The sequence below is a fragment of the Flexivirga sp. B27 genome (assembly GCF_052905685.1).
The window spans coordinates 62289-119959 of the sequence record NZ_JBPYUM010000001.1 but is presented as its reverse complement, the minus strand read 5'-3'; the positions used below and the strand labels follow the sequence as shown (position 1 = coordinate 119959).

Here is a 57671-nt window from a genome sequence, read left to right as displayed (position 1 = left end):
AGGGCTGCGACACCGCGAGCGAACGTCTCGTCATACGCATAGTCGTTGGCGACCGCGGTGATCGAGCTGAGCGACTCGGCCAGGTTGATCGCCGGCAGCGGCGCCCGCTCCAGGATGCACTTGCCGATGAACTCCGCGGCGACATGGCTGGCGATCGCCGCCGACCCGCCGTTGCCCGCCACCAGCAGGGTGCCGCCGCCGACCAACGCGTCGAGCAGGTCGGTGCCCGCCGCGTCCACCTGGGCGACCAGCTCCGGCTCGGCGAGTGCACGCGCCAGATCGGCCCAAGCCGCGAGCCCCTTCTGCTGACGCTCGGCGACCGCCGGCCCGCGGCGCTCGGGAGGTACGTCGTGCAAGGCGTGTCCGGTCGGCATCAGTGCTGTCCTCTCCAGGTGGTGACCCCGTGCTGGCTGAAGGTGATCTCGGACAGGGTGAGGCCGAGGTCGAGCAACTTCTGCGCGACGATGTGCCGGCGCTCGAACTCGCAGACGAAGACCAGGTGCCCGCCGCCGCCGGCGCCGGTGACCTTGCCGCCGAGCGCCCCGGACGACAGCGCGGTGCTGACGGCCTGGTCGATCAGCGGCGTCGAGATGCGGTCGGACATCTTGCGCTTCTGCGCCCACGCCTGCCCGAGCAACCGCCCGAACCCGTCGACCTCACCACGCACGAGGGCGACCTTCATCTGCTCGGCGAGCGCCTTCTGGGCGCGCAGCCCCTCCAATGCCTCGGCGTTGCCGGTCTCGTACCGTGAGCGCTGGTCCTCGATGATGTGGTCGCTCACTCGGGTGTTGCCGGTGAAGGCGAGCAGCATGTTGTGCTCCAGCTCGTGCACCGTGTCGTCCCGCACCCGCAACGGGTTGACGATGACCTGGTCGGGCTTGAATTCGATGTAGTTGAAGCCGCCGAACGCGGCTGCGTACTGGTCCTGCGATCCGCCCGGTATGCCGAGGTCCTCGCGCTCGAGCCGGTAGGCCAGTTCGGCGACGTCGTATGGCGTCAGGTCGAGACCGCAGTGCTCCGCGACCAGCCCGATCACCGAAACCATCACCGCGCTGGACGAACCCAGCCCGGAGCCGGGCGGCGCCTGGGTGTGCAGGAACAGGTCGAACCCGCCCGACGGGCGCGCGCCCTCGATGTCGCGGACCCGGTTGATCGCGGCCTTGGGCAGGTCGAGCTTGCCGTCATACTCCACCGGCTCGTCGATGCCGAAGCCGATCGAGGTGCCGTAGTCGAGCGACCGCACGGTCACCTGGCCGTCGGTGCGCGGGCGCAGGGTGCTGAAGGCGAAGGCCGAGATCGTCGCCGACAGGACGGCGCCGCCCTCGCGCTGCGGGAACGGCGTCACGTCGGTGCCGCCGCCGGCGAACGAGATGCGCAGCGGTGCGCGGGCACGCAACACCGGGCGGCTGTGATCGATGGCGCCGTCGGCCGACGGCAGATTCTCGCTCGCAGTCATGGGTGGGTTTAGCCTCCGGAGGGGTTCACGCGGCATACGCCGGTGCGTCCTGGTGAAATCTACTGCACAGTAGCGATCGACGAAGCGACCCACGGCGACGGGAAGGGGATGACGTGACGCGGTACCGGCTGATCGACGGTTTGCGCGCCCTGGCCGCCCTGCTGGTCCTGTTGTCGCACGTCGGATTCTGGACCGGCGCCGACGGCCTCGACCTGTCCGGTGGCCTGCTCGCGCGTGGCGACAGCGGGGTCGCGGTCTTCTTCGCGATCAGCGCGTTCCTGCTGCTGCGCCCGTGGATCGCCGCCGGGCACGGTGCCGCTCCTCGCCCGCGTGTCGGTGTGTATGCCGTGCGTCGTGCCGCCCGCATCCTGCCCGCCTACCTGGTCGCGTTGCTGGCGGTGCTGCTGGTCGCGGGCGCCTGGGGCGAGGTCGGCGGCAGCAATGGGGTCGGCGGCGCCGGCAAGGTGCTGGCGCACCTCTTCCTGGTGCAGGCGTATGCCGACACCTCCTACCAGTCGTTCAGCCAAACCTGGAGCCTGACGACCGAAGTCACGTTCTACGTGCTGGCTCCGATGATCGGCATCGTGATCGGCCGGTTGCTGCGACGGTCGGCGCGGTCCACCTATGGCGTGCTCGCCGGCGTCGTGGTGTGCGGTCTCGTCATACAGGCAGGGACGGCGGTGTGGACGCAGCACAGCCCGACGACCCACGCGGGCGTGCTGGGCACGAGCGTGCTCGGGCACGCTGCGTGGTTCGCAGTCGGCGCGGTGCTGGCGGTCGCGGTGCAACGCGGCGACCTCGAGCGACTGCGGAAGGTCGGTGTCGGCACCTGGCTGGGTGCAGCGGCGCTGGTCTATCTCGTCGCGTCCAGCGGCATCGCCGGGCCGCGCGACCTGCACGCACCGACCGTCGGGGAGGCTGTGGCCAAGGAAGCATTCTACACGCTCCTGGCAGCGCTCCTGCTGCTCGCGGCTGTCCGCGGACCCTCCGACCACCGGTGGCAGGCGATCGCGGAGGCGCCGGTGAACCGATTCCTCGGCGACATCTCCTACGGCGTCTTCCTGTGGCACGTGCTGGTGCTGCAGGTGATCTACCTGGCGTCGGGCTGGGCACTGTTCACCGGCCCGTTCAGCGCAGTGCTCTTCGCAGTGCTGGTCTTCAGCGTCCTGATCGCCTGGGCGTCGGCGTCGCTGGTGGAGCTGCCGGTGCTGCGCCGCGTGCACCAACGCACTCGAACCCCGCGCGTGCCAGCGCGCTCAGCGTGACCGTGCCGAGCAACTGACCGGCGATCGCCCCAGCCGACTGTGCGTCGACCACGCCGAAGAAGGCCAGTGCGACCCCAGCCGCGATCATCGCCCCGCCCGCGGTGTGCCGTAGCCAGCGCCTCGGCACCGCCGCCGCGACGAGTCCGGCCAGCAGTCCGCCCGGCCCGGCGGCGAGGAACCCGACAACGACGGCTGCGAGGATTCCGATGACCCTCGACGCGGGTCGAGTGCCGGAGGAGACGCCCAATGCGGGTCGAGTGCCGGAGGAGCGGAGCGGGGGAGGTGTATCGAGACCACGCGCCGTCATCGCCTGGTCTCGATAGGCGATTCCTCCGCTCCGCTCCCCCATCGCTACTCGACCACCTTTGCTGCGGCAGGCGTATGCCGCGGCCAGGAAGGTGAGCAACAGCGCGAGTGCGATGGCACCACCGACCAGCAGGCCGAGGCGCTGCGGCGTGGTCGGCGTGAACCGCAGGGTGAGCGTGTCGGCGTCGGCGCTGCTGACCCGGAAACCCTGCCGCCAGCCGTCGACCTCCACCGGAAGCAGCGTGTGTCCGTCGCTGTCGGTTGCCTGCCAGCCGGCGTTGAACCCCTCGCTGAGGGTGACGACTCCGGGCGCTCCGGCGCCGATGCGGACCGTGCGTTTGCCGGAATCGCCGGACTCCGAGAGGACGGTGCGGGCGGCGACCGACGATGCCGGAGCCTTGCCGAAGGTCGCGAATTCCGGTGTGAGACCGGCCTTTCCGGCGATGGAGACGGTGCTGGTCTCGATACGCGCTCCTTCGCGTCGCTCCCCCGCGCTACTCGACCCGCTGGCCATTCCCGCGCTGCTCGACCCGCAGGTGACAGCCTCGACGAGGTCACCCTTGGAAGCGGTTTCCTTGGCACGCAACGGAATTCGCGTCGTCGAGCCGTCAGAGCCGCGGGTAGTGACCGACCCAGCCGCCCCGCAGGCGGTCGACGCGGGCGCACCGGTCGAGCGCAGCCACACGGTGCCCTCGAACCCGCCGCCGGTCACATGGACCTGCCGGGTTACTACCGCCCGATCCTCGGGCAGACGCGTGAGCAGCAGTCCCTGGGACGAGAGGTCGACATGCTGCGGCACGTCGATGACCGAGCCGAGTGTCGTTCCCGCGACACGCATCTCGACGATGCCGAGCACCGGGTCGATGGCGTCGTCCGCCGCACTCAACTGCACCGACACCGTGCCCGCACGGGTGGGCGGAACCGGCACGGTCAGCTCACTCCGGCCGTGCACGGCGACCGCCACACTTCGCTCCCCCACACGCACGAGCACCTTCTCCGGCAGCGCCGCGTGCTGCGCGCGCCCGGCCAGCTTCAGCCGGACGCTGGACACGGTGCGGCCGGGCAACGTCCCGGTCAGCGTCGCAGTGCTCGCGTGGTCACCGGTGAGCCAGGCCGTCGAGTCGTCACCGTCGAACGCGGATGCCGGACCGTCGTGCACACCGAGGTAGTGCTGCGCGAAGGGGTCTGCGGCCGACGAGGACACGTGTACGTCGCTCCAGCCGATCCATTCACGAGCGGGCTGATCGCTCGGATCGGTAGCAGGCGGAAGGTCTTTCGCACCGACGTGAGTCGGAGTGGTGTCGGCTCGGTTTAGCACCGGGCTGTAGGCGAACGCCGTCGGGACGCCGTTGTTGTAGGCCCGCCACGGCATCGTGTCGGTGACGACGTCGGCGTGACCCGACACCGCCGGGTCCAGCCGCATCCACTGCTTCGGCGACAGCAGCCCGGCGGCATACAGGGCGAAGAGCGACTCCGGGCCGCCGGCAACCGTCACCGGCTTCGCACCGTAGAGCGACGCTCCCACGTCCGCGGTCGCCGTCACGTCATACACGGTGAGCGCGGAGCGCCCCGTCCCGTAGGTCGCACTCGGGCGAAAGCCCGGCGAGTCCCGCAACGTCTGCTGGACCTTCCGCCACGGCTGTGCCTTCACCGAGGCCGCCAGGTCGCGGCGCAGCACGACCCGCGTGATGCCGAGTCGGGCCAGACCGGCCGCCAGGCTCGGCTGTGACTCGCCGGAAGCAGCGAGTTGATCGGCGACGTCGAGGATCCGCGTCGACCCGGGGATCCCGAGTGGCGCCGCCTCGCGGGTCACGACCGGTGACGTCGCGAGCGCCGACAACGGCTCGTCCGTGGTGCTCCCCCACGTGTAGGTCGGTGTGCGGGAGTTCGGCAGCAGCATCGTGGATCCGCCGGATTGCGTTGCCTGCCGGTCGATCTCGTGCGCAACCTGCGTCCACTCCCCTGGTATGGCGGCATACGACGCCGACGCACCGACTCGCCCCTGCCAAATCGGTGTGGCTGCGACTGCGACCGCGAGAGCCAGCAGCGCGGGCACGAACCGGTCACGGATGCGCCGCGAGACGCTGACCCGCTGCAGGACGGCAGTCAGTCCGATGGCCAAGGGCAGCCGTAGCACCGGGTCGGCCTTGTGGATGTTGCGCAGCGGCGCGAGTGACCCGTCCAGCAAACTGCGAACCGGCTCCGACAGCGGACTGCCGACCGAGCCACCGTGCCCGAGCACCATGAAGAGGGTGGCGCCGACCGCGCACAACAGCGTCCAGCGCGCCAGGTGCCCGCGGGACCGCACCAGACCCCAGCAGCCGACGGCGGCAACAAACCCCGTCGCGAGGATGGCAGTGACCGACTGCGCGAGGACCCAACCGCCTTGCCACACAGGGTGATCCGCGCTGTCCAGGATGTAGGCGATCCAATCGTCGGCGCCACGCAACACGTTGGGCACCGACGTCACCGCGGTCGTGATCGACGACGTCTCGATGTAGTCCAGGAACGGGTAGGCGTACTTTCCGAGCACCAGCAGCGGCAGCAGCCACCACGATGCGCCGAGCAGCACGGCGACCAGCCACGGCAGCACCCGGCGACGCCCAACCGGGTGGGTGACCAGGAACGCGAAGGGCAGCGCCAGCACGATCCCCGACGCCGTCGCATTCACGCCGCCGAGTGCCGCGGTCAGCACCCCGGCGAGCGCCAGACTGCGGATCAGCTCCGCACGCGAGCACCCCCGGCGGATCAGCGGGAGGACGGCCAGCACCAGCCACGGTGCGAGTGCCATCGGCCACGCCTCGATGGAGATGACCGGCAGCACCGTCAACATCCGCGGTGCGAGCGCGTATGCCGCGGCGCCGACCAACGCCGGCACACCACCTGCGACCCCGAGCCTGCGCAGCAGTTGCTGCGCGCCGAGAAACGCGACCACCAGCAGCAAGGTCCACCAGATCCGTTGTGTCGCCCACGCGGGTATGCCGAGCGAGCGGCATACGCCGAAGACCGGCCCCATCGGGAAGAGGTATCCGTAGGCCTGGTTCTGTAGCTCGCCGAGCCCGGCATGGGTGTTCCAGGCGTCCAGCGAGCGACCGAGGTAGCGCCACGGCGACAGCGTCAGGTCGATCTTGGTGTCCGGCTGGGTGCGGCCCGGCGCGACCAGCCACGGCAGGACGACGAGCGCCGCGAGCAGCAACAGCAACTGCACCCGCTCGACAGCGCCGCGACCGATGAACGGTCGGGGCGCCGGCTCGGCGGTCGCGTCCGGGTCGGTCATCGGCGACGCAGGATGAGCAGGAGGTTCCAGGTGACGATCTCGCGGAGCCCGGGCACGCGCAGCACGTGCCGGGCAGCATCGGGCAGGTAGCGCGGGCGCGCGACGAGGACCTCGACGTCCGGGTGCTGCTGCGCCCACCGCAGGCCCTGCGCGACGCTCACCCGGAACAGCGTCCGGTCGACGGTGTTCTTCGGCGGGTGCCCCTGCTTGCGGGTGTAGCGACGCGCGGCACGCTCACCGCCCAGCCAGTGCCACGGCGAGGTCTCGTGCCCGCCCCAGGGCGACAACCAGTTGGTGTAGGAGAGGAAGACCAGCCCGCCGGGGCGCACGACACGCACCATCTCGTCGGCGGCGTGCTCGGGGCGGCGCACGTGCTCCCACAGGTTGCTGCTGAAGACGACGTCGACGCTCCCGTCCGCGAACGGCAACGCCTCCGCCGTCGCCACGACGCCGCCGTCCCGCACCGACGGCACCGCGGAATCGTGGTCGATCGGGACGTATGTCGCCCCCGCCGCCCGGAAGGCGTGCGCGAACTCGACAGGCCCCGCCCCGACGTCGAGCACGCGAGCTCCGTCGAGGGTGGTCAGCTCGCCGAGCAACTCACACGAGTCGCGGGCGAGTGCGCCGTAGAAGACCTCGGGCTCGGTCTGCTCCACCAGGAAGGCGCGGAACAGGCGCACCGACCGGCCGATGCCGCGGTCCATCAGGACGCCTTCCGTGCAGTCAGGTGCAGGGTGGGTCGCAACGCCGGGCGGATCCCGCGGGCCGCGAGGACGACGGGAGCCGTGGCCAGCCCGGCGGCCAGCACCGACCGCTCCGCCAGCGCACCGCTCGGTCGCGGTCGCGGTCGCACGAGCCGGGCGAGGCTGGCGGCGTCGGTGACCAGGCTGTCCAGGGCAGGTCGAGTCACACGCACGTCGGTCAAGCCTACGGAAACCGCTGCGCGACGCAGGCTCTCGGCCGTGAAGAAGCGCACGTGCGTCGGGTCCTCCAGCATCCACCAGGCCGCGCCGTATAACCGCAGGCCGTCACTGTCACCGGCAGGTGTGAGGAACTGCACGCTGCCGCCGGGTGGCAGCAGATCCACGGCATGGCGCAACGTTGCGACCGGGTCGAGTACGTGCTCGAGCACGTGGATGCCGTAGACCAGGTCGGCCGATCCGCCGGTCGCCGGCAACTCCTCGATCGGCTCGAAGTGCAGGTCGCCGCGGGCACGCACCAGCGGGTCGACGGCGACTTCCAACTGGTCCGGGTCGGTGCCGGCCACCTGCGCGCCGCCGTCCAGGAAACGGCGCAGCAATGCTCCGGACCCGTAACCGATCTCGAAGACCGAGCGCGGCGTGCCCTCCCGTGTCAACAGGCGGTGCGTGAGCGCCAGGCGCCAGGTGTCGAGGGTCGGCTCGCCGCCATACGCCCGATCACGGTGCCGGGCAGGGGCATCGACCAGGGTGCGTCGTAGGTGGCCGCACGCAAGGCACTGCTCGAGCGCACCGCCGCCGCGCAGCGGCAGCCGAGTGGTCCGCTGCCGGCAGATTTCACACATTCGATCGGCCACCTCGCCGGACACGCACCAACCTCCAGTTACCAACGGGTAGCATTCGGCGTTACTCTACCGGTGCCGGATGAAATGTGTCCGGCACCACACACCGACTGGAGGACACGTTGCGCGCTCGTCCCGACGAGGCAGCCCCACCACTTCGGGTGCTCTATCTCTCGTGGCGCGACCGTGACAACCCGGAGGCCGGCGGCGCCGAAACGTTCACCGAGCGCACCGCCGAGGTCCTCACCGAGTTGGGGCACGCGGTCACGATCGTCACCAGCCGCTTCCCCGGAGCCGGACGCACCGATCGGCACGGCGACGTCGAGGTGGTCCGCCGTGGCGGTCGCTTCACCTGCTACGCCGCCGGCCTGCTGTATGCCGCCCGCCACCGCGACGACTTCGACATCGTCATCGACGTCCAGAACGGCGTCCCCTTCTGGGCCCCGCTGCTCGCACGCCTGCCGGTCGTCAACGTCACCCACCACGTGCACCGTGACCAGTGGCGGGTGATCTTCGGCCCCAAGCTGGCGCGCTTCGGGTGGTTCTTGGAGTCCAAGGTCGCCCCTGCGGTCTACCGCAACTGTCGTTACGTGACGGTCTCGCAGTCCAGTCGCGATGACCTTGTCGAGCTCGGCATCGACAAGGACCGCATCGACATCGTCTACTCCGGCAACGACCGCCCCGCTGCGCTCGAGCACAGCACCATGCACCCGCACAGCCCGACGCCGGTGCTGACCGTGCTCGGCCGGCTGGTGCCGCACAAGCAGGTCGAGACCGCGATCGACATACTCGCCGACCTGCAGGACGCGCACCCACGGCTGCGGTTGGACATCATCGGTGCCGGTTACTGGCACGAGGAGCTGGTGCGGCACGCGAGAGCGCGCGGAGTGCTGGACCGCGTCGACTTCCACGGGTTCGTCGACGACGCGGCCAAGCACCGCCTGCTCGGCCGGTCCTGGCTGATGCTGATGCCGTCCCACAAGGAGGGTTGGGGGCTGACGATCGTCGAGGCGGGCCTGCACGAGACCCCGGCACTGGCCTTCGCGCACGCCGGCGGGCCGACCGAGTCGATCCTGCACGGCGAGACCGGGCTGCTCGCGCACACGCCCGAGGAGATGCGTGAGCAGGTCGACGTGCTGCTGCGTGATCACGACCTGCGCACGGCGCTCGGTCGGGCAGCACGCGAGCACGCGCTCAGCTTCGACTGGGCGAGCAGCGGCAAGGCCCTGGAGCTGACCTTGAAGTCGGTGCTGGGCATGGCCGCCCGTCCCGAGCAACCGACCGCCCGGGCACGCCGGCTGCGTTCGGTGCACGAGATCATCGCGTCACGCCGCGGCGACCAGCCTTCGGTGAAGGATGCGGACAGCACGGACGACGTGGACGCTCCCGTCGCTGCCAACTTCTGACGTACCGGCGGGCGGGCGGCCCCGCGGGCGACATACTCGCGACTGTCGCGAGTTATTCGTGACTTCCCGACGATTCCGTCGACCCAGTCACTACTGTCGCGAGTTGCTCGGGACTCCCCGCCATACCGGCGACCCACTCGCTACTGTCGCGAGTTGTTCGGGCACACGAAAGCCGGTCATCCTCGCTGCGAGGATGACCGGCTTCTGCGTTGCTTGGTCTGCTGGACGACCTACTGGTTGTAGTTGATCGTCGAGGAGAACTTCTGCGGCTGCGTCACGGAGCCCTGCTGCGCGATCAGGCCGAAGATGGCCACCGTCGCCAGCACGACGCCGGCGACAGCTCCGCCGATGTTGTAGAGCAACTTCATGTTGGAGGCGCCCATTTCTTCCCTCTCGGTCGATGCGGGTGACCCTATGTTACTCACGAGTCAGTGTGCGGTGGTGCTTTGGGACGAGTTTATCAACGAGAGTCCGACCGGCAACTCCTGTGACGGCGAGTCCGGCCAGCACCCAGCCGGTGTAACGGACCGGCCCGCGGTCGTCGGGCCCTGCCGCAGCCGCTGAGCCCACAGCGCCGAGGTCATAGAGCCGCAGTGTCCCGTCGGCGGCCACCGGAGGCTTCCCCGTCACCTGCCGTATGTCGCCGGCCTTCGGCTGGTCGGTCTGCACCAGCACGTAGCGAACGCCCGCGCTGCGCAGCGCCTTTCGCACGCCGGACTGCGCCGCCACTGCCGCCGAGACGCGCCGCGCCTGCGGGCTCTCGCCGGGGACGACCGTGCCGCCCACCAGCGGCAGGCTGTCGTCGACCAGCACCCGCCGATCGACCAGCCGCTGCCACGGATCAAGCAGCACCACGTCGTGGTCGAACGCATATTGCCGGTATGGCGCCCACGGGAAGACCGCCACCGCGCCCGGCTGCAGCGCTTCGATCCGCTCCGCCATCCGGGTGTATGCCGCGGGGTAGTCGACCGAACGCCACTGTCCCCCGGCGCCCCAGGCCAACCCGGTGAGCGTGACCAGCGGCCAACATCCCACCAGAGCGGCGATGGCCAGGGCACTGGCCCGCTCGGCGCCTGCTGCGACGCCGGCCAGCCGCACCCGCTCGACCAACCTCCCTGCCAGCAGCGCGACCAGGAGCATCCACAGCCCGACGAATTTCTGCGCGTCGCGCAGCAGCCCGCCGCCGGGCAGGTCGGTGATGACCGCGGTCATCACCTGCTGCCCACCGGGCATCGCGCTCGCGGCCGCCAGCACCAACCCGACGACGCCGGCCGCCGTCAGACCCGCCAGGGCAGGGCCGCCGGAGGCGCGCCCGCGCCATACCCGATCCCGCACGGCGAGAGCGAGGACGGCAAGCACGGCGAGCAGCGCCAGCCCGGACACCACGAGCGATTGGCGTTCGGAGAACCACACGCCTTCGTTCCAGATCCCGCCGCCGGTCAGCAACGAGCCGAGCACGCCCCACGGCGTGTCGGCCTGGGACATGAACGCCTCGACGCCGGCCCGCGACGTGGTCTGCGACGGTGCGAGGAAGAGGTAGGCGAACCACCACGTGGCGTTCGCCAGCAGGAAGATCAGCAGCGCCCACCCGAGGTCGCCGAGCGTGCGCCGGATCGGGCGGTGTTCGGCCGGGACGAGAAGCACCGCCAGGACCGCGATCACACCGAGCACGGCACCGGTGGACCCGGTCAGTGCGCTGGCCAGCAGCCAGAGTCCGAGCCGGGTGTGTGCGTGCCGGTCCCCGCGCCGCACGGCTGCGGCTGCCGCAACGAGGAACGGCACGCAGGCATAGCCGAGCAGGTATCCCCAGTGCCCGATCGCCAGGCGTTCAGCGACATACGGGTTCCAGCAGGCGACGAGCGCAGCGGCCGCGGCGCCGACCCGGCTACGCGACAGCGCTCCGACGCCCGCGCCGACGAGCACGAAAACCCCTAGCAGCAAGGCCTTTTCGACCACCCAGCCCGGGAGGACGTGCGACAGCAGCGCCACGAAGAAGTCGTTCGGCACGGCCCGTGGCACCGACCCGTCGACGCCCATCGTCCGGTCGCCCAGCGCGAGCCGGGGGACGAAGACCAGGTCGTAGCGCAGCAGGAAGCCCGGTGCGAGCGCCGGGCCGAGGGCGATCACGCCGCAGATCAACCCGACGACGGCACCGATCCCGCGTCGGCCGGCCCGCTGCAGCATCAGCGTCCTTGCGCCTCGATGTCGGCGAACGCTGCGCCCATCCGCGCGCACTGGGTCGCCAGGTCGTGCTCGGCGAGCATCCGCTCCCGGTTGGCCGCGCCGATGCGCACCCGCAGGTCTCGGTCCAGCAGGTGGGTCACCAATGCGTCGGCCAGCGCCTCGACGCCGCCATCGGGCCCGCCGTCGACGATCGTGTTGGGCGGGTGCACGGCCTCGTCGTTGGTGCCGCATCGTGTGGTCACCACGGGTATGCCGCAGGCCTGCGCCTCCAGGTAGGCCAGGCCGAGTTGCTCGGTCCACTTCCAGGTCGGTCGCGGAGCCGTGCAGAAGACGGCGGCGCCGGCGAGCAGGTCGGCCACGCCGTGCGCGTCGAGTTGACCGGCCAGGCGCACCCCTGTGCGCGGATCTGCCGCCGCCTGCTCGACCTTGCCCCGCAATGGGCCGTTGCCGGCTACGACCAGCTGAGCCTCGGGCACGGCGCGACGCACCAGGGTCATGGCATCCAGCACCCGGTCGATGCCCTTGTTGGGGGCCAGCGGGGAGCAGAAGACGACCACCGGGTCGTGCGTCGGTTCGGCCCGTGGTGTGAAGACCGTCGTGTCGACACCGGGCTTGACCACACGGATGCGTTCGGCGTCAAAACCGTTGTCCAGCAAGTGATCTCGCGCGGCGTCGATCATGCACAACAACAGGTCGGCGTGCCGTGCGGAATCCAGCGCCTGCTTGTAGGGCGGCACCTTGTAGAGCGGCTGGTTCGGGAGGTTCTCCCAGGTGATGACGGCCTGGCGGACCCAGCTGCCGCGGCGCCACTTGCTGGCCTGACCGGTCACCAGCGAGCAGAGCTCGAGCGTGGTCACCCAGTCGTATGCCGCCGGCTCCTGGCGCTCCAGGCCCCGCACCCAGGCCAGCGCACCCGCCTCCACGAAACGCTTGACCGGACGCCGGTAGGAGCTGGGCACCCAGGTGATGTCGCCGTAGGGTTCCTGCGCCGCCAGAGCGGTCACGTCCGTGCCGGGCATCCGGCTCATCCAGTACAGCTCGCGACGCGGACGCTGGTCGGGCAGCGACACCCACAGCATCCTGCGGGGTTGTATGCCGTGCTCGTTCACGCCGGGTCGTTCCGTCGTGCGTCACGCTTGCCGCGGCGAGCGCCCGCGGCATACCCGACCACCTCGAGGCTGCGCAGCGCGACCATGCCGACGGCGTGCGCCGGGTCGCGGGTCAGGCGGCGCCAGTTGGCGGCATACGCCTTGAGCACCGCGCGACCCTGGGCACCGACCGCTCCGTCGTGCTGGCCGGCGAACGCGGGGATGCTGCGCCCGTAGTAGTAACGCTTGCGGAGCACGTCGGCGACGGTCAGCCGACCCTCGTCGTGGTCGACGACGATCGGTGCCAGCTCGATCGCACGGCCTTCGGCGCGCATCCGCAGCCGCAGGTCGGCGTCCTCGGGGCCGGACATGGTCAGGTCGAAGCCGCCCTCGCCCAGCAGGTAGTCACGCCGCACGAGCCGCGGATTGTGCAACCACGGTTGGTTCAGGTAGCACTCCCGCTCCAGCGCACGGCACGCCGTCCAGAAGCCGTCACCGATCGTCCGCTCGGGCAACGCGACGCCCATCGCGCCGCCCGACTCGGCGGTGCGGACGGCCAGCTCGATGCTGCGCGGCGGCAGCACCATGTCGCTGTCCAGCCACAGCACCCACTGACCGTCGGCTTCGGCGATCCCCCGGTTGCGCTGCGCAGACCGCTCCGGACCGTCGGTCACCGCCAGATCGGCGAGTTCGGTTGCCACGTCGAGGGTTTCGTCGGTGCTGTGGTTGTCCACGACGATGAGTTCGACGTGCGGGTAGGTCTGCTCGCGCACGGACTGCAGGCAGGCGCGGATCGTCCGGGCGTTGTTGCGGGTCGGCACCACGACCGAGACCAGGGCTGCGTCGCTGTTCATCGTGGCTCCTCGTGGTCGGTGTCGGTGTCGGTGTCGGTGTAACGGTCATCATCGGTGACGGCAGGCTCGTGGTCACGCCCGTGCAGCGCACCGACCAGGCCGACCACCAGCCCCGCACCGGCAAGCCAGTGCGGCCACATGCTGCGAGCGACGCCGTCGGCGCTCAGCGTGCCTCGAGTGTCCCCCAGCACCAGCAGGTAGACGCCCATCGCGAGCAGCAACAGTGCTGCGCCCGCAACCTGGAACCACCACGGCGAGATCCAGCGCCGCCAGCGCAGCACGCCGACGACGGCGGCACCAGCGATGGCCCCGGCCCAGCCGACGAAGAAGCCGGCGACCAGCACGAGGCCGATCTCCAGCGCGACGCGTGGGATGCGTGCGGGCGCCATACGGGTCGTGAGCCGGGTGGTTTCTGCTGCGGCGAGGTCGGCATCGACCTGCACGCCCCGGGTCCTGCGCAGAGTGCGCTCCCGCGCACGATGTGCCGGACCCTGACCGGCGCTGGTGTCACCGTCGTCGTTGTCGTTTTCGCCGTCGCCATCATCGGTGTCGTTGTCGTTGTCATCGCCGTCGCCATCGTCGCCATCGTCGTCCTTGCGGCGTATGTCGCGCAGCTTGGCGAAGAACGGGAACACCGCGAGCGCCACGGCGAGCAGCAGGACGGCCAGGGTCACTCCGAGCGCGACGTTGGCGCGCGACTGCGGTGCGTAGGTGATGTCGATGGTGTATTTGCCGGCCTTCGGCAGCATCCACCCGGCGGAGTAACCGTCGATGGTCTGCGGCGCGCCGAGGTCCTTGCCGTTGGCGGTGGCGTGCCAGCCGTCGGCGATGCTCTGGCCGAGGACGACGGCAGCCGCGCCCTTGGTCGTGACGTGCACCCGCTTGTGGGTGGCGGTGTTCTTCGACAGCCACGTCTTCGGCGCCGGTGCAGCGGTGCCGGTGGACGCCTGGGTGTCCGCGAGATGCAGGTCGTCCAGGGTGAATCCGGTGGCCGGCTCGATGTGGTGGGTGCCGCCGTTCAGCTCGATCTCGCCGCACGCCGTCCACGTGCTGCCCTGCGTGTTGGACCCCTGCAGTTGCTCGGTCGGGCGCATCCGCAACGGGGCGCCGTCGACGGTCGCGACCGTGGTGCACCGCGGGTCGGTGCCGTCCGCATGCTTGATCGAACCGAGGCCGGACTTCTTGTGCACCTCGGCCCCGGTGTCGATCGCGGTGAACCGCGGCGGCACGTTGCTCTCGGTGCCGACGATGGAGTCGATCGTCATCCGGACCTGCTTGCCGCGCACGGCCTTGCCGTCGACCTTCGGTATGGCGATGCGCGTGGTGCCGTGTGCCTTGAGCGTCGAAGTGGCCACGTCCCGGCCGTCCACGCTGATGGTGACGTTGCGGGCGTAGGCGTTGTTGGCGTCACCCTTGCTGCCGGCCCGCTGCGTAACCGCCACCGAGGAGATGGCGCGCTCCTTGCCGGTCAGCTCCCACCAGGCGCCGCGCAGTTTCCCGCCCGGCTGCCACGCCGTCGAGTCGTCTCCGTCGGCGGCCAGCGACGCGCGGGTTCCGGCCAGCCCGAAGTAGAACCCGGACGAGTCCGCGGTCACGTCGGTGGAGAGCCCGGCCGTGCGGTCGTAGACCTGCTCGAATCCTCCGTCGACGCGCACCGCAGCGCTGGCGTCGAAGGTGCGTGCGTCCGGCAGGCTGATCGTGCGGCGCAGACCCCGCTCGGAGTCGTCACCCGTCTCGGAGGTGCCCTGCTCACGGGTCAGCACGACGTCCAACGGAGTGCGGTCGAACTTCGCCTTCTGCGCCGCGGTCAGCTGCCGGTATGCCGTCGTGAACGTCAGCGGTGTCCGCGCAGTGCGCACGGCCGGCGTCTGCAGGCCCTGTATGTCGCGGATGCCGACCAGGTTGTAGCCCTTCCCGCGGGTCGAGTCGACGGTCACCGTGATCTGCTGCGCGGAGACGTTGCCCATCGGGAACTCGGCATACCCGCTGGTGGGCAGTTTGCGGGTCACCGACTTGTCGCCGGCGCGCACGGTGACCTTGTCCAGGTGCACACTGCCGATCTGCGACTGCGCGATGCGCAGCGTGCCGACGGGGCCGGCCTTGGGCTCGGTGATCGTCAGCTTGTTCCCGGCTGCGCGGCCGAAGTCGCCGAAGAGCCATGCGGTCGACGGGTCGCCGTCGGCGGCGTTCTCCGGCACGGCATACGGCAGGTCGAAGAACGCGCCGCCCTGCGCGGTCGCGGTCACCTTCGCACCGGACCGCTGCAGCACCGTCTGGTCGTCCGGGTTGTCACCGAGCGTCCGGGTCAGCCCCAGCGGTTGTTGCGCCGACAGCAGCGGCCCCTGGTTGTTCGACAGCCTGTTGGGTATGGCGTCCCGGCGTGCATTGGTGTCGGTCAGCACCAGGGTGTGATCGCTGCCGAGCGTGCCGGCCAGCTGTCGCGCGGACAGGTCCTGTGCATAGCGGAAGCTCGGATTGCCTTTCAGCAGACCAGCATCCACCATCCCGGGGACGGACCATCCGTCGCCGGCCACGACCAGCGAGTTGCCGGTCGGCTCCACGCGCACGCTGTCGCCGGCGCCCTTGACGGAGTATTGCTGCAGCGGTGGCAGCTGACGCTCCTCCGGTGTGTCGTCGGTGGTGCTGCCGACGAACTCGCCCGGGTAACCGTAGTTCGCAACACCGTGCAGCCCCTTGTCGCGATCGGCGATCGCAGAGACGACACCGGGTCGGACGCCACCGGCGTCCTCCCAGTTGGTGTCGTGCCGCATCAGCACGGTGTCGGCGCCCAGGTAGCGCGCGTAGGTCGACAACGTCCCGGGTGGCACGACGCCGTTCTGCAGCGTCGAGTCCAGCGCAGCGAGCATGTTGCCGCCCGGGGGCGAGGCATTCGGACTGGTTTCGGGCAGGATCACCTGCCGGCTGAAGAGCGAGTTCGCGACGTCGTCGGGGCGGTCCACGGTCCACCGGTATGCCGGGCGGGTCTGCCCGGGCAGGAAGAGCACCGCGGAGTCTGCGTCACCCTTGTCGATCGCCGAGGCCGCGTGCTTCCAGTAGGCGGGGATGTCCATCGGGGAGGTGTAGAGCCGGTTGGTCAGCGCGGGCAGCGTCCACGACAGCACCAGCATGGCGACCGTGACGACGGCGATCGGCGCCAGCCCGTCGCGACGCAGCACCTTCGGGCCCAGCTTCGCGGCCGCAACCCCGATCGCGATCGCGAACGACAGCGCGAGCAGCGCACCGACCTTGTTGGAGGTCCGGAACGCCGCCATCCCCGGCAACTCGACGAACCAGTGGAAGAAGGCGCCGAACGGAGAGGCCGGATCACCGGCGGCCGGGAAGATGCCCACCATCACCACCGCCGAGATCGCGATGGTTCCGGCGACCATCACCCGGGCCGCACCGTGCAGCCAGCGCAGAGCCAGCAGCGCCAGCGCCGGCCACAGCATGGTCAGCACCATCACCACGGGGCTGGTCAGGTAGACCGCGTCCTGCGGCACCCAGGCACCGTGGTTGTCCTGCCCGTAGAGCGACCACAGGCCCATCCCGCGCAGCACCTCGGGGAACGAGGCGACCTTGCTGATGCCGGTCAGTGACTCGGACTCGTCGACGATCTGGTTGCCGGTGGAAATCGCCGCAATGCCGGGCACCAGCCAGTAGACCGAGAGGCCGACAACGAAGACGGCGCATTTGCCGAGCGCCGCCATGACGACGGACCACCGCAGCCGCCATTCGCGCCGTGCCACCCAGATCATCGGCAGCAGGGCCAGCAGCTGGAAGATCGGCACGATGGCGACATTCATGCCGCTCATCGCGAAGAAGAGCAGGCCGAAGAGCGCCGGCCACTTCCAGCCGGCGGGTGAGAACCATCGGCGACCCGGCGTCCACAGCGCGTTGATGAACGCCAGCAGCGACCACGGCAGCAGCGCCATCGGTAGTGCGATCGCCAGCGTGCTGCCGGCCTGGATCGTGTAGGGGTTGGCCAGCACCAGGACGCCCGCAGCGAGCCCGGCCCACTGACCGGCCTTCGGCACGAGCCGGCGGGTCAGCCGCGCGGTCCCCCACGCCGTGGCGAACCAGAGCACGAAGTGCAGGATCTTGAAGGCCCACTCCGGCGACAGCCCGATCCCGCGCAACGCTCCGGTGACCAGCAGCACCGGCACCAGCCCGACGTTGAAGTTGGGCGAGCCGAGGTAGGGCGTGTCCGTCCAGGCCGAGAGGTATTGGCGGATCATCCGACCCGGCGCGAGATAGACCTCGGGCTTGATATCGGTGTAGAAGTGCCCGAATCCGTTCAGCGCCACGATCAGCGCGAGCAGCAGGGTCAGTCCGAGAACGGTGAGCCGATAGCCCGTCATCAGTCGGCGCACGTGGTCGAGCTCCCAGGTTGAGGTCGGCGGTGGTCGCAGGCCCGATCGGTCGCTGCGCGAGCAACCCAAATACTAACTCGCGGGTAACCTCTGTGGTCGTGACCGCTCGCAACGCACTTCGTGCGCCCTCGTCGAGGACCGCCATGGGCGCGCTCCTCGGAGTCGCCATGGGTATGGCGAACGCGCTCGGCTATCTCGTGGTCATGCTGCTGTCCCGCCCGCTCGGGCCGGGCGAATTCGGCGGTTACACAGCGCTTTCCACGTATGGCGTGCTGCTCGCCATACCGGCCGGTGTCTTCCAGGTGGTGGTCGCACGGCGGCTGTCCGGGGACGACCCGGAAGGCCCGACCAGTGCGTTGCGGCCGGCCCTGGCGATCGGAATGGGCTGCTTCGGGATCACCGCGGTCATCTCCCCCGCGCTCGCCCACTGGTTCCACCTGCCGTCGTTCTGGGCGGCGGTCCTGCTCGGCGGGATGCTCGTGCCGATGATGCTCACCGGCTGCTTCCAGGGCATCCTGCTCGGTCGCGGCCGGTTGCGGGCGCTCGGCCTGCTCTACCTGGCCAACGCGGTCAGCCGGGTGCTCGCCGCTGCGGTGTGCGCCGCGCTCTCGGCCAACGTCACCGGTGTCTTCGCGGCGATGCTGCTCGCCGGGGTCGCGGCCGCTCTCTACGGCGCGTGGTTGTGCCGGTCCGACCTGGCCACACTGCCACGCAATGCCCGCCTCGCCCGCGAGCTGGTGCGCTCCAACAGCACCCTGGCGGCATACGTCGCCCTCACCAACGTCGACATGTTGCTCGCGCGGCACTTCCTGACCCCGCACGACTCCGGCGGTTACGCGCTGGCGTCGACCTTTGCGCGTGCGATGTGCTGGGGCACGCAGTTCGTGGCCCTGATCATCGTGCCGCGCATGCAGGGCGACCGGCCGACCCGCACCCTGCTGCGCGCGAGCGCTGTCGTGACCGGGATCGGGATCGTCGGTTTCGGCGTCGTCGCCGTCTCACCGCGCACCTGGATCACCGTGGCGGGCGGTGCGGACTACGGGGAGTTCGGCTCGCTGGCGTTGTTGTGCGTGGTGCTCGGGGTGGCCTGGGCGCTCGCGCAGGTGTGGTTGTTCTCCGAGATGGGCAGTGACACCAGTCTGCTCGGGTCACTGACCTGGGGCGTCATCGTGGTCGAGGTCGTCGCCATCGCGACCGTGTGGCACGACAGTCCCAAGCAAATCGTGCTCGTCTGCCTGGTAGGGGCGCTCGTCGTGGCGCTGGCCGGCCTGTCGCGGGTGGTGCTGCGACATCAGGCGACGGCGATCGCCGACGAGTCAGTGATCGTCACCGCCGATAGCCCGCGAGCGTGACAGCACGAGGCCGGCGGCCTTCTTGACCGGACCGGGGAAGCGATCGGCGGCCGCCCAGGCGACCTTGTTGACGCGATCCTGCACGGTGGTCTGATAGCGACGCAACGCCTCGTCGGTGCGCGATATGCCACGGCGTCCGGTGGCCGGCCGCCGGAAGACCAGCGCGTGCAGGCCGTTTGCCCAGCGCGGGTCGTCGGCGTGCTGGGCGTCCCAGGTCGCCTCGATCTGCCAGCCCGGGTGGCGCTTGAGGAAGAGCTTGTGCGCCCGCTGCACGACCGGCCAGCTGGCGTCGTCGATCAGCACGAGCGCCTCGTCGGCCAGCAGCGGCTCCACGACGGCAAGGGCCAGGTAGTGCGACAGCAGCGTGTGCTCGCCGTCGTAGAAGTAGACGCCCACCGGCCGGTCGATCACGCCGTCCTCGGCCATCAGCGTGAACGCGTCACCCTCGAGCAGGCGTATGTCGGCACCGCCGCCCCTCGTGCGCAGGTTCTCCTCGAGCTCGGCGCGTGCTTCCTGGCCCGCCATGCCGAACTCCAGGAAGTTCTCCATCGCGTAGAACCTCTTGCGTTCGTTGCCTTGGACGGCAGCAACCAGCGAGCGGCCCTTGAAGGTGCCGACCTCGAGGTATGCCTCGTCGTCCGGCAGCACCGCCGCGGCGAGGTTGAGCACCGCGAGTTCGTTCGCGCCGGTGTAACCCGCGACCTCGTCGGTCATCGCCTGCCACCGCGGGTCGACCGGGTCACTGGTCTGCGGGTCGTCCGCGAAGGCGTCGTCGATGGCGTCGAACACGCGGGATGTCTGCATGAGGGCAGAGACTATCCGGGCCTGAAGATGGTCGAGTAGCAGCGGGGGGAGCGAAGCGGAGGACGCTGCGTATCGAGACCTACTCACCGGTCACTTCTGGACCACCCAAGCTGGTCGAGTAGCGGCCGGAGGAGCGAAGCGGAGGAGGCCGCGTATCGAGACCCGTGCCCCCGCGGTCAACTCGCCGGTCGGGTCCTCTCGCCGCAGGCACGGACAGCAAGCAGCGCAAACACCCGCGCGCAGGCGAATACCTCGGCCAGATCGACCTGTTCGTCCACCGCATGGGCATGCTCGATCCGTCCGGGTCCGTACTGCAGGGTGGGGACGCCGGCGGCGGCATACAACCGCAGATCGGAGCCGTATGGCGCACCGATGACGTCCGGCACGCTGCCCCGGACGCCGCGCACCGCATCGGTGACCTGGCCGAGCAGCGGGTGGCCGCCCGGCAGTCGCCCGGACGCAAACATCCCGCCCGGCCAGCTGATCCGCACCGGATTGTCCCGCAGCCACGGGTCGTGCCGGGTGTGGTCGTGCACCGCCGTCTCGAACGCCGCGCGAGCCGCCGACACGGACTCGCCCGGTCTGACGCCATAGCGACCCTCCGCGACCAGCAGGTCCGGCACGATGCTCGCCCAGTCCCCGGCGTGCACCACACCGACGGACAGCGGCCATGGCAACTCCAGGTGCGCGAATTCGGTTGGTATGTCGGTGTTTCGCGCCTTCTCCAGCGCGCGTAGTCCGGCCAGCACGACCTCGAGTTTGTCGACCGCGCTCACGCCTGCAGTGCGCCGCGATCCGTGCGCTGCCAGACCCGGCACCTCGAGCCGGAAGGTCAGCGAGCCTGCGTTCGCCGGTATGACGGCACCGCCGGTCGGCTCGGGGATCACGCACGCGTCGGCTCGGTGACCCCGACTCAGCGCCGCGAACGCACCGACGCCACCGTCCTCCTCACCACTGACGCAGTGGATCGCCACCGCACGCGTGCGGTGAACACCGGCGCGCTGCAACGCATCCAGCGCGCCGATCATCGCTGCGACACCGCCCTTCATGTCGCACACGCCGCGCCCATGGCCGATGCCGTCGGTGATGCGCAACGTGAACGGGTCGTCGGGCCAGGCCGTCTCGTTGCCGGGCGGCACCACGTCGGTGTGTCCGCAGAATGCGAGAGCCGGTGTGGTTATTGAGTTTTCGGCGCTCGGACGCAACGTCCCGACCACTCCGAGTGCCTGCTCGCGATCGACCTCCATGCCGGGGAAGGCCGAGTCGGTCGCCAGCTGTGCAATGTCGATAGGCCACTCATCGACATACATTCCGAGGCCGCGCAGTCGTTCGGCGCACCAGCGCTGTGCGGCGACCTCGCCGGCGCTGCCTCCGACCGACGGTATGGCGACCAACGCCGACAGGTCGGCCAGGATCGCGTCGTCGTCCACCAGGTCGAGCACGCGACGTTCGTCGTCGGTCAGCTCGTGGGTCAGTTCGGTCACACCGGAAGGCTCTCACCCCAGCACCACCCGCGTCAGGCAATGCCGTTCGGACCGTCTGCCGGGCGACTCAAATGCGTTGACGCACTGCGTCCTCCGTCGCGATGATCCGTGGTGTGCAGCAGGTCCTCGAAGCGTTGATGCAGCACCTCGACCAGCACGCACCCGGCGGGCTGCGTGGTGCCTACCTGACCGGCTCGTGGGCAGCGGGTGGACTGCAACCCGACAGCGACATCGATCTGCTGCTCGTCACGCAGCGATCGCTGACTGCCGGCGAGCGAGCTGACCTGACCGACTTCCTGCTGCGGTTCTCCGGACGCCGGGCGACGGTGACACCGGGTCGACCGCTGGAAGTCACCTCCTTGGTCCTGGAAGACGTTGTCCCCTGGAGGTATCCGCCGGTCTGCGACTTCCTGTATGGCGAGTGGCTGCGCGACGAGTTCACCGGCGGTGCCACCCCGCAGCCGCACACCAACCCGGACATCGCGGTGCTGATCGCCGGCTCTCGACAACACGCTGAATGCCTACGCGGTGCGCACCCGCGCACCATCTTCGAGCCGGTGCCCGCCCACGATCTGCGGCGATGCATCCACGACAGTCTTGAGCCGCTGCTCGCCGATCTGGCCGGCGACGAACGCAACGTCTTGCTGACGCTGGCCAGGATGCTCGTCACTCTGCAGACCGGTGAGATCGTCTCGAAGGACGAGGCAGCGGCGAAGCTGCTGCCGGACCTGCCCGCACCGGATCGGCACACCCTGTCCCTCGCATCGGATGCGTACCTAGGGCACGTTGTCGACGATTGGGACGAGCGTCAGCAGGAAGCTCAACGCACAGCCCGGCACCTCGCCGCACTCATCCGTCAGCAGGCGGTTGACTGATCCCACTGGCTGGGGCACCTCCGGAGACACACCCTTTCGCCGAATGACGGCACCGAGGTGGCCGAGCCTGTTCCCTGAGGTGGCCGAGCCTGTCGAGGTCAAGCTGCGCCGGCGGCGTGGCCGGGCATCCGGTCGGGGGTCAGGTCCCAGTGCACGCCGTCGGGTCGTATGTCGGCCATGTACCCCTTGCGGTGCACCGTCTGATGGTGCCTGCCGCACAACAGTGCCGAACCGGCAAGAGACGTGTGGCCGCCGGCCCACCACGGGACCACGTGGTGCACTTCGCAGAACCCCGGCGGACGATCACACCCGGGGAACGTGCACCCACCATCCCGCAAGATGCACGCGGCCCGGATCGCCTTGGTGGCAAGGCGTTCCCTGCGGCCCACATCCAACGGGGCACTCGGCCCACCCAACACCGCCGGGATCAGGTCCGCGGAGCACGCCAACCTGCGCGCAGCACCGGCATCAAGAGTCTCACCCGTCAGCGTCGTCGCCCCACCAACACCGGCAACCAACGCTTCCAGGTCCATGGTCAGCAACACCGTGGCCGCACTGGCCTGCACACCATCACCGGTCGCGGCCCGGGCACCCGCACCCACCAGGTCCATCAACGCATCCACCCGACGCTTACCCGCAGGCCGCTCATCCCGCACCGGCTCAGAACCAGTCGGGGCCTCGAGACGCTGGTTCGTCGCTTCTCGACCACCTTTCCCGACCTCACCGGTCGGGTCAGTGGGTCGCGCGGGTCGCGGTGCGGACCCCGCGTTGATCGCGTCCTTGAGGATCGCCGCGTTCGCCGGGGACAGCTCCGCCACCAGGCGGGTCATCCCGGTCGGGGTGGTCGACCACGACAACGACTCGGTCCGCTCCAGCTTCTCGTCATCCGTGGACAGTTTCTCCGGCGCGTACCGGGCCAGGATCCGCCGCGTCAACAACGTCAACCCCGCCGCACCCAACGACGGGTCGACCTGCAGGAACCAGCCCAGCACCTCATCCCGCCCCGCCGACGGGATCACCGGCGCCACCTTCCCCGCCTGCGTCAACGCGGTCCGTGCGGACTCCACCGAACACGAACCGGACCGTAACGCGTCGGTGATCACAGTGTTCTTGCGGTCGCGGCACGCATCGGCCACGGTCGCCATCGCCCGCACCGTCTTCGGCTCCACCGGGCAGTCTTCGACGTGATTGCCGAGCCATTGGGTCGTGGTCGCAGCATCGGACTCCGCCACCGCACCCCGATCCACCGCATCCGCGGTCACCAGGGTGACTACTTGCGCGGACCTACCGTGCAACCGCAACAACGCCGTCACCAGGGCGTCCTCGCCGGCGCCGCCGAGCTGGTGCACCGCACCCGGCACCTCATCCAACACAGCCGCTGCTGCTTGCAGGATCTCCAACACTTCCGGGCCACGACCCGGCGCCACGGGGGCATCACAGGGCACTGGCTGATCGACAGGCATGGCGTGAATCCCCTTCCCCCGTATGGCTTTTCGTCTACTCACAGGATACCGCACCACGGCGTCAATGGCCATAGGTTTATCGAACATATTTCGGGGATCTGCAGGGTGGGAGTGATGCCTTCGTGGATGTGGGAGTCCTGGTCTCGATACACCTCCCCCGCTACGCTCCTCCGGCACTCGACCAACGTGGCTGACCTGGTCTCGATACGGGCTCGACCAGTGCCTCGCCATACTCGACCAACACCGGCCACAGCCGACCTGTCGGTCTCGCTACACCTCCCCCGCTACGCTCCTCCGGCACTCGACCAACGTGGCTGACCTGGTCTCGATACGGGCTCGACCAGTGCCTCGCCATACTCGACCATCACCGGCCACAGCCGACCTGTCGGTCTCGCTACACCTCCCCCGCTCCGCTCCTCCGGCACTCGACCACCGTGGCTGACCTGGTCTCGATACACCTCCCCCGCTACGCTCCTCCGGCACTCGACCAACGCGGTTGGCAGGACCACGAGACGCGCCAAGATCCTCGGCCGGCGCGGGTCTCGATCGGTCAGCCGCTCACCGGCTGCCGGCCGGTATGTCGATGAGCGGTGGGCGGTCGTCACGCACGGTGACCTGCACCGCATCCGCCGGAGCGTGCTCGACGCGGCGGAAGTCGCCGTCCTCGGGGCGCGGCCACGGGAAGTCGAAATAGGGCGTGTAACCGTCCACAGTGAGCGAGAGCGTGACCGTCGGGACATAACTGGCCGATGCCAGGAAGCCTTCGGTGTGCAGCACCACGGGACCGCTGCGGACACCGTGGGCGAGCAGCGCTGCGTGCACCTCGTCGGTCGCCGCGCGCGCCCGGTCGGCGTTCCGCGTCTGCGCACTGTTGATCATCAGCTCGGCCGGACCGCCGGGCCCGATCAGCAGCGCCACCACGACGGCGACGCCGCCCCACCCCGCCGGCGGTATGACGCGAGCCCACCGGATCGCGGTGCGCCGGCTGGACCGGACGGCGACCGCGAAACTCATCCCGCCGACCATCATTCCCAGATAGATCAGTCGGCCACCGGCACTGGCGACGACGGACAGCACGACGCCGGCAGCGACCAGCCAGCTCAGCCAGAGCGCAGCCTGCCTGCTGGCCGGCGCGCGCCGCGCGGCGATCGCACACGCCGCCCAACCGCACCCGCCGACCAGCACGATCGCGCCGAGGACGTGCAGCGGCCCTTGCAGTTCGACCCGGACGATCTCCCACAGCTGCGTGGCGTTGTTGGGGCTGATGACGAAGAGTTCGACGATCGGCGGCGCCCAGCACAACACCGCCAGCACCGTCGCGACGATGCCGGGGCGGCGCCATACGGGGTGGTCACGGCCGCGCGACCGCCATCCCGGCAGCGGCCACACCGCTCCACGTGCGCGGTGCCAGCGCAGCAGCCCCACGCCGGCGAGCACGACCAGCAGCGGGAAGAGGTTGGCGACCAGTGCGAGGTTCGCCTGCAGCACCAGACTGGCGACGACGGCAAACCACGGCAGCACGCTGTAGTGGCCCAGCAGCAGACGCCAGCTGAGCGTCAGCAACGTGACGACGCCCAGCACCGGGGGCCACGGATTCCACGGCATCACCAGCGAGGGGCCGATCAGCAGCTCACTGACCACCACCGCAATGACCACCGCAGCCAGGCCGGCACGTCGGCCGGCCATCCACCCGTGCCACAACGCCAGCACGAGCAGCCCGGCCGCCAGCAGCAGTCCCCCGATCACCAGTCCCGCCGGGTGGTAGCCGGCGAGCGCGAACGGCACGGCCAGCAGGTAGAACTGCATCGGGCCGGGGTGGTGCGCCCAGATCCCCGGCCAGGACTCGTTGCTCGTCGATCGCATCCCCTGCAGCGGCGGGTGGGCGCTGAAGACGTCGTGCACCTTGACCGCGATCCAGCCCTCGTCACCCTGCGGGACCCAGCCGTGCAGGACCCAACTCACCGACCAGATGACCAGCGGCAGCACCAGGAGTGCGCCGAGGAGGATCCTCCAGCGGCTCCCCCAATTCACGCGCTCACCTTATGGCAACGGCTGTGCGCCACAGCGCATTTCGGCGGATCTCCGCTGCTGCCACCGGGCTCACTGCGAGACGGAGTCGACCGAGATGCGCGGCCCGAAGCGCTTGCGCAGCTCGGGCTCGAAGTGCCGCCACCATTGCGCCGCACCGGCCTTGCCGAAATGCACCCCGTCGGGGCGCATCGTGACGCCGTCGGTCTGCTTCTGGTACTTCCCGCTCGGGCACAGGTAGCTGCGCATGTCCAGCAGCGTCGTGTTCTCGTGGGTCTTCGCGACCTGCTGCAACACGTCGTTGACGGCGTCCTGACGCCATACCTCGTTCTGGGTCGAGGCCGCCTTCGCATCCTCGTCCTGGTTGACCCCGGGCAACGCGCCGACGCCGCTGGCGCCCTTGCGGTCGTAGCACGGGATGTTGGCGATGGTCACCGGGTAGCGCCCGTGCTGCCCGGCGACGTCGGCGGCCTCGCCATACGCCTTGAGCAGGAAGGCCCGCCAGCGCGCGGTGCCGACCTTGAGCACCGTGCCGTCGACCACCCGGTCGAAGAGCTCCGCGGACCCGGACACGACGACCGACAGACGCGGCTTGGTCTCCTGCACCAGCGCGGCCCAGCGACGTTCCCAGTGCGCACACTGCGGTGCGGGCGCCGTCTTGAACTCCCCCACCTGCAGCTGTTGCGGTATGGCGACGCCGCAGCCCAGCTGCGTGCTGGAGCCGAGGCTGATGGAGCGCTGACCGGTCGGGCGGTACTTCCACAGCGTGAACGCCACGGAGTCGCCGAAGATGTCGACCCTGTCCTGGTCGGCTCGCATCGGCCCGGTGACGGTCGTGACGCTGCCCGGCAACGCAGTGCCGAAGATCGGGTCCTTGGCCGCAGCCGTCGACGCGAAGGCGCACGTCGTGCCGAGGACGAGTGCCAGCCCGGCCGCGATCACCCCGCCGTGCGGCACCAGGCGACGCAGCGCGCCGGCCCGGATCGGGCGCTCGACGAGCCAGTCGAACGCGAACGCCACCGCCACGGTCACCGCCATGCGCACGACCACCAGCGCGACTCCGGACAGGTGGGTGCGTTGCGAGTCGAGGATCAGGAACAGCGGCCAGTGCCAGATGTAGAGGCCGTAGATCCGCTTGCCGACCGCCGTCAGCGGTCGCCACTCCAGCGCGCGCGAGATCCGGCCGCTCCGGCAGGTGGCCAGGTGCCAGCAGACACCCGTCGCGGCCAGACCGGACACCAGGAAGCCGCCGCGGAAGATCCACTCCGTCTGTGCGTCGACGAGCAATGGCACGCCGAACAGCCACACCAGCCCGCCGATCGCGGCGGCCGCCGACCACGTCGAGGACCGCAGCGGTATGCCGAGCAGGACCGGCACGTGCCGGCTCCGCCCGTGGCCACGCCGTGCCCGCAACTCCAGCACGACCGCCAGCGCGCAGCCGACGAGGATCGCCTGCGCCCGGCTGAAGGTGTTGTAGTAGACGCTGGAGGGGTCGACGCCGGGCTGATACTTCAGCGCCATCCACAGCGCCGAAGCACCCGCGAGCACCAGCAGGGCGGCCGTCAGCCCGCGCAGCCGGCCGCGCCGCACGGTCAGCCAGCCGAGCAGCAGCAGCGGCCACACCACGTAGAACTGCTCCTCGATGGACAGGGACCAGGTGTGCAGCAACGGCGAAACCGTCGCTCCCCCTTGGAAATACGACTGCTGGTCGTCGATGAAGTGCCAGTTCGACCAGAAAGTCAGCGACGAGATCATGTCGATCCGGAAGCGATCGAGCGTCGTCGGGTCGGCGAAGAACTTCGCGTATGCCGCCGCCAGCACCACCACTCCGGTCATCGCCGGCAGCAGCCGGCGGGCGCGGCCGCACCAGAAGGTCAACAACGGCACGGTGCCCCAGCGGCCCACCTGCCGCAGCAGCAGGGAGGTGATCAGGTAGCCGCTGACGCCGAAGAACATGTCGATCGCCAGGAATGCGCCGGTCAGCACCGACCAGCCGGCGTGGTAGAGCAACACGATCAGCACGCCGATGCCGCGGAAGCCGTCGATCGCGGGCAGGTAGTGGCTGCTGCGGCGCGACGTCGCGCGCGTGCTGCCGTCACTCATGACTGCTCCTGCAGGACCCGCAGCGCCTGCGGAGCCAGCCACTTCCAGACGACCTTGGAACCCCACGGGGAGAAATGCACCCCGTCGGCATACAGGCTGTGCCCGCCCGGTCGGGTGGGCGAGTCGTCCGACCCGCACACGGCGTTCTTCAGGTCGATCACCGGTGCACCGTGATCCTTGGCCCACGACCGCACCAGGTCGTTCAGTCGCTGCGGGTGCGCGAAGGAGTGCAGGGTCTGCGGCGCGTGCTGCCGCATCGTCTTCAGGAAGACACCGGATGCCGACTTCGGGTCGTAGCAGGGCATCGTCACCATCGCGACCCGTGCACCGGTGCGCTCGGCACCGGTCGCGACGATGTCCAGCTGACGTCGAATCTCCTTGGTGTAGACCGGATCTCCCCATGTGCGAGTCTTGCCCTGCAGCACGTGGGAGAGCTGCAGCAACCGGGACGGGATGATCAGCAGCAGCTCGGTGCCGGTGCCCTCGAGTTGCTGCGGCCACTTCTTCTTGAACGCGACGCAGTCCGGGCGCAGCTGCTCGACGTCACCGTTGCCGGGGTTGCGGTAGGGCGCGTTGAGCAGGTCACAGCCCGAACTCGCCGCGTCGACCACGGTGAGGTTCTTGTAGTCCTTGGCCGGGAAGTACTTGGTCAACCGGTCCGGGACCGAGTCACCGAACAACGCGATCGTCTGCTTGCTGTCCGGCGCCACGTAGTCCGGCTGGCCGCGCACCAGCGCCGGCGCCGGTGCCGCTGGGGTCGGATCCGTAGCTGCCGCAGCGGGATTCCCGTGCACGCCGAATGCGCCGGCGACCAGAACGACCACCACACCGGCGGCCACCGTGCGGGCTCGCAGCGCGCCGCCGATCACGGCCCGCCAGCCGCGATCGTGGATCGGCTGCTCGATCCGCTGGTAGGACAGCGTGGCCACGCCGACACTCAGCGGGAATGCGACCAGGACCCGCTGCCAGACGGGAGCATCGGGCAGCACCTTCGCGATCCACAGCCCGATCGGCCAGTGATAGAGGTAGGCGCCGTAGGAGATCCGGCCCAGCCCGACGAGCGGCCGCCACGCGAGCACCCGCTGCATCGGACCGCCGCGCTCGTCGGCCGTCGCCCAGACCCAGGCGACAGTGGTCAGTGACAGGAAGAACATGCCGCCGCCGGCCATCAGCGGCGTCTGCGGTGTTGCGAAGACCAGCGACAACATCGTCACCGCGAACGCGGCCCAGCCGACGCATTGCACGAGCTTCACCGGCGCGGCATACGGTCGTGCCGACCGGCCGAAGCTCGCTGTCGCGACGCCCAGCGCGGCGCCGAGCAACAGCGACTGCGCGCGGGTGTCGGTGCCGTAGTAGGAGTGCGATCGGGCGAAGTCGCTGCCGACCCCGACATGAGCCATCCAGGCCGCGGACACCACCGCCAGCCCGACCAGCACCGCGATCAACGCGCGACGGGTGCGCAGCACCGCCATCAGGATGAGCACCAGCAACGGCGCGAGCAGGTAGAACTGCTCCTCCACCGACAGCGACCAGGCGTGTTGCAGCACGGACGGCTCGGTGAAGTGGACGAAATACTGATCGCTCTGGGAGATCAGCCGCCAGTTCATGAAGTAGAACATCGTCCCCAGCACGTCCCAGCGCAGCGTCGCTCGCTCGCCCGGCGAGGCGAACGCGAGCGCGTAGACCAACACCCCTGCGAGCAGGACGGCCAGCGCCGGCAGCAGACGCCGGGCGCGCCGGGCATAGAACGCCAGGAAGTCGATCCGTCCGGTCCGGGCGCGTTCCTGCACGATCAACCGGACGATCAGGAAGCCGGACAACACGAAGAAGACGTTCAGGACCAGCCACGACCCGGCGAGCTGGGTGACGCCGAAGTGGTAGCACAACAGGAAGATCGCCAGGATGCCCCGCATCCCGTCGAGCGCATCCAGCCGACGGATCGAGGACGCGTGCTTCACTGCTTGGCCTTCGGCGTGTCCGGCACCCATTTCGCGATCTGCGGCATCAGCCACTTCCAGAAGGCTCTCGCCCCGGCCTTGGTGTAGTGCACGCCGTCGTCACGCAGCTTGACCCCGTCCACCTTCTCGGTGAATTTGCCGTCCGGACAGACCAATTCGCCCGGATCGACCAGGTGCACCTGCTTGGCATGTTTCGCCGCGAACTTGTGCAGGATCTTGTTGACCGCGGCGGCGCGCTTCGGGTCGTTGCGGTCGGTCGCCATGTTGACGCCACCCACCATGTATTTCGGCTGGCCCAGGCACGGCACCGTCGGTATGACGACCGGGCCATGCTTGCCCGCCTTGTTCATCGCGGCCAGGCCGGTGTCCATCCGGGACAGCAGATATTTGCTGTATGCCGCCGTGCCGACCTTGAGGTTCTTGCCGTCGACGTAGTGGTCGTAGACCTCCCACGGACCCAGCGACCACACGATGACGTTCGGCTTGGTGCTGCCGACACCGTCGGCCCAGTGCGCGAAGACGTTGGCGCACTCGGACTCGGTGGGTTGCCGCTTGCCGGAGACGATGATGCTCTGCTCGGCGGTGCCGCAGCCGAAGTCGACCGCGGCCGTCGGGCGCACGTCGGGGAATGCGTCCTTCGGGAAGTTGTAGCCGAGGGAGAATCCGACGGAGTCGCCGATGATCAGCAGCGAGTAGCGGCCCGAGCCACCGGACACCGTCACACCCTCGCCCGCGCGTGCCGTCGGTGCGAGGCGCATCCCGTTGACCGACACCGCGATCACCACCGCGGTCGCCGCGACGGCCGCGAGCGGCACCACCGCCGCGACCTTGCGACCGAGCTTGCGCAGTGCACCCTTGCGGATCGGGTCCTCGACCAGATAGAAGGATGCGCTGGCGATGGCGAAGGTGAGCGCGAATCGCAGCAACTGCAACGGTATGCCGGACAGGTGGGTCCGCTCCGGGGTGAGCAGCACGAAGAGCGGGTAGTGCCACAGGTAGAGCCCGTAGGACATCATCCCGGTCCAGGCAAGCGGCCGCCAGGACAGCAGCTTGGCCACCGAGCTGCCGGGCAGCACCTCGACCGAGAAGATCAGCACCGCGAACATCGTGTCGAAGACGAGGTAGCCGCCGTAGAAGACCCAGCCGTGTGCCGGGATCCAGAAGAACCAGTAGAGCGTCAGCGCAGCGACCAGCCAGCCGACGCCGATCACCGCGGGCCGGTTGCGCTCGGCCCACGCCGCCAGGCGACGCCGGTCCAGCATCGACATACCGACGGCGAGCGCTGCTCCGACCAGGATGTCCTGCATCCGGCTGTCGGTGCCGTAGTAGACCCGCGACGGGTCGCCGCCGGGCACGTAGACCTGTGCCATCACGATCGCGGACAACGCCGCGAGCACGCACATCACCGCCAGGATCCGGCCGCGAGCGCGCCGCCCGAACGCCCCGCGCCCCACGAATACGCGGAAGAGCACGATCAGCAGGATCGGGAAGAGCAGGTAGTACTGCTCCTCGATGCCCAGCGTCCAGGCGTGCTTGAAGGGCGACTGCGCGGCGGTCCCGAACTGCTCGAAGTAGGACTGCCCGGTCAGCACCATCCGCCAGTTCGCGACGTAGAACAGCGCCGCGAGACCGTCACCCCGGATCGTGCTGGGTGTCTCGTCACCGAGGACGCGCGGCCAGACCGACGACACCACGATCAGCATGATCAGCAGTGCCGGCAACAACCGCCGGGCACGTCGCACGTAGAAGCCGATGAGGTCGATCGAGCCCCACTTGTCCAGCTCCTTCAGCAGCAGCCCGGTGATCAGGTAGCCGGACACGATGAAGAAGACGTTCACCGACCAGTAGCCGCCGGTCACCCACTGGTAGGGGACGTGGAAGAGCATGATCGTCAGCACCGAGACGGCTCGCATGCCATCGAGTGCCGGGCGGTATCCACCGCCGGTGGGTCGTGGGCTCATCACGTCTTCGCGGGTGCTGGGGGTTGGGACGTCGCGCAAGCATACTTACCGGAGATGCACGTCACATCCGGGTCTTACTCACCGGTAAGTTCGCCACTCGGTCAGGCCGTCAGCACTGCCGTCAACCACGGCTGTCACTCGCGATGCTGTCCGTCAGCACCGTGCCCGGTGCCACGCTCGCGCCCTCGGCCACCACGCACCGGACGAGGTGAGCACCGGCCCCGACCCGGGCACCGGGCAGCACGACGGTCCCGGCCAGCTGTGCGCGGGCCCCAACGACGGCACCGGCATGGACACTGCACCCGCCGGTGAGCCGCGCCGCCGGGTCGACGTGCGCGCCGACCGCGACATACGCCTCGCCACCGGATCCGATGTCCAGCGCACCCGGCAACACACCGGTCACCGCGTCGACACTCGCCAGCCGGTATGCCGTCGGGCTGCCCACGTCACGGAAGTAGCCGTCGGCGGTCCGGGCGAGGACCGGCACACCGTCCGCGAGCAGCGCCGGCAGCAGGTCTCGCTCCCACGAGGAGCGGCCGGTCGGCAGGCCGCGGAGCAGGTCCGCGTCCGCGACATATGTGCCGGCGTTTGCGAGCCCCGGCCCACTGCCGGACTTCTCGGCGAACCCGGTCACGCGCATGCCGGCGCCGCAGCTGACCTGGCCGTATGGCGCCACGTCCGGCACCTCGCGCACGTGCAGCACCAGCCGCGCACGGTCGTCCGAAGGGTTCGTCCTGCCCGCCCCGTCCAGCGCAACCAGCTGCGCAGCCAGGTCGTGACTGGACAGCAGATCACCGTTGAGCACGACGACTCGGTCGACATCGGGCAGCAGCTCGACCGACGCACGCAACGCGCCTCCAGTGCCGAGTGGCTCGTCCTCGACACAGTGCTGCAGTCGCACACCCCACGGCCTCCCGTCGCCGAGGACCGCGTGGAAGCGGTCCGCCAGGTAGCCGGTGGAGACCACGATGTCGCGCACGCCGGCGGCGGCGAGCCGGCGCAGCTGATAACCGATCAGCGGCTCGGCAGCCAGCGGCAGCAACGGTTTCGGGCAGTCATCGGTCAGCGGGCGCATCCGGGTGCCCGCTCCCCCGGCCAGCACGATCGCTCCGACTGTCACGTCGGCATTATGACCGACCGGACTCGCGGGTAACCTGCGACGGCACGCCCGACCACGACCCCCGAGGTGACCGATGACCGGAACCGTCCTGCGACGGCTGCGGTCCGCAGCGTGTCATCCGGTCACCTGGCTGATCCTGATCGTCCTCGTGCCGATCGCCGTGGCCTACGTGCGTGCGGTCGCGCACGGGTGGGCGCCGGAGGGCGACGACGCCGTCATCGCCGATCGGATGCGCGCGGTCTTCAGTGGTCGTCCCCCACTGATGGGCCAGCGCTCGACCAGCATCCTCACCGAGGGCGCGAACGTGCCCACGCACCATCTCGGCCCGTTGGAGTACTACTTCGCCGCGCCGGTCGCCGCACTGCTGGGTTTCTCCGGAGCCGGCATCCTGCTCTCGGTCGCAGTCGGCAACGCGATCGCGGCCGCCGGGTCGATCATCGTCGCGTTCCGGATGCGCGCGTGGCGGACCGCCGTCCCCGTCGCACTTGCCGTGCTCGTCCTGGAGTGGTCACTCGGCCCGGAGCAGCTCGTCCGCCCGCTCAATGTGTATGTCGCCACGCTGCCGATGCTGCTGGTGCTGGTGTGCGCGTGGGCGCTGATCGACGGCGACCTGAGCGTGCTGTGGGTCTATGCGGTGGCGGCGTCGTTCGTCGCGCAGGCCAACCTCGCCTTCGTGCCCTTCGTGGTCGGCCTGACGGTTGCACTGCTCGTCCTGGCCGGCGTTCGGCGACTGCGGCGGCTGCGGATGTGGCGCGGCAGCACCGAGCGCCTGCACCGGATCTGGAAGATCACCGCAGCGTTGCTCTTCGCGGTCTGGCTGCCGACCCTGCTGGAGTTGCTGATCTATCAGCCGAACAACCTGCAGCAGCTGATCAAATACAGCAACGAGTCCGCAGATGTCGGCGCGTCCTGGCCGCATGCGCTGGCCTACACCCTGGATCGCCTGTCGCCGTTGGGTTTCGGCCGGTTCCACAACACCTACCGACCGGACGAGACCGGCCTCACCGTCGTCACCGGTGCACTCGGCGCGCTGCTGCTCGCACTGGGCGCGCTGGCCGGCACCCGCCGGCCGCGGACCGCCGGGAGTTTCGCGTGCGGGCTCGCGCTGGTCGCCATACCCATCGAGGCCTGGGGACTGACCTACATGGCCGGGTTCACCGTCGGCTACTGGCTGCTGCCGACGCTGGTGATCGCCGTCTTCGGGCTCGCGGCGCTGGCGGTGCGGGCCACCGAGCTGGTGCCCCGCGATCGGGTCGTGGCGCTCGCCCGTCGCACCCCGGCCGTATGGCGGGCCGTGATCGCCGTCCCCGTCGCGGCCGCGCTCGTGGTGCTCGCGTCGGTCACGGCCGCGTCGCCCTCCTGGGCCGCCGAGGACGCCGCTCGGCACGCGTCGTCGGTGGTGACGGCATACCTCGATGAGCACGCGCAACCGTCCGCGCCGGTCCTGGTGCAAGGCAGTGGTGCCCACTCGCTCAGCGTCGATTCGGCGATCGGATTCCAGTTGGAACGCAAGGGTTTCGACGCCTACTACATGCTGTCCTGGCCGGTCCCGGAGGACACCGACCCGTGGCACGTCGACCGCGCTCCGCCGACCCGAGTCAGCGTGCAGATCGCCGAGCGCACCGACGGCGGCAAGTGGTCCAAGCGTCGCCCGAAGGGCTGGACGACGCTCGATCTGGGACGCGTCGGATCGACCGAGCTGCGTGCTTGGGTGAACATTCCGGAGGTTATGGCGCGGTGACCGGCATGCCTCGACCGACTGATGAGTAACATGCCGGTCATGCCCGAAGACCTCGAGACACGCACGGTGATGACCCCACGCACCGGCACCAAGATCTGCATCCTCATCGGACTCGCGTTCATCGTCGCGGCCGCCTACTTCTACTTCGTCCCGGTCACGGGGGTTCGTGCCAGCACCGGCTCGGTCTTCGGGTGCGGCACAGCCGCCAACCCGGCGGACAGCACCTTCGCCAAGGGCACCTGCTGGCGGATCACCGACGTGGAGAAATACCGAGCCTTCGCCTGCGTCGCCATCGGCGTCATCACGATCGTCCTCGGCGCGGTGATGTTCGGCGTCGACCGCCGCACCGAGTCCCGCCCCGCGCGCCACACCGACGGCTACGCCGACGACCGACGCCGCTGGGACGACGAGCCGCGACGCCGTCGGGCGCACGATGACCGGGACGAGCTCGATGACCGGGGCGACCGACCGGACTACGACGACCGCGACCGCGATGGCCGGGGCGACCGCGAGGAGCCAGCACGCCCGGACACCGACCGTGCCCCTGACCGTGGCCGGGAGCGCACTCCCTGGGACGCGCGTGACCGTGGTGACCGCAGCGACTGGGGAGACCGCGGACCCCAAGAGGACTCCCGTCGCGAGCGCCGCACGCGACGCGACTGGGACGTCGACTGAACCTGGCCGACGACAACCTTCGACAGTCGAAGGTTAGGGCGCTGTATGCCGCCCCCAGGGCGACTCAACCTTCGACGGTCAAGGGTTAGGGCGGGTACGGCAGCGGCGAGACAGCCGGTCAGTGCGCGGCGGCATGCCAGGAGCGACCGACGCCGATGCTGACATCGAGCGGCACGTCCAGCTCGATGGCGGCGCCCATCTCCTGACGCACCAGTTGCTCGACCTGCTCGCGCTCCCCCGGCGCGATCTCCAGCACGAGCTCGTCGTGCACCTGCAGCAGGATCCGTGACTTCACCTTCGCCTCGACGAGTGCGTCCTGCAGGTGCAGCATCGCCAGCTTGATGACGTCGGCGGCCGAGCCCTGGATGGGCGCGTTGAGCGCCATGCGTTCGGCAGCCTGCCGGCGCTGCCGGTTGTCGGAGGTCAGGTCGGGCAGGTAGCGCCGACGTCCCAGCATCGTCTCGGTGTAGCCGGTCTTGCGGGCCACGTCGACGATCTCCCGCAGGTAGTCGCGCACCCCACCGAAGCGCGAGAAGTATTCCTCCATCAGCGAATTGGCCTCGCCGGTGCTGATCGTCAGCTGCTTGGACAGGCCGTAGGCCGACAGGCCGTAGGCGAGTCCGTAGGACATCGCCTTGACCTTGGCCCGCATCTCCGCCGACACGTCGGCCGGCTCGACACCGAAGACCCGCGAGCCGACGAAGCGGTGCAGGTCCTCGCCGCTGCGGAACGCCTCGATCAACCCTTCGTCACCGGACAGGTGCGCCATGATGCGCAGCTCGATCTGGCTGTAGTCGGCCGACATGAGCGACTCATAACCGTCGCCCACGACGAACGCCTCGCGGATGCGGCGGCCCTCCTCGGTGCGGATCGGGATGTTCTGCAGGTTGGGGTCGGTCGACGAGAGCCGGCCGGTGGCCGCGATCGTCTGCTGGTAGGTCGTGTGGATCCGGCCGTCGTCGGCGATCGACTTGGTCAGTCCCTCGACGGTCACCCTCAGCCGCGCCGAGTCCCGGTGGCGCAGCAGGGCTTCCAGGAACGGGTGCTCAGTCTTGGCGTAGAGGTCGTTGAGCGCGTCGGCGTCGGTGGTGTAACCGGTCTTGGTGCGCTTGGTCTTGGGCATGTCGAGCTTGTCGAAGAGCAGGACCTGCAGCTGCTTGGGAGAGCCGAGGTTGATCCGCTCACCGCCGGCAGCTTCGTAGGCGTCCTCCGCCGCACGCTCGAGCGCGCCCGCGTAGTCGGCCTCCAACCGGTCGAGCAGGTCCGGGTCGACGTGGATGCCGACCCGCTCCATCTGCGCCAGCAACTCTACGAGCGGCAACTCCATGTCGGCCAGCAGGTCGGTGCCGCCGGTCTCGGCCACCTGCTCGTCGAGAGCGGCCGACAGGTCGAGCACGGCACGTGCCTGCACCATCGCCTCCTCGCCCTGGTGGTCGTGCCCGTCCAGGTCGAGCATTCCCTGCGCTGGGTCGTCCTGCTCAGGCCGCAGCTCGCGACGCAGGAAGCGCAGCACGAGGTCGGCCAGGTCATAGGCCCGCTGGTCGGGTCGCACGAGGTATGCCGCCAATGCCGTGTCGCTCACCAGCCCGGCGAGCGGCAGGCCTGCGGCATACAGCGCTTGCAGCGGGCCCTTCGCGTCGTGCAGGACCTTCGGGCGCTGTGGGTCGGCCAGCCACTCGCGCACGGCCTTCTCGCTCTCGGGGGTCAGCTCGGTGACGTCGAAGTATGCCGCCGTGCCGTCGTCCTCGCCGCCCACCGCGACCGCGAGCGCGCGGACGTCGCCCGTGCCGCGTGACCAGTCGCCGATGACGTGCAGTCCGGCGCGATCCTTCGACGTCAAGTTGTTGTTGACCCAGTCGGCAACCTCATCCGGCGCGAGCACCGAACCCTCGACCTCGACTGCACCTTCAGCTTCCTCGCCGCCGGCTTCGATGCTGGCGAAGAGCCGCTCACGCAGCACCCGGAACTCCAGGCCGTCGAAGACCTGGTGGACCTGGTCGCGGTCCCACACCTGCCGCTCCAGCTCGTCCGGCGTCACACCGATCGCGACGTCCCGCACCAGCTGGTTGAGCCGGCGATTGCGCAGCACACCGTCGAGGTGCTCGCGCAGCGAGTCACCGACCTTGCCCTTGATCTCACCGACGTGGTCGACGATGCCGGGCAGGTCGCCATACAGCCCCAACCACTTGGCCGCGGTCTTGGCGCCCACACCGGGCACACCGGGCAGGTTGTCGGCCTTCTCCCCCACCAATGCGGCGAGGTCGGGGTAGCGCTCGGGCCGGACGAGGTAGCGCTCCTCGACCTTGTCCGGTGTCATCCGCCACAGGTCGGAGACGCCACGCGCGGGGTAGAGGACGGTGACCTTGTCGGTCACCAGCTGCATCGCGTCGCGGTCACCGGAGACGATCAGCACCTCGTCGAAGCCCGCGTCCTCGGCCTGCGTGGCGAGGGTCGCGATGAGGTCGTCGGCCTCCCAGCCGGACATCTCGATGTAGCGGATCTTGAGGGCGTCGAGGATCTCGTGGACCAGGGACACCTGCCCCTTGAACTCGTCGGGGGTCTTGGCGCGGCCGGCCTTGTACTCGGCATATTCCTCGGCCCGGAACGTCTGCCGGGACACGTCGAAGCAGACGCCGACGTGGGTCGGCTCCTCGTCGCGCAGCACGTTGATCAGCATCGAGGTGAAGCCGTAGACGGCGTTGGTCGGCTGGCCCGTGGTCGTCGAGAAGTTCTCGACGGGCAGCGCGTAGAAGGCGCGGTAGGCGAGCGAATGACCGTCGAGGAGCAGGAGGCGTTTCACGCATGCGAGTCTATGGGCCATGACCGACACCACTGCGCAGTCCCCCGAGCCCACTTCCGACGCCGAGCTGGTCCGGCTCTTCAACCAGATCAACCGCGGCACGCTCGGCGAGAAGATGGGCATCCGGATCGTCGAGGCGAGCGCAGAGCGCATCGTCGCGACCATGCCCGTCGAGGGCAACAACCAGCCCTACGGGCTGCTGCACGGCGGCGCGAGCGTGGTGTTGGCCGAGACGTTGGGCTCGATCGGTGCGGCGCTGCACGCGGGCGAAGGCCGCATCGCGGTCGGCCTCGACATCAACGCCACCCATCACCGCGGCGCACGCTCCGGTCTGGTCACCGGCACGGCGACACCGTTGTCGTTGGGGCGCACCCTCGCGTCATACGAAGTGGTTATCTCCGACGACCAGGGCAAGCGGCTGTGTACCAGCCGGATCACCTGCCTGCTGCGCGACGCCGCTCCGAAAGCGCAGTAATCCCGAAAGCTGCTCCCCCGTCACTCGGCGGGGGTCAGCACCTCGTGCCGTGCCCGGGAGCGGGCCGCTCGCATCGACCGGCGCTGCCGCACGGCCTCACTGACCGTCGGCAGGCCGTGGTGTCCGGTGAGCCGGCGTCGCAACGCGGCCGGACTCGTGCTGCGCTCGGTGACCACGGAGGAGAAGCCGAGGCGGGCGAAGAAGCGGTTGGCGTCACGGCTGGCGGACGGGACGCAGGAGACGATCTCGGGGGCACCGATGTGCTCGGCGTATGACGCCACGGCCTTGAGCAACGCACCGGCGACACCGCGCTGGCGCCGTCCGGGCTTGACCCACAGCACGTCGACCCACACCGCGGGGACCTCCTGCAGCGCGGACACCGGGCCGGACATCACCACGGTGTAACCGACCGGGTCCTCGTCGATCGTCGCGACATAGATGCGCACGTCCGGGCGCGCACAGGCTCGCGTCAGCCGGCCTTCGCGCAGGGCGCGTTCGACGTGATCGGCGCCGTGCCCCTCGGAAGCCTTCGACAGACGCCACAGCGCGACGAGTGCTGCCTCGTCACCGGACGTCATACGTGCGACCTGCACCGCTGACCTTGCCACTTGTTGAACCTCCGCCGAATGACCCCGAGCCACACGTGCACGCCGCAGACTACGCCTCACTGCGACCCTGTGCTCCCAGAGTGCACCGATCCACCTGAAGGTTCGCTGAGCGTACGTGCGCGACCGTCCAACTCTACCCAGTCAGTGGTCGGTGCGCTCACCTGCGGTCGGGTCGTCCGCCCCGCCCGCGATCACCGCGTCCGCCACCGCGCGCATGCCCAGGCGCCGGTCCATCGCGGTCTTCTGGATCCAGCGGAAAGCGCCCGGCTCGTCCAGTCCGAGCCGAGCCATCAGGATCCCCTTGGCACGGTCCATCCGCTTGCGGGTCTCCAGGCGGTCGCCAAGGTCGGCGACCTCACCCTCCAGCGCCTTGCGCTCGGTCCAGCGGGACCTGGCGATGACGATGGCAGGAGCCAGGTCGTCGATGGTGAACGGCTTGAGCACGTAGGCCATCACGCCCGCGTCGGACGCGCGCTCGACCAGCTCCTTGTCGGAGAACGCCGTGAGCATGAGCACCGGCGCGATCCCGGCGGCGCCGATCTCGTCGGCGGCGCTGATGCCGTCGAGCACCGGCATCTTGACGTCCATCACAACGAGGTCCGGCGTCAGCTCACGAGCCCTGTCCACGGCCTGTCGTCCGTCGCCGACCTCGGCCACGACGTCGTATCCCGCCTCACGCAGCATCTCGGCCAGGTCCAGGCGGATGATCGCCTCGTCCTCGGCGACGAGCACACGCATCGCGGTCTGTTGATTCGTCACGCCCATCAGCTAAGCACGCGGGCCGGTATGACGTGCGTCACCGCCTAGCCTCACCCCACGAAGTTTCTCCCCCGCTTCGCTCCTCCGAATACTTCGCGGGGACCCCGGCTCCTTCGTGAGAGCCATCCCGTGGACAGCTTCAGCCACGCAGATGCGCGACGCCGGACCAGCCCGGGTCCTGCTCCACGCTGACTTTGACGGTGCCGTCGGGCCAGCCGGTCACCGCGGCCTTGATCTGCTCGGCCGCGGGGGTGGCGCCATCGGCGTAGACGTGGACCAGGCAGAGTCCGCCGCTGCACTCGTGCGCGACGACCCGGCCCTGTTCCTCCAGCCGGTCGGTGACGTGGTCCTTGAGCAGCTCCAACTCACCGAGCGTCTCCGGGACCGGCAGCCCGTCCTCACCACGGTCGCGGTAGGGCACCGAGACCACGATGTGCTGGTCGAGCTGCGGGGCCGACGCAGCGGCCAGCGGCACCTGTGCACCGGCGATCACCGGTCCGCGAGGACCGCTGCCCTGCAAGGAGATCCAGCGCGGCTGCCCGTCGGCATCGGTGAACTCCTCCCGCAGGTCACGCACCACCGCCCGCAGCCCGGTCAGGCCGAAGCCGTCCAGCGGCGGTGTCGTCACCGGCTGCAGCTCGCCGATCCAGGTCTCGGTCATCTCCTCACCGAGCGCAGTGTCCAGCGAGACGAAGCAGACACCCAGGCGCTGGTCCTCGACGACCTCGGCCAGTTTCGGGTGATAGACCGTCACGTCGACCCGGCTGCCCGTGCGACGGACGCCGACCTGCACGGCGCCGAGGTCGAACTCGTGCCCGTCGAAGGTCAGGACCCGGCCGTCGAGGGTGGCGGCGGGCTGCCGGCTGTCGGCATACGACCAGACGAAGTCGGCCTCCGGCGCCGCGGCGAGCCAGCGGCGCGCGACCGCGCGCAGCTCGGGATCGCCGTCGGCGGTGACGACCAGCAGGTGCGCGGCCTCGGCGCCCGGTGCTATCTCCCAGGCCAGGCCCTCGTCGATGGCGTGGACCCGGGGGTCGAGCAGTCCGACGGTCCCGGACTCCGGATCGGCCATCGCCACCTGACCGGATCCCCCGCCGTTCCACCAGGACCAGAACGCCTCGATCGCGTCACCGCTCGTGTCGCGTCGCTTGCCGAAAAGTGCCATGCGGACCATCAAACACCAGACCTGTGCGGAGTCGTCGGGGTGCTAATCCTCGTCGCTGTCATCCCGGTCCACACGGAGCACGCCGTCGATGTGACCGAGCGCCGGCACGACCTGGTCCAACTCCCGGCCGGACAGCGTCATACCGACCGCGACGACGCCGGTCTCGTCCCAGTTGCCGTCGCCGAGCGGCCGGTGACCGCGCTCCACCGACAGCGACCCGATGACCCAGTGCCGCGCCGAGCAGGCGGTCAGGACGTCGCGCAGGATGCCACGCCCGTCGGCATACGTCACGAGGTAGCGGCGCTCGCCGTGCCCGCGATCGCCGAGCCAGACCGACAGCGGTGTGAAACCGAGCACCACTACGAAGTGCAGAAGCGTGACCAGCACTGCCAGTAAAGGCAATCCGGCACCGGCGGCCATTCCGATGGCCGCGGTCTCCCAGACCGCCGCCGCGGTCGTGAGACCGCGCACGGTGCCCCCGCGCGTGATGATCAGGCCCGCTCCGAGGAAGCCGATGCCGGAGACGATCTGTGCTGCGACACGGGAGGGGTCGAGGACGACGTTGTTGCCGAGCACGTCGCTGAAGCCGTACTTGCTCACCAGCAGGATCAGCGCCGAGGCGGTGCCGACGATCGTCTGAGTGCGCATGCCGGCGGCCTTGCCGCGCAGCTGCCGCTCCAGGCCGACGACCGCGGACAGCACGAATGCCAGCAGCAACTCCCAGACCTGCGTCCAGCTCTGGCCGTGCTCGGCACCGAGCATTTCGTGCAGCACGTCGGTAGCACCTCCTGACGGGTCGGCCCCACCAGCCTATTGCGGGACAGCAGCCGCCGAGGGCCGCCCCGGCGCCGTCCTGCGCAGTGTCAGCGCTCGCGGTAGCGCACGAGCGCCGCCTCGCGCTCGGCCGCGTGGTCGACGACGCGAGCGGGGTAGCCCTCGCGATATCCGTCGGCATGGCGCCACGGCTCATGCGCAGCCTTGCCAGGAAGGTGCCGCAGCTCGGGGATCCAGCGGCGGACGTAGTCACCCCCGGGATCGAACTTCTTGCCCTGGGTGACCGGGTTGAAGATCCGGAAGTAGGGCGCCGCGTCGGTGCCGGTGCCGGCCACCCACTGCCAGCCGTGGTTGTTCGACGCGATGTCGCCGTCGATGAGCCGATCGAGGAAGTGGCGGGCGCCGACCGGCCACCACACGTGCAAGTCCTTGGTGAGGAAGCTCGCGGTCACCATCCGGACCCGGTTGTGCATCCATCCGGTCGCGAGCAGCTGGCGCATGCCGGCGTCGACGAACGGGAAGCCGGTGCGACCCTGTTGCCATGCCTCGACCTCGGGGCCCGGCTCGTCGTACGGCATGTGCCCGAGTGCGTCGGTGAGGTCGTGCCAGGCACTGCGCGGCTGCCGCCACAGGACGTCGGCGTAGAACTCTCGCCAGGCCAGCTCGGAGACGAACGTGTCGCGGCCCGGCCCGATGTGCGCCGCCAGATCGGCGAGCAGGGTGCGCGGGTGGATCGCGCCGACCTTGAGGTAGGGACTCAACCCACTCGTGCCGGCCAGATCCGGCCGGTCCCGTGCGCTGTCGTAGTCGTCGAGCGTCTCGTCGACAAAGTCGCGCCAGCGCTGCAGGGCGGCCGGTTCCCCGGCCGCCGGAAGCTTCGGCAGGTCATCGGCCGCTCGGGCGTCCCGGAGCGCCGCGAGCGCCTGCTCGTCCGAGTCCGTCTCCTGCCAGGAGGGGTTCACCTGTCCGGCGGGGGCCGGTGCACCGTGCTCGGACCAGGCGCGGCGGTATGCCGTGAACACCTTGAACCCGGTGCCCGCTCTCGTGGTGAGCAGGCCGGGCCCGATCGCGTATGGCGTGCCGGTCTCGACCCAGCCGATGCCCTTGTCCTGCAACGCTTTCGCGATCTGCTGGTCGCGTCGGTGGCCGAACGGCGTGGTCTCCCGGGTGACGTGGACCGACGTCGCGCCGAGCGCTGAGCGACGCTCGGGATGACCTCCCGCGGATCGCCGTAGAGGACGGTGAGCCTGCCGTCATACGCCTCGACAGCCGCATCGACCGAAGCGGCCAGCCAGGCACGGCGTGCCTTCCCGCAGGAACCCCACAGCACCGGATCGAGCACGAACACGGCGGCGACGTCGTCGGTCGTGGCGTCCGCCGCCGACTGCAGCGCGGGCAGGTCCGCACGGCGCAGGTCGCGCCGCAGCCAGAGCAGTGTTGTCACCGGGGGTGCTGGTCGCGCATGTAACGCGACGCGTTGCGTGCACTGTCGACGGCCCGCTCGTCCGGAGTGGACCCGGTCACCTGGACCCCGCCGAGCTTCTCGAAGAGGACGTAGGCCAACGCACCGATGGGCGGCAGGATGATCACCGCAAGCGCCCACTGCCATTTCTGCAGCAGCAGGTCACGATCCGCACGGACGATGTCGACGAGGCAGTAGACGACCAGCAGCACGCCGAGGACGACCACGGGAAGCATCAACGGCCACGGAACGTCGGACATTATCGGAACCCCCTTCGTCGGCGGAGCAGCGCCGATGGGGTGAGTATGTCACTGGCCGAGACAGTGCGCAGCCTTTGCGCCGGGCGTTTCCGCGCGCAAAGGGTCAGCCGCGAGTCGCGAGGAGAAGGTTGGTGCCGGAGGCGGGATTTGAACCCGCACGCCCTTGCGAGCAAAGCATTTTGAGTGCTCCGTGTCTGCCGTTCCACCACTCCGGCAAGAGTGCTGGCACAGCATACGGGAGGGACCGGTCGTCGCTCCAATCGGCCACGTCCCGGCTGCGAGCCGCACGACTTGATCTCAAGTGAGCTTGAAGTGTCAGGGTCGCAAGCATGAACATCACCGGACTCGGTTGGACAGGAACCCGCACGGCGTCGGCCGCCGCGCTCGCCGATTTCTACACGCAGGTGCTCGGCCTGCCGCCCACCCGCCAGGAACCCGGCTTCTGGGTCTTCACGCTGCCCGACGGCCGCAACGTCGAGGTGTTCGGCGAGGACTATCCGGGCAAGGAGCACTTCACCACCGGACCCGTCCCCGGCTTCGCCGTCGACGACCTGCCGGCAGCGGTCGAGGAGTTGCGTGCCGCGGGCGTCGAGTTGCTGGGCGAGCCGGGCCCGACGTGGCAGCACTTCCGGGGTCCGGACGGCAACGTCTACGAGCTCGTGGCTGACTGACCCGCTCAGCTGCCGCTCGCCTATGTCGCACGACGTATGACGACGGCTCTGCAGGACAAATCAATCTGGACAAATCAGTCGGGACCGCTCAGTTTGCCGGCGCCGCATCGTCATACCACCGGGAGAGTCCCGGCCGCTGGTTGTCGGCGGCATACGCACACCGAGAAGGAACACCCATGACGATCCACGACAGCCTGACCGCAACCCTGATCATCGACTCCGCAGCCGACACGGTGTTCACGGTGTTGGCAGACCCGAGCACGCATGCGGCCGTCGACGGCACCGGCTGGGTGGTCGGCCCGGTCGACCCCGAGCCGCTGACGGCGGTCGGTCAGGTCTTCCGGATGAACCAATACTTCGATAATCCGGCGCTCCCGGACGGGAACTACCGGACCGCCAACACGGTCAACGTCCTCGACGAGCCCCGGGCGATCGGTTGGGAGCCCGGGCAGCAGCGCGCCGACGGCGGGGTCGATCGCGGCGGCTGGACCTGGCGCTACGACCTGGTCCCGGTCGACGGCAACCGCACCGAGGTCACGCTGACCTACGACTGGTCACAAGTGTCGCCCGAACTCCGCACGATGATCGCCTTTCCCGCGGCTGACCTCGCGCACCTGCAGAACTCGCTGCAACACCTCGCCGACCTCGCAACCGGCAAGGGCTGAACAGCTCAGTGGTATGCCGGGGCCGTCTTGTTGCGGGCGTCGCCCATCCGGTGCACACGCAGCGCGTTCGTCGAGCCCGGGATCCCGGGCGGGGAACCGGCCACGATCACCACGAGGTCGCCCTCCTCGGCGCGCCCCTCCCCGAGCAGCGTCTCGTCGACCTGCATGGCCATCTGGTCGGTGTGCTTGACCTGCGGCACCAAGTAGGTCTCGACGCCCCACACCATCGCAAGCTGGGACCGCGTCGACTGCTCCGGTGTGAAGGCCAGCATCGGGCGGGCGCTGCGAATGCGCGACATACGCTTCGCCGAGTCGCCGGACTCGGTGAAGGTCACCAGGTAACGCACGCCGAGCAGGTCACCGACCTCGGCAGCGGCCGCGGTGACGGCGCCGCCCTTGGTGTGCGGACGGGTGCCGAGCGGTGGCACCCGGTCCAGACCGTGCTCCTCGGTGCTGTCGATGATGCGAGCCATCGTCTGCACCGCCTCGATCGGCCACGCGCCGACGCTCGTCTCCCCGGACAGCATGATCGCGTCCGCGCCGTCGAGCACGGCGTTGGCGCAGTCGCTGGCCTCGGCGCGGGTCGGTCGGGAGTTCTCGATCATCGACTCCAGCACCTGGGTCGCGACGATCACCGGCTTGGCATTGCGGCGGCAGATCTCGATGGCGCGCTTCTGCACCAGCGGGACCTCCTCCAGCGGCAGCTCCACGCCGAGGTCGCCGCGAGCGACCATCACACCGTCGAACGCATCGATGATCGCCTCGAGATTGTCGACCGCTTGGGGCTTTTCGACCTTCGCGATCACCGGGACGCGACGTCCCTCCTCGTCCATGATGTCGTGCGCACGTTGTATGTCGGCGGCATCGCGCACGAAGGACAACGCGACAACGTCGGCGCCGAGCTTGAGCGCCCAGCGCAGGTCCGTCTCGTCCTTCTCCGACAGTGCCGGCACGCTGACCGCGACACCCGGCAGGTTGATGCCCTTGTGATCCGATACCTGGCCACCTTCGACGACCTCGGCGTGGACGTCGGTCGCGGTCACCTCCGTCGCACGCAGACAGACCTTGCCGTCGTCGATGAGCAACAGGTCACCGGCGCGGACATCGCCCGGTAAACCCTTGTAAGTAGTGGAAACTCGGCTCTGGTCACCCTCGATGTCATCAACGGTGATCGTGAAGGGGTCGCCGTTGTTCAGGACGACCGGGCCGTTCGCGAACGTGCCGGTGCGGATCTTCGGGCCCTGCAGGTCGCACACGACACAGACGGCACGACCCGACTCGTCCGACGCGGTCCGGATCGCCCGGTAGACCTGCTCGTGGTCGGCATGTGCGCCGTGCGAGAGGTTCAGCCGTGCAACGTCCATGCCCGCGTCGACCAACGCCCGTACGTTTTCCGGGGCGGCAGTTGCAGGTCCAAGGGTGCACACAATTTTCGCTCGACGCATGCCCTCAACCCTAGTGAGCCGGACCCCGGATCGACGCATCGTCAGGCCGTCCGTCCGACATACGAATAAGTAACTTGTGGCGGTCGCGTCCCGAGCACGCATCGCGCCCCTGGTCAGGCCCGGGTCACACCCCACGAATAACTCGCGACAGTCGCGACATACTCGCTCGAAATCGCCACACCGGACGACAAACTCGCGACCGTCGCGAGTTACTCGCCCTGAAATGGTTCTCGGGGCGAATAACTCGCGACAGTAGGCAGTTGTGTTGAGCCGTCGTGCCAAGCCCGGGTCACGCCAAGCCCTGAACCTCAGACCGCGATCGGGCGGTCCGTCGGTGCGATCGGCGCCGGCAGGTCGGAGTGGCCGCCGGACAGGAACGCGTCGACCCCGTGCGCGGCGGCACGACCTTCGGCGATCGCCCAGACGATGAGCGACTGGCCACGACCCGCGTCGCCGGCGACGAAGACACCCGGCACCGACGACATGAAGTTGTCATCGCGGCGCACGTTGGACCGCTCGTCCAGCTCGACACCGAGGTCGGCCACCAGCGACTCGGTCAACGGGCCGAGGAAGCCCATCGCGAGAAGCACGAGGTCGGCCTCGATCTCGCGCTCGGTGCCCTCGACTTCCTCGAATCCCTTGTCGCCGGAACGAACTTCGGCCACCCGCAGCGCGCGCACCTTGCCGGTGCCGTCATCGATCGCCTGCTTGGTGCTGATCGCGTAGACGCGCTCGCCACCTTCCTCGTGCGCACTGGCGACGCGGAAGATCATCGGGTATGTCGGCCACGGGTGCGCGGCCGAGCGCTCCTCGCCGGGGCGCGGCATGATCTCCAGCGAGGTCACCGACTTCGCACCCTGCCGGTGCGAGGTGCCGATGCAGTCGGCGCCGGTGTCCCCGCCGCCGATCACGACGACGTGCTTGCCTTCGGCGGTGATCTGGTCCTCGACCTCCTCACCGAGCGCCACCCGGTTGGCCGGCGGCAGGAAGTCCATCGCCTGCACGAAGCCGTCCAGCTCGCGGCCGTCGACCGGCAGATCGCGGGGCACCGTCGAGCCGATGGCGACGACGACGGCGTCATACCGTGAGCGCAACTGTGCCCAGGTGATGTCGGTGCCGATGTCGGTGTTGCACCGGAAGCGGGTGCCCTCGGCCGTCATCTGCTCGATGCGGCGGTCGACGATCGACTTCTCCATCTTGAACTCAGGGATGCCATACCGCAGCAATCCGCCTGGCTTGTCAGCGCGTTCGAAGACGGCGACCGTGTGGCCGGCCCGGGTCAGCTGCTGTGCCGCGGCCAGCCCGGCGGGGCCGGAGCCGACGACCGCGACGGTCCGCCCGGTCAGCCGCTCCGGCGGCTGCGGCTCGACCGTGCCCTGCTCGAACGCCTGCTCCACCGTGGTCAGCTCAACCTGCTTGATGGTGACCGCCGGCTGGCTGATGCCGAGCACGCATGCCGTCTCGCACGGCGCGGGGCACAGCCGACCGGTGAACTCCGGGAAGTTGTTCGTCGCGTGCAACCGCTCGATCGCATCCGGCCAATCCCCGTGCCACGCAAGGGTGTTCCACTCCGGGATCAGATTCCCCAGCGGGCAGCCCTGGTGGCAGAACGGTATGCCGCAGTCCATGCACCGCCCTGCCTGCTGCTGCAGGTCGGACAGTTGCTGCTCCTCGTAGACCTCTTTCCAGTCCTTGATCCGGACCGGGACGGGACGACGCTCCGGGAGGCTGCGCTCCCGCACCTTCAGAAAACCGCGTGGGTCAGCCACGGGACACCTCCATGATCCGCTCCCAGACGACGTCGCCGTCCGGATCGAGCCCTTCCTCCGTTGCCTTCGCTCGCACGTCGAGCACCTGCTGGAAGGCGCGCGGCAGCACCAGCGAGAACCGCTCGGCACTGACCGGCCACTGCGCCAAGAGCTTTGCGGCAACGGGTGATTCGGTCCATTCCTGATGTTTCTCGAGCAGGTCGTGGACGACCTGCAGATCTTCCTCGCGCAATGCCCGGACGTCGACCAACTCCGGGTTCACCAGTTGCTCGTCCAGGTCGAGCACGTAGGCGACACCACCGGACATGCCGGCGCCGAGGTTGCGGCCGGTCGAGCCGAGAATGAGGACGGTTCCGCCGGTCATGTATTCCAGGCCATGGTCGCCCACACCCTCTACGACCGCCGTGGCGCCGGAGTTGCGCACGCAGAACCGCTCCCCCACAACACCGCGCAGGAAGATCTCGCCGGAGGTGGCGCCATACCCGATCACGTTGCCCGCGACGACGTTCTGCTCCGCGACCAAGGACGCGTCACGCAGCGGTCGGACGACCACCCGTCCGCCCGAAAGTCCCTTGCCGACATAGTCGTTCGCCTCACCGAAGAGACGCAGCGTGATGCCGACCGGCAGGAACGCACCGAGCGACTGCCCGGCTGCTCCGGTCAGGGTCACGTCGATGGTCTGGTCCGGCAGACCCTCCGGGTAGCGCTTGGTCACCTCGTGGCCGAGCATGGTGCCGACCGTGCGGTTGACATTGGCGACCGGCAGGTCGAGGCGCACCGGCTGCTTGTCCTCCAGCGCGTCGTGACTCATCGTGATCAGCTGCTGGTCCAGCGCCTTGGTCAGCCCGTGGTCCTGCGGTATGACGTGCCGACGCGACGTGCCCTCCGGCAGGTCCACGTCCGCAAGGATCGGTGACAGGTCGAGCCCGGCGGCCTTCCAGTGGTCGACCGCACGCTCGGTGTCCAACTGCCCGACCTGGCCGATCGCTTCGTCCAAGGTGCGGAAACCCAACTGCGCCAGCAGTTCTCGCACTTCCTCGGCGATGTACTCGAAGAACGTCTCCACGAACTCCGGCTTGCCGGAGTAGCGGGAGCGAAGCTCCGGGTTCTGGGTCGCGATGCCGACCGGGCAGGTGTCGAGGTGACAGACGCGCATCATGATGCAACCGCTGACGACCAACGGAGCGCTGGCGAAGCAGTACTCCTCCGCGCCCAGCAGCGCAGCGATCATCACATCGCGGCCGGTCTTGAGCTGGCCGTCGGTCTGCACGACGATCCGGTCGCGCAGCCCGTTGAGCAGCAGCGTCTGCTGGGTCTCGGCCAGGCCGAGCTCCCACGGGCCCCCGGCATGCTTCAGCGAGGTCAGCGGTGCGGCACCGGTGCCGCCGTCGTGTCCGGAGACGAGCACGACGTCGGCGTGTGCCTTGGACACACCGGCGGCGACCGTGCCGACACCGACCTCGGAGACGAGCTTGACGTGAATGCGCGCCGACGGGTTGGCGTTCTTCAGGTCGTGGATCAGCTGCGCCAGATCCTCGATCGAGTAGATGTCGTGGTGCGGCGGCGGCGAGATGAGCCCGACGCCGGGGGTCGAGTGCCGAGTGGTGGCCACCCACGGATAGACCTTGTGGCCGGGCAACTGCCCGCCCTCCCCTGGCTTCGCACCCTGCGCCATCTTGATCTGGATGTCGTCCGCGCCGGTCAGGTAGACCGACGTGACGCCGAACCGGCCGGACGCGACCTGCTTGATCGCCGAGCGTCGCTCGGGGTCGAGCAGCCGGTCCAGGTCCTCGCCGCCCTCGCCGGTGTTGGATCGGCCGCCGAGACGGTTCATCGCGATCGCGAGGGTCTCGTGCGCTTCCTTGCTGATCGAGCCGTAGCTCATCGCGCCGGTCGAGAACCGCTTGACGATCTCGCTGACCGGCTCGACCTCCTCGATCGGGATGCTCGGGCGGCTCTGCTTGAAGGAGAACAGTCCTCGCAGGGTCATCAGGCGTTCGGACTGGTCGTCGACCCGCTGCGTGTACTTCTTGAAGATGTCGTAGCGGCGCGAGCGCGTCGAGTGCTGCAGCCGGAAGACCGTCTCGGGATCGAACAGGTGCGGCTCGCCCTCACGGCGCCACTGGTACTCGCCGCCGGTCTCCAGCGTCCGGTGCGACTGCTGCAGGCCGTTCTTGGGGTAGGCCGTCTGGTGCCGCTGCGCGATCTCCTGGGCGATCTCCTCCAGCCCGATGCCGCCGATCCGCGACACGGTGCCGGTGAAGTATTCGTCGATCAGGTCCTGCGAGAGGCCGAGCGCCTCGAAGACCTGGGCGCCGCGGTATGACGCCACGGTCGAGATGCCCATCTTGGACATCACCTTCAGCACACCCTTGCCGAGGGCCTTGATGAGGTTCTTGACGGCCTGCTCCGGAGTGACGCCCTCGATGGCACCGCGCCGGACCAGGTCCTCCACGGACTCCATTGCCAGATAAGGGTTCACGGCGGCGGCGCCATACCCGATGAGCAGCGCGACGTGGTGCACCTCGCGCACGTCGCCGGCCTCGACGAGCAGGCCGACCTGGGTGCGGGTGCGCTCCCGGACCAGGTGGTGGTGCACCGCGGCGGTCAGCAGCAGGGACGGGATCGGGGCGAACGCCGCGGTGCTCTCGCGGTCGGAGAGCACGACGAAACGGTGCCCGTCGGCGATCGCCTGCGACACCTCGGCGCAGATGCCCTTCAGCCGTGCCCGCAGGGCACTGGTGCCACCGGCGACGCGGTAGGTGCCGCGGATGACGTAGGTCTGATAGCCCGGGAAGTCGCCGCTGTTGTTGAGGTTGACCAGCTTTGCCAGCTCGTCGTTGTCGATGACCGGGAAGTCCAGCTCGACCTGTCGCGCATGCTGCGGGCCGACCTCGAAGGCGTTGTGCTCCGGGCCCATCAGTGTCCCGAGCGAGGTCACCAACTGCTCCCGGATCGCGTCCAGCGGTGGGTTGGTCACCTGCGCGAAGAGCTGACTGAAGTAGTCGAACAGCAGCCGCGGCCGTTCGGACAGCACCGCGACCGGGGTGTCCGTGCCCATCGAGCCCAGTGCCTCGGCGGCGGAGGCCGCCATCGGCGTCAGCAGGATCCGCAGCTCCTCGTGGGTGTAGCCGAAGGTCTGCTGGCGACGAACGACGGAAGCCGGTGTGTGCCAGACGTGTTCGCGCTCGGGGCGCTCGGACAGCTTGATGATGCCGGCGTGCAGCCACTCCTGGTAGGGATGCTCGGCAGCGAGGTCGCGCTTGATCTCGTCGTCACTGATGATCCGGCCCTGTGCTGTGTCGACCAGGAACATCCGGCCCGGCTGCAACCGGCCCTTGCGGACCACGTGTGCCGGGTCCAGGTCGAGGACTCCCGCCTCGGAAGCCAACACGACGAGCCCGTCGTCGGTGACGGCATACCGTCCCGGCCGCAGCCCGTTGCGGTCCAGCACCGCACCGACGAGGGTGCCGTCGGTGAACGCGACACAGGCCGGGCCGTCCCAGGGCTCCATGATCGCCGAGTGGTACTCGTAGAACGCCCGCCGTGCGGGGTCCATCGTCTCGTGGTTCTCCCACGCCTCCGGGATCATCATCAGCACGGCGTGCGGCAGGCTGCGGCCGCCCAGGTGCAGCAGCTCCAGCACCTCGTCGAAGCTGGCCGAGTCGGAGCCGGAGTCGGTGCACACCGGGAACAACCTGTTGATCTCGCCGCCGAAAGCATCACTGGCCAAAGTGGATTCGCGAGCACGCATCCAGTTGCGGTTGCCGCGCACGGTGTTGATCTCACCGTTGTGCGCGATCATCCGGTAGGGGTGCGACAACGGCCAGGACGGGAAGGTGTTGGTCGAGAAGCGGGAGTGCACCAGCGCCAGCTCGCTGGCGAACCGACGGTCGGACAGGTCCGGGTAGAACGGCTCCAGCTGCCCGGTGGTCAGCATCCCCTTGTAGACGATGGTCCGGCTGGAGAACGACGGGAAGTAAACGTCCCGCTCTGCCTCGATCCGCTTGCGCAGCGCATAGGCCTTGCGGTCCAGGTCGATGCCGGACAGGCTGCCCTCCGCGGCCGTGACGAAGGCCTGGCGGAAGACCGGCATCACCTCACGGGCGGACACGCCCACCAGGGTCGGGTCGGTCGGCACGTCACGCCAGCCGACCACCCGCAGGCCCTCCTCACCGGCGATCTGCGCGAAGCGCTCACCGATGTACCACTGCTCGTCCGGGTCGGTCGGCAGGAACGCGATGCCCACGGCATACGTGCCCTTGGCCGGGAGGTCGAAGTCGCAGACCGCGCGGAAGAACTCGTCCGGGACCTGGGTGAGTATGCCGGCGCCGTCGCCGACCGCCGGGTCCGCGCCCGTGGCGCCACGGTGCTCGAGATTGCGCAGCGCCGTCAGCGCGTGATCGACGATGTCGTGCCCGGCCGTGCCGCGCATCGTGGCGACCATCGCCACACCGCACGCATCGTGCTCGTTCGCCGGGTTGTAGAGACCTTGCGCCCCGGGGGCCGCAGAAAAACCGCTGTGCGTCGTCACCAAACCACCGTCCAGTCGTCGCGGAAGCGACGCGTGGTGCGGGCGTCGCTATGTGGGAACGTGTCCGAAAACCATCTGAGGCTTTCGGGAACCCCTCGTGGACGACGCTGGCCAAGGAGGCGGACATAGTTTAGCGGCAGGACGACGTGCCCACCAAGTGGACTGCCAGTCCTGGCATGCGAGACGCCTAAACTGCCGCTGTAGAGTCGCCGCACTTGCCCCTGACCCTCCAGACCGCGCGATGAGGTGTGCCCTCCCACATGAACAATTTCCGCTCGAACGTCCGACGTGCTGTGGGCTCCCGGGTCGTCCGCCCGATCCGCTCCGCGGGCAGGCGAGTCCTCGGTGAGGCCACGCCCTCGGCTGCAGCGTCGACCTCGACAGCAGCATCCACATCATCATCGGCGCCCGCCGCGGGCGCCAAGCCGGCCAAGAAGAAGAACCCGTGGATCGGCCTGCGTGAGCACGGCCTGCGGATCCAGCCCGGGCTCGGCTTCTTCGGCTCCGGACCGGGCCGGATCAAGGTGCGTTTCGAGCCGCCGGCACAGCTGAACAACGCAAGCATGCACGTCTACCGGGACATCGCGATCGGTCGCTATTCGTTCCTGCGCGGCGGCCGCTTCCGCTACATCGACACCATCGGGCGCTACACCAGCATCGGACCCGACGTGACGATCGGTGAGGGCGAGCACCCGGTCACCTGGCTGACCAGCTCACCGGCGGTGCACGACGCGAAGCGTTACCGCTACTACCCGCCGGAGGCGGACTCGGGCCCGCGCACCATCAAGCGGACCGCCGACAACATCGACCCCATGACCATGCAGAACGCCGCGATCGGCAACGACGTCTGGATCGGTGCCAACGTGATGATCCGCCGCGGCGTCACCATCGGCGACGGCGCGATCGTGGCCGCCGGTGCGTTCGTCAACAAGGACGTCCCGCCATACACCATCGTCGGTGGCCTGCCCGCGAAGGTGATCGGGAAGCGCTTCTCCGACGAGATCATCGAGCGGCTGCTCGCACTGAAGTGGTGGGAGTTCGACGTCAGCGACCTCGCCGGTGTTGCGTTCGACGACATCGAGAAGGCGATCGAGCAGATCACCGAGCGCGAGCGCGCCGGCGAGATCACCCGCGTCCCCGTCTCGTATGACGAGGTCGAGATCGACAGGTCCGGTTATCGGTCGCTCACCGTCCACCCGCTCAATGCCCAACGGGCCGAGGAGCGGATGGCCAAGCTGGGGAAGAAGCCGAAGAAGGGCAAGTAGCCGCAGCCCGAGTCGGGCGCAGTATGACGCGGACCAGCCCGGGGCTCAGTCGGTCTCGGCCGGCGCCTCCTGCGGCACCACCGGCGTCTCCTCCGGCACCGGCCACACCGGCACGGCGGGCGGCCAGGGCGCGTGCGACACCGCGGCGGCTGCCGTCAGGAAGCCCTCCTCGTAGGTCTCGTCGGGGAAGTCGCCGAGGTAGTAGGCGCGCTTCGCCCGGCGGACCGGGCCCATCGGGTCGTCGGTCGCCGACGCGACCAGCGCCGCGCCGACCTGCTCCCGCGAGCCGTCCACGACATACGTCGCCGAAGCCAGCGGGAACTCCTCGATGAACTGCTCGATGTCCTGCTCGGGGTTGGCCAGCAGGATCGGCTTCTCGGAGTAGAGGTAGTCGGCGACCACACTGGAAACGTCGGCGATCATCAGGTCGGAGGCGTTGAAGCACTCCTCCATCGACATCTCCTGCTGGGCGGCCGCCCCGAAGACGTGCTCACGACCGGTGCGTGCGGCGTCCGCCGCCAGCAGCTCCCTCGCCTGCTCGGCGATCCGCCGGAACTCCGGGTCGCGGTCGTTGTAGGGGTGCTGACGGAAGATCACCCGGCAGCCGTGCGACAGTGCCTCGCCGATGATGTCCAGGGCCCGCGGGATCGAGCTGTATGCCGCGTCCTCGTGGAAACCCTTCCAGGTGGGCGCGTAGAGCAACGTGGAGTCGGCGAGGTCCAGCGTCTCGGTGTCGCGACGGTCGATGCCCACGACCTGCGGACGCCCGACGATCTCGAACTTCTCGTCGGGGATGTAGACGCCGTGAGCGGCATACCGGTCGATGCCGGCCTGCCCGGCGACGAAGACCTTGTCGAACATCGCGGTGACCGGGCTGTAGCTGGGTGCCTTGTCACTGTCGCCGTGCAGCAACTGGATGTGGGTCAGCTCGCTGTAGCGCACGAAGTGCGAGTTGCGGGCGGCATTGTTGACGTAGAACGCGGCGCGCAGGCTGTCGGTGCGGTTGCGCTCGACCGAGGCCATCGACGGGCAGTGCAGCACCGGGACGTCCTCGGCGACACTGACGGCCTGGGCGAAGCTGCGCCGGTCGCGGACCATCACGTAGAACGGCACGCCGACACGTTTCAGGTGCGGGATCCACATCCCGATCTGCAGCTGGGAGTTGCGCGGGGCATCCCAGTAGAGAACGAACGCGGGGTTGAGCTCCGTCAGCACCTCCGGCAGGATCTGCTGAGCTCGCCGTGACGCGGCTCGCCGAGCCACCGCGTCGGCCAGGATGAAGCAGGCCACAGCAGCCACGAGCAGCGACGCGAGCAACCACCACAGCCCGTTGACGTGGAAGTAGCCCAGCACGATCAGCGCCAACGGCAGGAGCAGCATCGCCCGCCCGTAGGCGCGCACCGTCCACGGCTTCTTCGGCCGCAGGTGCAGTTGCTCCATGTTGGCTGCGCGGGTGCCGGTGTATCCGTGGGCTCGGCGCACGAACGACTCGCTGCGCACCATCAGCACCAGGACCGCGATCGCGGTCCACGCCGCCCACATGACACCCACGGCGTGCTCGATGATCAGGCCCGCAGGTGCGAGCGCCAGCAGGACACGTGCGATCAGGTGGTTGCCCAGGTGACGGCCCCGCCACATCTTGCGGCACTGCCACACGAAGGCGAGGTAGCCGACAGCCCAGATGACCACACCGACGTCCCTGCTCCCGGACAACAGCACCAGGGTGGCGACCAGGGCGAGAACGACGATCCCGAGGTTGCGGACTTCACGCTTGAGCACGGCGGCCCTCCCCCTCTGCGCGGTGCGCGGTCACGAGCAGGGTCACGGGAAGGGGCGCCCGAGGGGGCACGGGGGCGTCTGGCACGCTTTTGGTCTCCGACAACTTTTCAGGGGACGGGCACCCCGGTGGCACACCGGTGATTGGGCCGGCGATCCGAGGTTCGGCCGCGTCGAGGTGGGGCTCGGTATTCGGCTGAATGCTATCGAAGAGCTCCCGCGGCACCGGGACTCGACCGCTGACGGATGCGTCACACCCCCGACAGACCCCCGACGCGCCCCCGACATCGGCGGCTCACCCGACCGTTACCCGGCCATGCTGGGAAAACGTTGATACCGTGCGACCCGTCACACACGCAGGACGCGGCTGTCGGGTTCACGTCACGAGCCCCCGCTGACCGCGCAGGGAGGATCTCGGGATGGGCAAGAAGAACGTCGGCGTCGTGCTCGCGGGCGGCATCGGTGCGAGGGTCGGCCTCGGCCTGCCCAAGCAGCTGATCAAGATCGCCGGAAAGGAAATCATCGACCACACCCTCGGTGTGCTCGAGACCCACCCCGGCATCGACGAGATCATCGTGATGATGACGCCCGGCTTCCTCGACGACGTTCGCCGGATGGTGCGCAACAGCGGCTACACCAAGGTCACCAAGATCCTAGAGGGTGGCGCCACCCGGAACGAAACCACCAAGCTCGCGCTGGCTGCCGTCGAGGACGACGAGTCCCGGCTGATCCTGCACGACGCGGTCCGTCCGCTGCTGTCCCCCCAGGTGGTCGACCGGGTGCTCGCAGCGCTGGACGAGCACGACGCCGTCGACGTCGCCATACCCTCCCCCGACACGATCATCGAGGTCACCGCCACCGACGGCGTCGAGCGCATCGTCGACGTGCCCGACCGCAGTCGGCTACGCCGCGGGCAGACCCCGCAGGCGTTCCGGAAGTCGACGCTCGCCGCGGCATACGAACGTGCCGACCAGGACCCGCAGTTCGCCGCCACCGACGACTGCAGCGTGGTGCTCCGCTACACCCCGGAGGTCCCGATCGCCGTCGTCGCGGGCGAAGAATGGAACATGAAGGTCACCGAGCCGATCGATATCTTCCTGTCCGAGAAGCTCTTTCAGCTGCGGTCGGACTCGCGCCGCGCCAACCTCACCGACGAGCAGCTGCGCGCGGGTCTCGACGGACGTGTTCTGGTGGTGTTCGGCGGTTCCTACGGCATCGGCAAGGCGATCTGCAAGCTGGCCCGCTCCTACGGCTGCACGGTCAAGTCGTTCTCCCGGTCGGAGACCAACACGCACGTGCAGCGTCGCTCCGACCTGGCCGCGGCCCGCGACGAGGTGCTGCTCAAGCACGACCGGATCGACTTCGTGGTCAACACTTCCGGCATCCTCAACGTGGGCCCGCTGAGCGAGACCACCGAGGAGGAGGTGTATGCCGCCACCGAGGTGAACTACACCGCGCCCGTCTTCATCGCCCAGGAGTTCCAGGAGCCGCTGGCGCAGACCCGCGGGTCGCTGCTGCTCTTCACCTCCAGCTCCTACACGCGCGGCCGCGCCGGCTACGCGCTCTACAGCTCCGCCAAGGCCGCCACGGTCAACCTCACCCAGGCGCTGGCCGACGAGTGGTCCGAGCTGGGTGTCCGGGTCAACTGCGTCAACCCGCAGCGGACCGCGACCCCGATGCGCACTGCTGCCTTCGGCGAGGAGGACCCGGCGTCGCTGCTGACTGCCGGCCAGGTCGCCACGGCCGCTCTGGAGACGCTGCTGAGCAACCGCACCGGTGACGTCGTCGACGTGCGTCAGCAGGACCCGACCGCCACCGCTGCGGCGATCATGTCGGTGATGCAGGGCGAGTGACCGCCTGCGCCCACGGCGCACCACCGAGACTCACGCGAGACACGAAAACTGAGAAGAGGCCGCCCGCTTCGAGCGGGCGG

The 57671-nt window shown here is 69.2% G+C and carries 39 protein-coding genes, 1 tRNA gene and 2 pseudogenes (1 of these 42 only partly in view); 11 read left to right on the top strand and 31 right to left on the bottom strand.

Features of this window, described 5'->3' with window-relative positions; translation table 11 throughout:
- Both ACSZL9_RS00540 and ACSZL9_RS00535 read right to left on the bottom strand, forming a co-directional pair.
- On the bottom strand, nt 1-374 hold the 5' portion of the coding sequence (locus tag ACSZL9_RS00540) for a D-sedoheptulose-7-phosphate isomerase (RefSeq protein WP_446663503.1). It extends 250 nt beyond the left edge of the window; 374 of the gene's 624 nt are visible here — the first part of the coding sequence; it begins with the start codon at nt 372-374; its stop codon lies off the left edge, out of view.
- Nucleotides 374-1456, bottom strand: a complete 1083-nt coding sequence (locus tag ACSZL9_RS00535; protein ID WP_446663502.1) for a GHMP family kinase ATP-binding protein — start codon at nt 1454-1456, stop codon at nt 374-376. Before ACSZL9_RS00535 ends, ACSZL9_RS00540 begins: the two co-directional genes overlap by 1 nt.
- 113 nt (nt 1457-1569) lie before the next feature.
- Between ACSZL9_RS00535 and ACSZL9_RS00530 the strand changes: the two genes are divergently transcribed.
- Complete coding sequence (locus ACSZL9_RS00530) at nt 1570-2721, top strand: acyltransferase family protein (RefSeq protein WP_446663501.1); 1152 nt, start codon at nt 1570-1572, stop codon at nt 2719-2721.
- Here ACSZL9_RS00530 and ACSZL9_RS00525 read toward each other — a convergent pair.
- The 3 genes from ACSZL9_RS00525 to ACSZL9_RS00515 are packed head-to-tail and all read right to left on the bottom strand — an operon-like array spanning nt 2615 to nt 7847.
- Nucleotides 2615-6304, bottom strand: a complete 3690-nt coding sequence (locus ACSZL9_RS00525; protein ID WP_446663500.1) for an alpha-(1->3)-arabinofuranosyltransferase domain-containing protein — start codon at nt 6302-6304, stop codon at nt 2615-2617. The two genes, ACSZL9_RS00530 and ACSZL9_RS00525, sit on opposite strands and share 107 nt — an antisense overlap.
- The gene (locus tag ACSZL9_RS00520) at nt 6301-7008 is read right to left on the bottom strand and encodes a class I SAM-dependent methyltransferase (protein WP_446663499.1); all 708 of its coding nucleotides are present in this window, start codon (nt 7006-7008) and stop codon (nt 6301-6303) included. Before ACSZL9_RS00520 ends, ACSZL9_RS00525 begins: the two co-directional genes overlap by 4 nt.
- On the bottom strand, nt 7008-7847 hold the full coding sequence (locus ACSZL9_RS00515) for a class I SAM-dependent methyltransferase (RefSeq protein WP_446663498.1): 840 nt from the start codon (nt 7845-7847) through the stop codon (nt 7008-7010). The genes ACSZL9_RS00520 and ACSZL9_RS00515 overlap by 1 nt, the downstream gene beginning before the upstream one ends.
- Before the next feature lie 86 nt (nt 7848-7933).
- Here ACSZL9_RS00515 and ACSZL9_RS00510 point away from each other — a divergent pair, with 86 nt between their 5' ends.
- Nucleotides 7934-9250: a glycosyltransferase family 4 protein gene (locus tag ACSZL9_RS00510; RefSeq protein WP_446663497.1), complete on the top strand. Its 1317-nt coding sequence runs from the start codon at nt 7934-7936 to the stop codon at nt 9248-9250.
- A 230-nt stretch (nt 9251-9480) separates the two neighbouring features.
- Here the strand turns inward: ACSZL9_RS00510 and ACSZL9_RS00505 are convergent, their stop codons facing one another.
- The 5 genes from ACSZL9_RS00505 to ACSZL9_RS00485 are packed head-to-tail and all read right to left on the bottom strand — an operon-like array spanning nt 9481 to nt 17746.
- Entirely contained in the window at nt 9481-9633 is a 153-nt protein-coding gene (locus ACSZL9_RS00505; protein WP_446663496.1) for a hypothetical protein, read from the bottom strand.
- Nucleotides 9634-9667: 34 nt separating this feature from the next.
- Nucleotides 9668-11434 (bottom strand): hypothetical protein, encoded by a 1767-nt coding sequence (locus ACSZL9_RS00500; protein WP_446663495.1) that lies wholly within the window; start codon nt 11432-11434, stop codon nt 9668-9670.
- Nucleotides 11434-12543, bottom strand: a complete 1110-nt coding sequence (locus ACSZL9_RS00495; RefSeq protein WP_446663494.1) for a glycosyltransferase — start codon at nt 12541-12543, stop codon at nt 11434-11436. The genes ACSZL9_RS00500 and ACSZL9_RS00495 overlap by 1 nt, the downstream gene beginning before the upstream one ends.
- Entirely contained in the window at nt 12540-13376 is an 837-nt protein-coding gene (locus ACSZL9_RS00490) for a glycosyltransferase family 2 protein (protein ID WP_446663493.1), read from the bottom strand. Before ACSZL9_RS00490 ends, ACSZL9_RS00495 begins: the two co-directional genes overlap by 4 nt.
- The gene (locus ACSZL9_RS00485; protein ID WP_446663492.1) at nt 13373-17746 is read right to left on the bottom strand and encodes an alpha-(1->3)-arabinofuranosyltransferase domain-containing protein; all 4374 of its coding nucleotides are present in this window, start codon (nt 17744-17746) and stop codon (nt 13373-13375) included. Before ACSZL9_RS00485 ends, ACSZL9_RS00490 begins: the two co-directional genes overlap by 4 nt.
- A 98-nt stretch (nt 17747-17844) precedes the next feature.
- Between ACSZL9_RS00485 and ACSZL9_RS00480 the strand changes: the two genes are divergently transcribed.
- The gene (locus tag ACSZL9_RS00480; protein ID WP_446663491.1) at nt 17845-19098 is read left to right on the top strand and encodes a hypothetical protein; all 1254 of its coding nucleotides are present in this window, start codon (nt 17845-17847) and stop codon (nt 19096-19098) included.
- On the opposite strand, the gene ACSZL9_RS00475 is transcribed toward ACSZL9_RS00480, so the two are convergent.
- Together ACSZL9_RS00475 and ACSZL9_RS00470 are read right to left on the bottom strand one after the other, a co-directional pair.
- Nucleotides 19063-19902: a class I SAM-dependent methyltransferase gene (locus ACSZL9_RS00475; RefSeq protein WP_446663490.1), complete on the bottom strand. Its 840-nt coding sequence runs from the start codon at nt 19900-19902 to the stop codon at nt 19063-19065. The genes ACSZL9_RS00480 and ACSZL9_RS00475 overlap by 36 nt on opposite strands.
- Before the next feature lie 176 nt (nt 19903-20078).
- Nucleotides 20079-21386, bottom strand: coding sequence for an ArgE/DapE family deacylase (locus ACSZL9_RS00470; RefSeq protein WP_446663489.1), 1308 nt, complete (start codon nt 21384-21386; stop codon nt 20079-20081).
- Between the two features lie 113 nt (nt 21387-21499).
- Between ACSZL9_RS00470 and ACSZL9_RS00465 the strand changes: the two genes are divergently transcribed.
- Nucleotides 21500-22261: an aminoglycoside adenylyltransferase domain-containing protein gene (locus tag ACSZL9_RS00465; RefSeq protein ID WP_446663488.1), complete on the top strand. Its 762-nt coding sequence runs from the start codon at nt 21500-21502 to the stop codon at nt 22259-22261.
- Between the two features lie 98 nt (nt 22262-22359).
- On the opposite strand, the gene ACSZL9_RS00460 is transcribed toward ACSZL9_RS00465, so the two are convergent.
- The 6 genes from ACSZL9_RS00460 to ACSZL9_RS00435 form a co-directional block, all read right to left on the bottom strand.
- Nucleotides 22360-23724, bottom strand: coding sequence for a DUF222 domain-containing protein (locus tag ACSZL9_RS00460; protein WP_446663487.1), 1365 nt, complete (start codon nt 23722-23724; stop codon nt 22360-22362).
- 558 nt (nt 23725-24282) lie between these two features.
- Nucleotides 24283-25755, bottom strand: a complete 1473-nt coding sequence (locus tag ACSZL9_RS00455) for a hypothetical protein (RefSeq protein WP_446663486.1) — start codon at nt 25753-25755, stop codon at nt 24283-24285.
- Nucleotides 25756-25824: 69 nt separating this feature from the next.
- Nucleotides 25825-27855 carry an acyltransferase family protein gene (locus tag ACSZL9_RS00450; protein ID WP_446663485.1) on the bottom strand — a complete coding sequence of 677 codons (2031 nt, stop codon included), beginning with the start codon at nt 27853-27855 and terminating at the stop codon, nt 25825-25827.
- Nucleotides 27852-29867, bottom strand: a complete 2016-nt coding sequence (locus ACSZL9_RS00445) for an acyltransferase family protein (protein ID WP_446663484.1) — start codon at nt 29865-29867, stop codon at nt 27852-27854. Before ACSZL9_RS00445 ends, ACSZL9_RS00450 begins: the two co-directional genes overlap by 4 nt.
- Nucleotides 29810-31774 (bottom strand): acyltransferase family protein, encoded by a 1965-nt coding sequence (locus ACSZL9_RS00440; RefSeq protein WP_446663483.1) that lies wholly within the window; start codon nt 31772-31774, stop codon nt 29810-29812. The genes ACSZL9_RS00445 and ACSZL9_RS00440 overlap by 58 nt, the downstream gene beginning before the upstream one ends.
- 121 nt (nt 31775-31895) lie before the next feature.
- The gene (locus tag ACSZL9_RS00435; RefSeq protein WP_446663482.1) at nt 31896-32894 is read right to left on the bottom strand and encodes a sugar phosphate nucleotidyltransferase; all 999 of its coding nucleotides are present in this window, start codon (nt 32892-32894) and stop codon (nt 31896-31898) included.
- A 73-nt stretch (nt 32895-32967) separates the two neighbouring features.
- Here ACSZL9_RS00435 and ACSZL9_RS00430 point away from each other — a divergent pair, with 73 nt between their 5' ends.
- Entirely contained in the window at nt 32968-34635 is a 1668-nt protein-coding gene (locus ACSZL9_RS00430; protein ID WP_446663481.1) for a hypothetical protein, read from the top strand.
- Between the two features lie 39 nt (nt 34636-34674).
- Nucleotides 34675-35310, top strand: a complete 636-nt coding sequence (locus tag ACSZL9_RS00425) for a hypothetical protein (RefSeq protein WP_446663480.1) — start codon at nt 34675-34677, stop codon at nt 35308-35310.
- Between the two features lie 118 nt (nt 35311-35428).
- On the opposite strand, the gene polA is transcribed toward ACSZL9_RS00425, so the two are convergent.
- Nucleotides 35429-38110: a DNA polymerase I gene (polA, locus tag ACSZL9_RS00420; protein WP_446663479.1), complete on the bottom strand. Its 2682-nt coding sequence runs from the start codon at nt 38108-38110 to the stop codon at nt 35429-35431.
- 19 nt (nt 38111-38129) lie between these two features.
- Between polA and ACSZL9_RS00415 the strand changes: the two genes are divergently transcribed.
- Nucleotides 38130-38585, top strand: a complete 456-nt coding sequence (locus ACSZL9_RS00415) for a PaaI family thioesterase (RefSeq protein WP_446663478.1) — start codon at nt 38130-38132, stop codon at nt 38583-38585.
- Between the two features lie 20 nt (nt 38586-38605).
- Here ACSZL9_RS00415 and ACSZL9_RS00410 read toward each other — a convergent pair whose 3' ends face one another.
- The 8 genes and pseudogenes from ACSZL9_RS00410 to ACSZL9_RS00375 all read right to left on the bottom strand — a co-directional run bounded on the left by ACSZL9_RS00410 (nt 38606) and on the right by ACSZL9_RS00375 (nt 43828).
- On the bottom strand, nt 38606-39193 hold the full coding sequence (locus ACSZL9_RS00410) for a GNAT family N-acetyltransferase (RefSeq protein ID WP_446663477.1): 588 nt from the start codon (nt 39191-39193) through the stop codon (nt 38606-38608).
- Between the two features lie 141 nt (nt 39194-39334).
- Nucleotides 39335-39931, bottom strand: a complete 597-nt coding sequence (locus tag ACSZL9_RS00405) for an ANTAR domain-containing response regulator (protein ID WP_446665089.1) — start codon at nt 39929-39931, stop codon at nt 39335-39337.
- Nucleotides 39932-40091: 160 nt separating this feature from the next.
- Entirely contained in the window at nt 40092-41117 is a 1026-nt protein-coding gene (locus ACSZL9_RS00400) for a DUF695 domain-containing protein (RefSeq protein ID WP_446663476.1), read from the bottom strand.
- Nucleotides 41118-41159: 42 nt separating this feature from the next.
- Complete coding sequence (locus ACSZL9_RS00395) at nt 41160-41891, bottom strand: MgtC/SapB family protein (RefSeq protein ID WP_446663475.1); 732 nt, start codon at nt 41889-41891, stop codon at nt 41160-41162.
- Between the two features lie 89 nt (nt 41892-41980).
- Complete coding sequence (locus ACSZL9_RS00390) at nt 41981-42853, bottom strand: cryptochrome/photolyase family protein (RefSeq protein WP_446665088.1); 873 nt, start codon at nt 42851-42853, stop codon at nt 41981-41983.
- Between the two features lie 72 nt (nt 42854-42925).
- A pseudogene (locus ACSZL9_RS00385) lies at nt 42926-43335 on the bottom strand (deoxyribodipyrimidine photo-lyase); the annotation flags it as partial.
- Complete coding sequence (locus ACSZL9_RS00380; RefSeq protein WP_446663474.1) at nt 43332-43613, bottom strand: PLD nuclease N-terminal domain-containing protein; 282 nt, start codon at nt 43611-43613, stop codon at nt 43332-43334. The gene ACSZL9_RS00380 and the pseudogene ACSZL9_RS00385, both read right to left, overlap by 4 nt.
- Nucleotides 43614-43742: 129 nt before the next feature.
- Nucleotides 43743-43828 (bottom strand) — tRNA-Leu (locus ACSZL9_RS00375).
- Between the two features lie 114 nt (nt 43829-43942).
- On the opposite strand from ACSZL9_RS00375, the gene ACSZL9_RS00370 reads away from it, so the two are divergent.
- Nucleotides 43943-44284: a VOC family protein gene (locus ACSZL9_RS00370; RefSeq protein ID WP_446663473.1), complete on the top strand. Its 342-nt coding sequence runs from the start codon at nt 43943-43945 to the stop codon at nt 44282-44284.
- 176 nt (nt 44285-44460) lie between these two features.
- On the top strand, nt 44461-44949 hold the full coding sequence (locus tag ACSZL9_RS00365) for an ATPase (protein WP_446663472.1): 489 nt from the start codon (nt 44461-44463) through the stop codon (nt 44947-44949).
- Nucleotides 44950-44954: 5 nt separating this feature from the next.
- Here the strand turns inward: ACSZL9_RS00365 and pyk are convergent, their stop codons facing one another.
- From pyk to gltB, 3 genes are all read right to left on the bottom strand, one after another.
- Complete coding sequence (pyk, locus tag ACSZL9_RS00360; RefSeq protein ID WP_446663471.1) at nt 44955-46394, bottom strand: pyruvate kinase; 1440 nt, start codon at nt 46392-46394, stop codon at nt 44955-44957.
- A 308-nt stretch (nt 46395-46702) separates the two neighbouring features.
- A complete protein-coding gene (locus tag ACSZL9_RS00355) occupies nt 46703-48163 on the bottom strand; it encodes a glutamate synthase subunit beta (RefSeq protein ID WP_446663470.1) in 1461 nt (486 codons plus the stop codon).
- A complete protein-coding gene (gene gltB, locus ACSZL9_RS00350; protein ID WP_446663469.1) occupies nt 48156-52697 on the bottom strand; it encodes a glutamate synthase large subunit in 4542 nt (1513 codons plus the stop codon). Before gltB ends, ACSZL9_RS00355 begins: the two co-directional genes overlap by 8 nt.
- Before the next feature lie 833 nt (nt 52698-53530).
- Here gltB and ACSZL9_RS00345 point away from each other — a divergent pair.
- Nucleotides 53531-53743 (top strand): annotated as a pseudogene (locus tag ACSZL9_RS00345) (CatB-related O-acetyltransferase); the annotation flags it as partial.
- 264 nt (nt 53744-54007) lie between these two features.
- Here the strand turns inward: ACSZL9_RS00345 and ACSZL9_RS00340 are convergent.
- A complete protein-coding gene (locus ACSZL9_RS00340; protein ID WP_446663468.1) occupies nt 54008-55741 on the bottom strand; it encodes a CDP-glycerol glycerophosphotransferase family protein in 1734 nt (577 codons plus the stop codon).
- A gap of 416 nt (nt 55742-56157) precedes the next feature.
- On the opposite strand from ACSZL9_RS00340, the gene ACSZL9_RS00335 reads away from it, so the two are divergent.
- A complete protein-coding gene (locus tag ACSZL9_RS00335; RefSeq protein WP_446663467.1) occupies nt 56158-57591 on the top strand; it encodes an SDR family NAD(P)-dependent oxidoreductase in 1434 nt (477 codons plus the stop codon).
- Nucleotides 57592-57671 lie beyond the last annotated feature (80 nt).

Coding starts and splice junctions, on each gene's coding strand:
- ACSZL9_RS00535 (WP_446663502.1), bottom strand. CDS start 1,456: ATGACTGCGAGCGAGAATCTGCCGTCGGCCGACGGCGCCATCGATCAC.
- ACSZL9_RS00525 (WP_446663500.1), bottom strand. CDS start 6,304: ATGACCGACCCGGACGCGACCGCCGAGCCGGCGCCCCGACCGTTCATC.
- ACSZL9_RS00520 (WP_446663499.1), bottom strand. CDS start 7,008: ATGGACCGCGGCATCGGCCGGTCGGTGCGCCTGTTCCGCGCCTTCCTG.
- ACSZL9_RS00515 (WP_446663498.1), bottom strand. CDS start 7,847: ATGTGTGAAATCTGCCGGCAGCGGACCACTCGGCTGCCGCTGCGCGGC.
- ACSZL9_RS00505 (WP_446663496.1), bottom strand. CDS start 9,633: ATGGGCGCCTCCAACATGAAGTTGCTCTACAACATCGGCGGAGCTGTC.
- ACSZL9_RS00500 (WP_446663495.1), bottom strand. CDS start 11,434: ATGCTGCAGCGGGCCGGCCGACGCGGGATCGGTGCCGTCGTCGGGTTG.
- ACSZL9_RS00490 (WP_446663493.1), bottom strand. CDS start 13,376: ATGAACAGCGACGCAGCCCTGGTCTCGGTCGTGGTGCCGACCCGCAAC.
- ACSZL9_RS00475 (WP_446663490.1), bottom strand. CDS start 19,902: ATGCAGACATCCCGCGTGTTCGACGCCATCGACGACGCCTTCGCGGAC.
- ACSZL9_RS00460 (WP_446663487.1), bottom strand. CDS start 23,724: ATGCCTGTCGATCAGCCAGTGCCCTGTGATGCCCCCGTGGCGCCGGGT.
- ACSZL9_RS00450 (WP_446663485.1), bottom strand. CDS start 27,855: ATGAGTGACGGCAGCACGCGCGCGACGTCGCGCCGCAGCAGCCACTAC.
- ACSZL9_RS00440 (WP_446663483.1), bottom strand. CDS start 31,774: ATGAGCCCACGACCCACCGGCGGTGGATACCGCCCGGCACTCGATGGC.
- ACSZL9_RS00430 (WP_446663481.1), top strand. CDS start 32,968: ATGACCGGAACCGTCCTGCGACGGCTGCGGTCCGCAGCGTGTCATCCG.
- ACSZL9_RS00425 (WP_446663480.1), top strand. CDS start 34,675: ATGCCCGAAGACCTCGAGACACGCACGGTGATGACCCCACGCACCGGC.
- ACSZL9_RS00415 (WP_446663478.1), top strand. CDS start 38,130: ATGACCGACACCACTGCGCAGTCCCCCGAGCCCACTTCCGACGCCGAG.
- ACSZL9_RS00405 (WP_446665089.1), bottom strand. CDS start 39,931: ATGCGTGTGCTCGTCGCCGAGGACGAGGCGATCATCCGCCTGGACCTG.
- ACSZL9_RS00400 (WP_446663476.1), bottom strand. CDS start 41,117: ATGGCACTTTTCGGCAAGCGACGCGACACGAGCGGTGACGCGATCGAG.
- ACSZL9_RS00380 (WP_446663474.1), bottom strand. CDS start 43,613: ATGTCCGACGTTCCGTGGCCGTTGATGCTTCCCGTGGTCGTCCTCGGC.
- ACSZL9_RS00370 (WP_446663473.1), top strand. CDS start 43,943: ATGAACATCACCGGACTCGGTTGGACAGGAACCCGCACGGCGTCGGCC.
- ACSZL9_RS00365 (WP_446663472.1), top strand. CDS start 44,461: ATGACGATCCACGACAGCCTGACCGCAACCCTGATCATCGACTCCGCA.
- pyk (WP_446663471.1), bottom strand. CDS start 46,394: ATGCGTCGAGCGAAAATTGTGTGCACCCTTGGACCTGCAACTGCCGCC.
- ACSZL9_RS00335 (WP_446663467.1), top strand. CDS start 56,158: ATGGGCAAGAAGAACGTCGGCGTCGTGCTCGCGGGCGGCATCGGTGCG.